The following is a 56,012-nucleotide window of genomic DNA, read 5'->3' as shown; positions in this document are numbered from 1 at the left end:
GCGCCGACGCCGTCGCCCGGGCGATGCGGCTCATCCAGGACGGGGTCGTCGACCGCGAGGGCGTCCCGGGCCTGGCCGCCCGCCTCGGCTACTCCACCCGCCAGGTCGAACGGCAGCTGGGCGCCGAGCTCGGCGCCGGCCCCCTCGCCCTGGCCAGGGCCCAGCGCGCCCAGACCGCACGGCTGCTCATCGAGACCTCCGAGCTCCCGATGGGCGACGTCGCCTTCGCCGCCGGCTTCTCCTCCATCCGCACGTTCAACGACACCGTCCGCGAGGTCTTCGCCCTCTCCCCGAGCGAGCTGCGGGATCGGTCCGTGAAGGCCGGGCGGAAGAAGGACGCCCCGCCCCGGATCCCCGGGACCATCAGCCTGCGGCTGCCGTTCCGGGCTCCCCTGAACCCCGACAACCTCTTCGGGCACCTGGCCGCGACCGCGGTCCCCGGCGTCGAGGAGTGGCGCGACGGCGCCTACCGCCGCACCCTGCGCCTCCCCCACGGCACCGGCGTCGTGGCGCTGACCCCGCAGCCCGACCACATCGGCTGCCGCCTGGCCCTCACCGACCTGCGCGACCTGACGATCGCCATCAGCCGCTGCCGCTGGATGCTCGACCTCGATGCGGACCCCGAGGCCGTCGACGAGCAGCTGCGCTCCGACCCGCTGCTGGCGCCGCTCGTGGACAAGGCCCCGGGGCGCCGGGTCCCGCGCACGGTCGACGCGGCGGAGTTCGCCGTACGGGCCGTGCTGGGCCAGCAGGTGTCCACCGCGGCGGCGCGCACGCACGCCGCCCGGCTGGTCACGGCGTACGGGGAGCGCGTCGAGGACCCGCTGGGCGGGCTGACGCACCTCTTCCCGTCGCCGCAGGCCCTCGCGGGGCTCGACCCGGAGTCGCTGGCCCTGCCGCGCAGCCGGCGGGCCACGCTCACCACCCTGGTGTCGGCGCTGGCCGACGGTTCGCTGCCGCTCGGCATCGACAGCGACTGGGACGCGGCCCGCGCCCTGCTTTCGGCGCTGCCGGGCTTCGGCCCGTGGACCACCGAGGTGATCGCGATGCGGGCGCTGGGCGACCCGGACGCGTTCCTGCCGTCCGATCTGGGCGTGCGGCGCGCGGCGCAGGGGCTCGGCCTGCCGTCGACGCCGTCCGCGCTGACGGCGCGGGCCGCCGGCTGGCGGCCGTGGCGCGCGTACGCCGTCCAGTACCTGTGGGCCACGGACGCCCACCCCATCAACCACCTGCCGGTCTGAGGAGCATCCATGAACGTCAAGCAGCACACCGTCGTCGACAGTCCCTACGGTCCGCTCACCCTGGTCGCCGCGGACGGCGTCCTCAGCGGCCTCTACATGACGGGGCAGCGCCACCGGCCGGCCGAGGAGGCCTTCGGGGAGCGGGTGGCGGCCGGTGAGGAGCCGTTCCCCGAAGTGGTGCGCCAGTTGGCCGCGTACTTCGCCGGGGAGCTGACCGAGTTCGACCTCCCGCTCCGGTTGGAGGGCACCGAGTTCCAGCGCAGTGTCTGGGAGCAGCTGGCGCGGATCCCGTACGGCGAGACGTGGTCGTACGGGGAGCTGGCGGCGAAGCTGGGCAAGCCGAACGCCTCGCGTGCGGTGGGTCTGGCCAACGGGAAGAACCCGGTCGGGATCATCGTGCCGTGCCACCGGGTGATCGGTGCCTCCGGCAGCATGACCGGCTACGGCGGCGGGGTCGAGCGCAAGGTGCGGCTGCTGGCGTTCGAGGCCGGTCAGGGTCTGACGTCGTAGAGGACGTTGAAGGGGTCTTCGGCGGGGGAACGGGTGACTTCGCGGAAGCCGGCCTCGGCGCAGAGGGTGCGGACGGTCTCCTCGGGGAGGCCGCAGGTCCCGAGGGCGGCGCCGTCTCCGGCCAGGGACGTGGTCATGCAGTAGAAGACGCTGAACCCGTACAGGAGTGAGGCGACGGGGCCGGTGTTGTCCTCGGGGCGGTCCCGGGAGTTGACCTCGAGCATGAGGTAGTCGCCGTTGTCCTTGACGGCGGCCCTGATGGAGGCCAGCAGGCTCCGGGGGTCCGCGGCGTCGTGGATGACGTCGAAGGTGGTGACGATGTCGTAGCGGTCGGGCAGGCCCTGTGCGACGTCGAGGACGCGGAAGGAGACCCGGTCGGCGACGCCCGCCTGCTGGGCGCCCGCGCGTGCGCGTTCGACCTGGGCCGGGAAGACGTCGAAGCCGGTGAAGCGCGAGCGCGGGAACGCCTTGGCGAGCACGATCAGGGCGCGGCCCGCGCCGCAGCCGACGTCCGCGACGTGGCTGCCGCGTTCGAGCTTGCCGACAACGTGCGGGAAGGTGGAGAGCCAGTCGTCGATCATGACGCTCTCGAACCAACTGCCGGAGAAGCGGCTCATTCCGTCCCAGACGGACGGCGGGTAGGCGGCCTGCGGTACGCCGCCGCCCGTCCGGAAGGCCTCCACGAGTTGTTCGTAGGGCTGCCAGAGGCCGGGGAGCATCTGGTGGACGCCGCCGAGGAACATCGGTCCCGATTCGGCGGCGAGTGCGGGGACGTGTTCGGGGGGCAGGGCGAAGGTGCCCGGTTCGGGCTCGGTGAGGTAGCCCGCGGCCGTGAGGCCGCGCAGCCATTCGCGGACGTAGCGTTCGCGCAGGTCCAGTCGGTCCGCCAGGTCCTGGCTGCGGGCCGGGCCGTGGGCGGCGAGGGCCTTGAACAGGCCGAGCCGGTCGCCGATGGCGCACAGGGCGGTGGCCATGGCTCCGCTGAGGTCCCCGAGCGCCTTTTCCATGAAGGCTTCGACCTTCGCGCGGTCCGGTTCCCGGGGTGCGGCCATGGGTGTGTGCTCCTGTGAGGTCGGCTGTGGCCGCGGGTGTGCGGCCGGGCCCCCAGGCAAGCATCCGGGCGCCGTCCGGCGGGGGTGCCGCAGCGGCGGCGGGGCCGAAGTCACTCCAAGGGGGTCCGGCGGCATATCGCTCCGCATGCGGACATACGGGAGCGCCTGTATGAAAGGAATACCGCTACACGATCGGAGCCGGGCATGGACGACTATCCGCTTCTGAACCTCTTCTGGACGATGCTGTGGCTGTTCCTGTGGATCATGTGGTTCTTCCTGCTCTTCAAGATCATCACGGATATCTTCCGTGACCACACGATGAGCGGCTGGGGGAAGGCCGGATGGCTGATCTTCGTGCTGATCCTGCCGTTCCTCGGCGTGTTCGTGTACCTCATCGCCCGCGGGAAGAGCATGGGCGAGCGGGACATGAAGCAGATGCAGGAGAACGAGGCGGCCTTCAAGCAGTACGTCCAGAAGGCGGCCGGCCCCGGCGGCGGTTCGGCGGACGAGCTGCACAAGCTCTCCGCCCTCAAGGACAAGGGCGACATCACCCAGGAGGAGTTCGACCGCGCCAAGGCCAAGCTGCTGGCCTGACCCCGGGTCAGACCACGAGGAGCGGGACGAGCAGGGCGAAGGCGGCGCCGGCCTCCACGGCGTAGCCGTAGAGCGAGGGGTGCTGCACGGGGGCGGCGAGCAGCACCACGCTCTGCTGGGTGGCGGCCGCCGCCACCCAGTCGGTGTCGGCGCCGAGGTTGCCCTCGTACCAGCCCTCGCAGGCGCCGGGGCCGGTGACGGCGAGGAAGTCGTCCTCGCGGCGGTAGAGGGCCCGCCAGTCGGCGGCGGGGGTGGACCAGCCCTCGAAGTCGGCGAACTGGGCCCAGCCGCCCTCGCGTATCGCGGTGTCGAAGAGCCACACCGGCGTCCCGTCGGGGGTGACCTCGCCACCGGCCTGCTGGTCCGTCGTGAAGTGGACCATGGGCAGGGCGTCCGGCCCGTCAGCCGTGCTGGGCCAGGCGTACATCGTGATCATCTTCTGATTCTGTCCTGGTCGAAGTAAGCCGGGTGTTTACGTGGTGACCGGGGGCCGGCCGTTCTCCAGTTCCACGGTGCCCTCACCCGACTGGAGGACCCGGTAGGCCTCTTCGGCGCGTCGGCCGAGGGATCCGGGCAGGTAGGCGGTGAGTTCGGCGGGGTCGACGAGCCGCCACGAGATCAGTTCCTCCTCCTGGAGCCTGATCGAGGCGAACTGGGCCGCGTCGAGCACTCCCCCGTCGTAGAGGTACGCGACGAGCGGCGGGCGGCCGGGGCCTAGCGTCCAGTCCACGGCGAGGAGGCGGCCGAGGGGGATGTCGACGCCGATCTCCTCGGCGCTCTCCCGGCGGGCGGCGGTGCGCGGCGACTCGCCCTGGTCCGACTCGATGGTGCCGCCCGGCAGGGCCCAGCCCTCGCGGTAGTTCGGCTCGACGAGCAGGACCCGGCCCTCGGCGTCCCGGTAGAGGGCGGCCGCTCCGGCCAGCACCCGGGGCAGGCTCGCGATGTAGGTGGCGAAGTCATCCGTGGTGGTCACCCGGCCACCCTACCGAGGGGGCGGCCGGTCGGCCGCCCGCCCCTGTTCGGTGACGGCGTCGCCGACCATGGCCCGGACGGCGTCCCGCATGCCGTGCAGGGGATGGTGGCGGGCGGGTCCCGCGCCGGGGTCCTCGCGCAGCTCCTTCACCAGGGCCCAGCAGAGCAGCAGCATGACGACGACGAAGGGCAGCGCGACCAGGATGGTGGCGGTCTGCAGGGACTTCAGTCCGCCCGCGACGAGGAGTACGGCGGCCACGGCGGCCATGAGCACGCCCCAGGTGACGACGAGCCAGGTGGGCGGGTGGAGGGAGCCGCGGCTGGTGAGGGAGCCCATGACCAGGGAGGCGGAGTCCGCGCTGGTCACGAAGTAGGTCATGACGAGGACCATGGCGACCCACGAGGTGAGCGCGGACAGCGGCAGCGCGTCCAGCATGGCGAAGAGGGAGGCCTCGGTGCCCTCCTTGAGTTCGGCCGCGAAGTCGACGGCGCCGGTGGAGTCGAGCCGGATGGCGGTGCCGCCCATCACGCAGAACCAGACGACGGTGGCCCCGCTGGGGACGAGCAGCACGCCGATGAGGAACTCGCGGATGGTGCGGCCCCGTGAGATGCGGGCGATGAAGGTGCCGACGAAGGGGGCCCAGGAGAGCCACCACGCCCAGTAGAAGATCGTCCACGCGCCGAGCCAGGCGCTGTCGGTGAAGGCTCCGGTGCGGCTGGCCATGGGCAGCAGCTCGCTGAGGTAGCCGCCGACGCTGGAGGGGATGACGTCGAGGATGTAGACGGTGGGGCCGAGCAGGAAGACGAAGAGCATCAGGACGGCGGCGAGCACGATGTTGCTGGTGCTCAGCCACTTCACGCCCTTGTGCAGGCCGGAGAAGGCGGAGAGCACGAAGGCGGCCGAGAGCGAGCAGATGATGATCAGCTCGACGGTGGTGGAGTCCTCGATCCCGGTGGTGAGGCTGAGCCCCTTGGACACCTGGAGCGCGCCGAGGCCGAGGCTGGTGGCGGTGCCGAAGACGGTGGCGAAGACGGCGAGCAGGTCGATGGCCCTGCCGGGGCCGCCGTCGGCGCGCTTGCGGCCGATGAGGGGGACGAAGGCGGAGCTGAGGCGGTTGCCGCGGCCCTTGCGGAAAGTCGCGTAGGCGAGGGCGAGGCCGGCGATGCCGTAGATGGCCCAGGGGGTGAGGGTCCAGTGGAAGAAGGAGTACTCCATGGCCGCGAGGGCGGCCGCGCCCGTTCGGGGGGCTGCTCCGGAGGCGGGCGGCGGGGCCAGGTAGTGGGTGAGCGGCTCCCCGACGCCGTAGAACATCAGGCCGATGCCCATGCCGGCGCTGAACATCATCGCGATCCACGACAGGTTGGTGAACTCGGGCTCGGAGTCGTCGGCGCCGAGGCGGATCCGGCCGAAGCGGCTGATCGCGAGGACGACGCACATGACGAGGAAGACGTCGGCAGCGATCACGAAGAGCCACGCGAAGTTGTTCAGGACCCAGGCCAGCGCGGTGGTGGAGGCGGTGTCGAAGGAGTCCTTGCCGAGTGCCGCCCAGGCGACGACGGCCAGCACGGCGATCACGCCGACGGCGACGACGGTGTGGTCGGGGGCGCCGTCCACCGGACTGCCGGGGCCCCCTCCGGGGGTGTCCGGACGTGGCTGTTCCAGTGATTCGGCGCTCATGCGGCCACACTATGCAGGCGTATATCCCTATTTAGACGCATGGCGCGCCGGGTGTGGCCCAGGCCACTCATGGGCATAGGAGGATCCTCCGGATAAGCTCATGGCGGCGCGACTGCACTGTTCGATAGCAAGGGATAGCAAAGGTGACGGACGGAGCAGTAACTGAGGCCGCGCGCGTGCTCATCGCCGCGGACAAATTCAAGGGCTCGCTCACGGCCGTTCAGGTCGCGGAGCGGGTGACGGCCGGCCTTCGCAGGGCCGTACCGGGCGTGGAGATCGAGACGCTCCCCGTCGCGGACGGCGGCGACGGCACGGTCGCGGCCGCCGTCGCGGCCGGTTTCGAACGCCGGGAGGTACGGGTCACCGGGCCCCTCGGGGACCAGGTCACGGCCGCCTTCGCGCTGCGCGGGGGCACCGCGGTGGTCGAGATGGCGGAGGCCTCCGGTCTCCAGCTGCTGCCGGCGGGCACCTTCGCCGCGCTGACGGCGACCACGTACGGCTCGGGCGAGGTCCTCAAGGCCGCCCTGGACGCGGGCGCCCGCTCGATCGTCTTCGGCGTCGGCGGAAGCGCCACCACGGACGGCGGTGCCGGCATGCTCGCGGCCCTCGGCGCGGTGTTCCTGGATGCGAACGGCGAACCGGTCGGTCCGGGCGGCGGCGCGCTGGCCGACCTGGCCTCGGCCGACCTGTCGGGCGTGGACCCCCGCTTCGCGGAGGTCGACTTCGTCCTGGCCAGCGACGTGGACAACCCGCTGACCGGCCCGAAGGGCTGCGCGGCCGTCTACGGCCCGCAGAAGGGCGCCTCGCCCGAGGACGTGGCGACGCTCGACGCGGCGCTGGCGCACTACGCGCAGGTGCTGGAGAAGGCGATCGGCCCGAAGGCCGCCGAGCTCGCCGCCTCCCCGGGCGCGGGCGGTGCGGGCGGCATCGGCTACGGCGCGCTGCTGCTGGGCGCGAGCTTCCGCCCCGGCATCGAGCTGATGCTGGAGGTGCTGGGCTTCGCGCCGGCGCTGGAGCGGGCCACGCTCGTCATCACCGGTGAGGGCTCGCTGGACGAGCAGACCCTGCACGGCAAGGCCCCCGCGGGTGTCGCGGCGGCGGCGCGCGCCGCCGGCAAGCCCGTCGTGGCGGTCTGCGGCCGGCTGCTGCTCGGCCAGGAGGCCCTGGAGGGGGCCGGTATCCGCAAGGCGTACCCGCTGACGGACCTGGAGCCCGACCCGGCCAAGTCCATCCCGAACGCGGGTCCCCTCCTGGAGCAGGTCGCGGCGAACATCGCCGCCGACGTCCTCTGACCCACCCGGCCCCGAGGCCCGGCCCCCCGCCCGGGGGGCCGGGCCTCGGGCGTTCCACGGGCCGGAGCGGGCGGCCGGCCGCGCTGCGCGGCCGGCTCCGCCGCCCGGCCACGCCCAAACCCCGGGACAGTGTTAGAAAGGGCTCATGACCGGACGTTTTGGTCGACAGCCGACCGGGAGGGGTTCGCGCATGTCCGCGCGCCTGTCCCGGGGGGCGCACAGTGTCGCCGGTCAGGTCTTCGCCCTCCAGGCGGTGATCGTGCTGCTGCTGATCACCGCCGCCGCGCTGGCCCTGGTCTTCCAGGCCCGTTACGACATCCAGCGCGACGCCCGCAACCGCTCCCTCGCGGCCGCCGAGGCCTTCGCGCACGCCCCCGGCCTGCCGGAGGCGCTGATGTCCCGGGATCCGACGGCCGCGCTCCAGCCGCTGGCCGAGGCCGCCCGCAGGGCCTCGGGCCTCGACTTCATCGCGGTGATGGACGTCCGCGGGGTCCGCTACACCGACTCGCGGCCCGAGCTGATCGGCCAGCGCGCCTCCGACGTCTCCCGGGCCGTCGCCGGGGAGTCCTTCACGGAGGTCTTCGAGGGCCAGCCGAGCGACGCCGTCCGGGCCGTGGTCCCCGTGCGGAACGCGGAAGGCGCCGTCATCGGCCTGGTCGGCACCGGCATAGAGGTGGAGAACGTCTCCCACGCGGTGGAGGGGCAGCTCCCGCTCCTCGTGGGCGCCGCGGCCGGCGGTCTGCTGCTCGGCACCGCCGGCGCCGCCCTGGTCAGCCGGCGGCTGCTGCACCAGACCCGGGGTTTGGGCGCCGCCGAGATGACCCGGATGAACGAACACCACGAGGCCGTCCTGCACGCCGTACGCGAGGGCGTCCTCATCATCGGCAACGACCAGCGGCTCATCCTGGCCAACGACGAGGCCCGCAGGCTCCTGGACCTGCCGCAGGACGCCGAGGAGCGCGCCGTCGGCGGCCTCGGCCTCGACCCCCGCACCACCGAGCTCCTCGCCTCGGGCCGGGTCGTCACGGACCACGTGCACCTGGCGGGCGACCGGCTGCTCGCGGTCAACGTGCGGCCGACCATGGCGTACGCAGGGCGGCCGGCGGGCCGCGTGGTGACCTTGCGCGACACGACCGAGCTCGCGTCGCTGACCGGCCGGGCCGAGGTCGCCCGCAGCCGCCTCCAACTGCTGTACGACGCGGGCGTGCGGATCGGCACCACGCTGGACGTGGTGCGGACCGCCGAGGAGCTGTCGGAGGTGGCCGTACCGCGCTTCGCCGACTTCGTGACGGTGGAGCTGCTGGAGCCCGTACTGCGCGGTGACGAGCCCTCGGACGTCGCCGGCGTCTACACCGAGATGCGCCGGGCGGCCATCACCGGCGTGCGCACCGACTCGCCGCTCCAGCCGGTCGGCGACGTCATCCGGTTCGAGGTGCCGACGGCCCCGATGGCGGCGGCCCTGGACGAAGGGCACGCGGTGCTGGCGGCCGATCTGAACGCCGCCATGGGCTGGCGGGCCCAGGACTCCGAGGGGACCCGCGTGGCCCTCGACTACGGACTGCACTCGCTGATCTCCGTACCCCTCCAGGCCCGCGGGGTGGTCCTGGGCATGGCCAACTTCTGGCGCGCCGACACCCCGGAGCCCTTCGACGAGGAGGACCTGTCCTTCGCGGAGGAGCTGGGTGCGCGGGCGGCCGTCTCCATCGACAACGCCCGCCGCTTCACCCGCGAGCACGCGGTGGCCGTCACCCTCCAGCGCAGGCTCCTGCCCAGGGTGCTGCCCGACCAGAGCGCCGTGGACGTGACCTACCGCTACCTGCCGGCGAAGGCCGGGGTGGGAGGCGACTGGTTCGACGTGATCCAGCTCCCGGGCGCCCGCGTGGCGCTGGTCGTGGGCGATGTCGTCGGCCACGGGGTGCACGCCGCGGCCACCATGGGCCGGCTGCGGACCGCGGTGCACAACTTCGCCACCCTGGACCTGCCGCCCGACGAGCTGCTCGGACACCTGGACGAGCTGATCAACCGGATCGACCAGGACGAGGCCAGGGGCGGGGGCGGAAACGCGGACGGGGACGGTGACGGGGGCGCAGCGGACGGGGAGCACGCGGGGCCCGCCGGTGCGTCCGAGCGCCCTTCCGCCGTCACCGGCGCCACCTGTCTCTATGCGGTCTACGACCCGGTCTCAGGGCGGTGCCGGATGGCGAGCGCCGGACATCCCGGGCCGGCACTGATCCGCTCCGACGGCCGGGTGGAGTTTCCCGAGCTGCCCGCCGGACTCCCGCTCGGCGTGGGCGGGATGCCCTTCGAGGCCGTCGAGTTGCAGCTGGCGGAGGGGAGCCGGCTGGTGCTCTTCACGGACGGTCTCGTGGAGGACCGCGACCGGGACTTCGACACCGGGCTGCAGTTGCTCGCCGAAGCGCTGTCCCGTCCCGGCCGCAGCCCCGACCAGGCGGCCTCGGACGTGCTCGCGGCGATGCTGTTCCCGGCGCCGAGCGACGACATCGCGCTGCTGATCGCGGACACCCGGCGGCTGGAGGCGGACCGGATCGCCGAATGGGAGGTGCCCGGAGAGCACTCGGCCGTGTCCCGGGTGCGCAACGCCGGCTCGGCGCAGCTCGTCGAGTGGGGCCTGGGGGACATCGCCTTCGCCGTGGAGCTGATCCTCAGCGAGCTGGTCACCAACGCGATCCGGTACGGGAGCGCGCCCGTCAGGGTCCGCCTGCTGCGCGACCGGAGCCTGATCTGCGAGGTCTCCGACGGCAGCAGCACCTCACCGCACCTGCGGTACGCCGCCACCACCGACGAGGGCGGGCGCGGGCTGTTCCTCGTCGCGCAGTACGCCGAACGGTGGGGCACCCGCTACACGGACCGCGGGAAGGTCATCTGGGCCGAGCTGCCGCTGACCGGCGGCGCGGAGCCGCAGCCGCCGGCCCAGCCGGACCTGGACGCGCTGGAGGACATGGCCTGGTGACGCGGCGGTCCCAGGGGGCCGCCGGGGTCCGCCCGGGGCCCGTTCCCGGCGGGCGGGTCACAGCGGCCGGGAGCGGGCCAGCAGCATGGCCACGTCGTCCTCCTGGGCGCTGGGGAGCAGCCGCCGCAGGATCTGGTCGCACAGTCCCTCCAGGGGCTGTGCGACCCCGTGCAGGGCCTGTCCCAGCTGTTCCATGCCCTGGTCGAGGTCGCGGTCGCGGGCCTCGATGAGTCCGTCGGTGTAGAGGACGAGCAGACTGCCCGGGGGCAGGTGCACCTCCTCGGTGCGGAAGTCCCGCCCGCCGGCTCCCAGCGGGGTCCCGGGCGGGCCGTGGAGAAAGGTCACTGACCCGTCGGTGGCGACGACGGCGGGCGGCGGGTGGCCGGCGCGGGCGATCACGCAGGTGCCCGATGCCGCGTGGTGGACGGCGTACACACAGGTGGCCATCTCGTCCTCGCCGAGGTCGGCGACGACGGCGTCGAGGGAGCGGAGCAGTTGTGCGGGGGGTACGCCGTGGCGCGCGAGGGTCCGTACGGCCGTGCGCAGCTGGCCCATGACGGCAGCCGCGTGGATTCCGTGGCCCATGACGTCGCCGATGACGAGCCCGGTGCGGCCGCCGGGCAGCGGGATGGCGTCGAACCAGTCGCCGCCGACGTCGTGGTCGCTGGCGGGGAGGTAGCGGCCGGTGAGTTCGAGGCCGGGGACTGCGGGCAGGACGCTGTTGGTGAGGCTGCGCTGGAGGGTCAGGGCGGCCTGGCGCTGGCGGGTGTACATGCGGGCGTTGTCGATGTTGAGGGCCGCCCGGGCGACGAGCTCGTCGACCAGTACGCAGTCCTGCTCGTCGAAGGGCTCGCGCTCGCGCGTCCGGGTGACGGCGACGGCTCCGAGCACGGTGCCGCGGGCGACGAGCGGGACGAGGCGGGCCGAGCCCAGGGTGGCCAGGTAGGACCGCAGGGCGTCGGCGCGCGGGGAGGTGATCAGTGCCGGGATGTCGGAGACGTAGAGGTTCATGGGCCGGCCCTCGGTGATGACCTGCTCGTAGACGGTGCCCGCGGGGATCTGGAAGGTCTGGCCTGCGGCGAGTCTCGCGGTGGGGGCCGTCGGGTCGGGGAAGTGGGCCGCCAGGCGGCGCAGGACCCCGCGGGCGGAGGCCGCGGGCGCTGCGCTCTCGTCGGGGCCCAGGACGGATTCCAGCAGCTGGACGTCGGCGGAGTCCGAGAGCTGCGGCACCAGCAGTTCCACCACTTCCTGGGCGGTCCGGTGCAGGTCCAGGGTCGTGCCGATGCGGGTGCCGGCCTCCGCGAGCAGGGCGAAGCGGTGCTGGGCCAGCTCGGCCTCGGCCTGGGCCCGCTGGCTCTCGGTGATGTCGATGAGGGAGGCGATCAGGCCGAGGGGGCGCCCGGAGCCGTCCAGGAGCGGGGCGTAGGAGCAGGACCAGGTCCGGTCGTGCTCGGGGTCGGCGGGGGTCCGCCCGGTGCGGCGGACGTCGACGACGGCGGTGCCGCGGTCCAGGACCTGCCGCATCGTCGCCTCCAGGGCGGCGGCGTTGACGCCGGGGACCACTTCGGTGAGCCGTTTGCCGAGGTGCTCGGCGGCGGAGACGCCGTTCATCCGGGCGAGCGCGTCGTTGACCCGGAGGAAGCGCAGGTCGGGGCCGAGGGTGGCGAGGCCGATGGGCGACTGGGTGAACAGGCTCTGCAGGGCGGCCAGGGAGTCGCGCATGTGGAGGACCTCGGAGGTCTCCACGGCGATGAGCAGGGCGCCGGTCCGCCCGGAGGCGTCGACGGCGGGGACGATCCACATCTCCATCACGACGCGGTGCCCGTCGCGGTGGCGCACGGGGAGGGTGCCGACGACGGTCTCGCCCGCCTGGACGCGGCGGGTCAGCTGGTCGGCGAGCTCGTGGTTGGCCTCGGGGACCAGTACGGAGGTACCGGGGCGGCCGAGGATGTCCTCGGGGCGGTGCCCGAGCAGGTCCTGGGCGGCCAGGGACCACTCCGCGATGCGCCCGTCGGCGTCCTCCCGCCACAGGGCGATCGGCAGCAGCTCGCGGAGCACGCCCGCGTAGCCGACAACCGCCGCCGGCGGGTCCGGCACCTCGCTCGTCGACTGGTACGTGTCCACACCGACCTCACCCCGGGGGCCTGATTCCTACCGATTCACCCTATCCGAGGCATCGGCGCCGGGCGCTGTGTCCGCCGGAAGGGCGGGTAGGACCAGTACCTCCGCGGGGGCGGCGGGAAACCGGGCGACGGCACACCGCGACGGCACACCGCGCGACGGGGAGCCGGTCGACGGGGCCGTGCGGTGGCCCCCGGCCCCCGGTCAGGCGTGCGCGATCAGATCCAGGGCGCCGCCGCTGATGACCGCGGTCACCGGGATCCCCGCCCGGTCGATCAGGCCCGCCGCGACGGCCGCCCGGCGGCCGCTGCCGCACACCACCCAGAGCTCCCGGTCCCGGGGCAGCTCGCCGATCCTGCGGGGCAGTTCGGCGAGGGGTACGGCGAGGGAGCCGGGGAGTCCGCCCTCGGGGCGGTCCGGCCGCACGTCAAGCACCCGCCTGCCGTCGGGGTGCCCGGCCAGCGCGGCCGCGTCCGCGGTGCGGAAGGTGCGCAGCGGCCGGCCGGCGGCCGCCCAGGCGTCGATGCCGCCCGCCAGGTACCCGGCAATGTCGTCGTATCCGATCCGCAGGAGCTGGGCCACCGCCTCGTGCGCGGCGTCCGCGGCCGGTTCCGGCAGGACGAGGACGATCCGTGTGCCGAAGGGCACGACCTCGGCGACCAGGCTCGCGAAGCGCTCGTCGAGCTCGTCGCAGATCGAGTCGGGCAGGTGGCCGGCGGCGAAGGCCGCCCGGTCGCGCGCGTCGACGATCTGCGCGCCGCCGCCGGCGAGCCCCTCCACCATGGCCGGGGTGAGCGCGCGGAGCACGGGCGGGCCGCCGAGGACCCGCGGCCCGTGCCGGTTGACCGGTGCCATGTGGCGGTAGTAGGCGGGGTACGCGGGCAGGTCCGACAGCCGTCCCCTGACGAACTCCTCCTCGTCCTGGGCGGTCAGGACGGGGTTGGTGCGCCGCTCCGCGCCGACCGTGCTGGTCCGCTCCCCCGACACCGGGCCGGCCGCGCAGGAGCTGCCCGCGCCGTGCGTCGGCAGCACGCGGGTGCCGTCCGGGAGCAGGGCGAGCCGGCGCAGGGTCCGGTACTGGGCCCGGGCGAGTTCCTCCGTGCGGCCGCTGCCGGACAAGTCGGTGCGGCCGGCGTTGCCGACGAGGAGGCTGCCTCCGGTGAAGACGGCCGACGGGGCGGTGCCTGCGTCGTCGAAGACCAGGTAGGAGGTGTGTTCGGCGGTGTGGCCGGGTGTTTCCACGGCCCGTACGGTCGCGTCGCCGACGCGGATCTCGTCGTCCTCGGCCATGGGCAGGTGGTCGAAGGCGTACGGGGCGCGGGCCGGCCCGGCGACGGTGGCGCCGGTCGCCGCCCGGACCTCCAGCGCGCCGGAGACGTAGTCGTTGTGCACGTGCGTCTCCAGGACGTACCGGATCCGGACGCCCTTGGCGGCGCAAGCGTCCATCAGCCCCCACACGTCCCGCTGCGGGTCGACGAGGGCGGCCTCGTCGCCGCTGACGAGCAGGTAGCTGGTGTCCCCGAGGGACGGGGTGGCGATGACCTCGATCGTCGCCTCGGAACCGTTCATACGACCACCACTTCTACGGAGGCCACGGGGTTGCAGCCGTAGCCGCGGGCGTTCCACGGGGCCTGCGGCGGCTGTGCGGCGCCGCGGGCGTCGGTCGCGCGGGACAGCAGCCGGTACGGTCCCGGCTGCTGCGGGGTCCACCGGTAGGACCAGCCGCGCCAGGCGTAGGGGCCGGCCGGCGGTTCGAGGACGGCTTCGTGCCAGCCCCGGACGTGGTCCGGGTCGCGGCCGTCGTCCTCGTGTTCGGCCCGCACCTCGACCCTGCGCACGGGCACCCCGTCGCCCGACCAGGCGTGGCCGCGGACCAGGGTCTCGTGGCCCCGGCGCAGGTCCTCGTCCGGTGCGGGTTCGGTGATGAGCGACTTGACCCGCAGGCTCGTCACGGGCCCTTCGGGGGTGCCGTGCGGGGTGACGTAGAGGTATTCCTCGGCCTGGAAGACCCCGGTGAAGGGTGCGGTCACGGCCCGCGCCCCGACCAGCCACTTCACATCTGCGACGGCGTAGCGGCCGGGGACCACCAGGCGGACCGGCGCGCCGTGCTCCGGGGTGAGCGGCTCGCCGTTCATGCGGGTGGCGAGGAGGGTGTCGGGGTGGCGGGCCGCGGCGAGCGGGAGGCTGCGTTCGAAGGGGGTCCGGCGGCCGCGGACGGTGCCGGAGTCGGCTCCGGTGAAGACGACCTCGACCGCCTCCGGGTCGATGCCGGCGCGGTCCGCGAGGATGCGGAAGGGCACGCCCTCGAAGTGTGCGCAGCCGACGGCCCGCTGTCCCCAGGGCAGGCCGGGCGGGGCCGGCCGCATCAGGCTGCGGCCGTTCCCGGCGCATTCCACGACGACGTCGAGCTCGCGGTGCTCCAGCGCCAGCAGTTCTTCGCTGTCGATGGAGAAGGCGGTGGCCACGGCGCCGCCGACCTGGAGCCGCCACCCGCCGGGGTTGGTGGGCGGGAGGCCGAAGTGGTCGCGTACGAAGAAGGCCGCGACGGGGGTGACGGGCCCGGTCAGCGCGGCCGACGGGGTCTGGGCGTTGGAGGGGTCGGCGGTGACCGGCTCGGGTGTCCAGACGGTGGCGCCGGGCCCGCGGGCGACCCGGAAATCCGGCGCTGCGGTCATGTCACACCTCCCGTCGGCCTCGTACGGAGCGCGACGCGAATTTCTTCCAGCCTACGTCCCGAAAAGTATTGACTCAGGACGAATAGGGAGGAGACTCACTAATACACCGGATCACCGGAAAGAGCCGCACCTCCCTCAGGAGACGTCCTGGGGCCCGAGTGACTTCGATCCAGGCTCTGGCCAGGCCCCCGGCAGGACTTGTCGACCACGGGAGCCATCGGCGACGGCGGATGGCTCATGGAAACGACGGACTGCCGGGGACTGTCATGTCCACGGACACCCGTAGGTAAGATCCCGACCATTGCATTCGCAGATACGTACGGGGTCGGTGATCGCGGGGATGGACTACGCAACGCTGAAGGCGCTCAAGCCTTCGGAGTTCACGGAGGCGGCGGACGGTTACCGAGCGGTCAGCAGCATGGCCGACCACGCCTATGCGAGCGCCGAGCAGCAGATCACGACGCGGCTCCGGTCCGGGCTGAGGGGCAGGGCGGTGGACGCCGCGGTGGAGCAACTCCAGCTGCTGGCGAAGAACTTCCACTACACGCAGGTCGAATGCGGGCTCGCCGCGACCTCGCTGAACGCTCTGGCGGCCTCGCTGACGACGGCCAAGTCGAAGCTGGACGCCGCACTCGCGGACGCGGAGGCCGCGAAGTTCTCGGTGGGGGCGGACGGTTCGGTCAGCTACCCGCCCGCCGGCGAGGAGAAGGACGGCAGGCTGCCCGAGGGCGGCACGGTCACCGGCAGTGCCAAGGGCAAACCGTCCGGGAACGTCATCGACCCCGCCAAGGACGCGGGTGACCTGTCCGCCGCGCTGGAGCGGCAGGCCGCCAACATCCACCCGAACCCGAACTTCGGGAAGGCGGTGGAGATGGCCAACCGGATCGCGCAGGCCGTCGCCGAGGCCACCGAAGCCGACACCCAGTGGGCCCCCAGACTCCGCAAGCTCAAGGCGGACGACGACTTCGTCGTCTCCGAATCCGACTGGGCCGACGTCGCGGCGGACACCGGCCAGGTGCAGGCCGGGGCGAAGGACTACCTCGCGCACATCAAGCCCCCGCCGCCGAAGGGCAGCGACCCCGAGCTGAACGCCGAATGGTGGAAGGGCCTTTCCGACAAGGAGAGGGAGGCCTACATCACCCTCCGGCCGGCGAGCGTCGGGGCCATGAACGGCCTTCCCGCGGACGTCCGCGACAGCGCCAACCGCACGGTCCTCGCGGAGACGCACGGCCTCTACAAGACGGAGCTCAACGGGATCCCCAAGGAACCCGAGCCCAAGTACCACTACGTCCAGCGCGGGCGGGCGTGGATGCGCGAGGAGACCGACGCCTGGAGCGCCTGGAACGACAGGCACGGGGACCGCAAGGCCCACCTGGAGGACCGGCTGCAGGGGATGGACACCATCCAGAAGCGTTTCGACGAGAGCGCCGAGCGCGGGCTGCCCCAGGCGTACCTGCTCGGTTTCGACGCCGAGGCGAACACCGACGGCCGGGTGATCCTGGCCAACGGCAACCCCGACACCGCGGACCACACGGCCGTCTTCGTGCCGGGCACGAAGACGACCCTGGGCAGCATCGAGGACGAGGCCGCCAAGAGCGACGCCCTGTGGCGCGAGTCCTCGGCGCTGGCGCCGGGGAAGTCGGTGTCGACCATCACCTGGTTCGACTACGACGCCCCGAACACCATCGTGTCCGAGGCGACCCAGGACAAGTGGGCGCAGCAGGGGGCTCCGACCCTGCGGCAGTTCCTCGACGGCACCGATGCGGCCCACCGGTCGGCAACCGGCGACAGCTCGCACACGACGCTCATGGGCCACAGCTACGGATCCACGCTGATCGGCGACACGGCGAAGTACCGCAGCGAGTACGCCGACACCTGGGACGATCCCCTGCCCGTCGACGACGTGGTCGTGGCGGGCAGCCCCGGCATGCAGGCGGACCACGCCGCCGACCTCGGCTTCAAGCCGAAGCACGTGTGGGCCATGGAAGGCGGGGGCGACGACAACTTCGTCACGGGCGGCGGTCGCTTCGCCGGCCTCGGCGACAACTGGACCATTCCGACCGACGAGTCCTTCGGCGCCAACAAGATGCGCAGCGACTCCCCCGGCCACGGAAACTTCTGGGACGAGGCGGACGGCAAGGCGTCCCTCAGCCTGCGCAACCAGGCGGCCGTCATAGCCGGCCGCTACGACCAGGTCGATCTCGAAAGGGCTGCTCCGCACTGATGATCCGCAGGAACAGGCACAACGTCATGGCACTGGCGCTCCTGGGCGCCCTGACCCTCGCATCGGGATGCACACTCATGGACAGCGAACCCTCCGACAAGCGCACCTACGACCCGCAGCCCCGCGCCCACCAGGACGTGGAGAAGGAGGTCGGCGACCTGTCGAGCAGGGCCCTCGACATGACCCGGGTCAAGGGCAAGGTGACCGACGGGGGGCCGGCGACCTATCCGTGCGGCACGGGCGAGGAGAAGAAGCAGGGCATGCGCAGCGTGCGGCACGTCTGGTCCGTGTACGGCGTGGACCACGACGCCCTCGGCCAGGGCATGAAGAACCTCGCCGCGCAACTGCCGCAGAACGGCTGGAAGGTCGTGAAGAACGGCCCGAACGAGAACACCGCCGCGAAGACGCCCGAGGTCCTCGCCGTCCACGAGGCGACCCACACCCAGCTGGAGGCCAAGTGGATGGACGGCTCCGACGGAGGCGAGAACCTGATCAACTTCGCCGTGTACTCCCGGTGTTTCAAGGACACGGACGTCAAGTGACGCCCGGGTGACTTCCGCGCGGGCGCGGAAGTCACCGCCGGCGGCCTCAGGCCGGTTCGCGCTGGCGGGGCACCTCGGCCGCGTCCAGGACCGCCGCGATCCCCTGGGCCAGGCACGGGATGCGGTGGGCCGGGATGCCCGCGATGTTGATGCGCCCCGAGGTCGTCCCGTAGATGGCGTACTGCCTGCGCAGCCGGAGCATCTGGTTCGGGGTCAGCGGCAGCATCGAGAACATGCCCTTCTGCCGGGCCAGCGAGCGCGCCTGCTCCGTGCAGCCGAGATTGCCGAGATGGGCGGTCAGATCCGCCCGGTTGGCCATGATCCGGCCGCGCATGACGTCCAGTTCCGCCCGCCAGGAGGCCCGCAGCCCCTGGTCCTGGAGGATCGTCGTCACGACGGCGGCGCCGTGCTCGGGGGGCATGGAGTACAGGGTCCGGGCGGCGTTCTGCAGGGCCGTCTCGGCGTGCCGCACGGCCTGCCGCGAGGCGCCGAGCACGAGGGCGCAGCCGACGCGGTCGCTGTAGAGGCCAAAGTTCTTCGAGCAGCTGACGGCGATCAGCATCTCGGGCACCCGGGCCGCGAGCATCCGCGTGGCCAGCAGGTCGGCCTCCAGGCCGTCGCCGAGCCCGTGGTAGGCGAGGTCGACGAAGGGCACCCAGCCGCCGCGCTCGGCCGACTCGGCGAGCGCCTCCCAGTCGTCCAGGAGGGGGTCGACGCCCGTGGGGTTGTGGCAGCACCCCTGGAGCAGGACGACATCGTCGCGCGCCGCGTCCGCCAGCTCCCGCAGTACGCCGGCCGTGTCGAAGCCGCCCTCGGCGTCCCGCCACCCGTAGGTGCGGACCTTGAGTCCGGCGGCCTCCAGGATGGGCCGGTGGTTGACGTACGCCGGGTCGCTGATCCACACCGTGGCGCCCGGGCGGGTGCGGAAGATCAGGTCGGCGAGCAGCCGCAGGGCGCCGGAGCCCGCGACGGTCTGGACGGCCGCGGCCCGCTCGCGGGGCCCGTCGGGGCCCAGGACCAGGTCCAGCAGGGACTCGTTGAAGGCGGTGTTGCCCGAGAGGCCGCGGTACTCCTTGGACTCGGAGGCCTGCGCGAGCCGGAGCTCGGCCTCGCGGACGGCGGCCATGACCGGGGTGGTGCCGGTCTGGTCCCGGTAGACGCCGAGGACCAGGTTCAGGCGTTCGGGCCGCTCGTCGCCGCCGAACTCGTACGTCAGGTCCCACAGCGGGTCGGTGGGCGGCGTGGGGAGGAGCTCAAGCATCTGCGGGGACCTCGGGTCGGGGGCGGCGGTTGGCGAGGACGACGCCGGCGGTGATCAGGGGGACGCCGACGAGGACGGCGGCGGTCGGTGATTCGCCGAGCAGGGGGATCGCGAGCAGGACGACGGCGACGGGGCTGAGGCTGCCGACGACGGAGCTGCGTTCGGCGCCGAGGCGGCGGATGGCGAAGGCGTACAGCAGGCCTGCGCACAGCCCCACGCCGAGGCCCTGTACGACCAGGAACAGAGCGATGTCGGAGCCCGCGGCGTGTGCGATCCCGGTGGGCAGGACGCCGGTCAGGACGAGCAGTCCGATGATCGCGAAGGAGGGCAGGCACAGCAGTCCGATCGATCCGACGGGATCGAGGTCCACCTCGCGCAGCCCCACGGTGTAGAGGGCCCACAGGCCGCTGGCGACCAGCAGGATGCCGGATCCGGCGAGGACGTCCGTGTCCACGGGGACGACATAGCGCCAGACGAGGGCGACGACGCCGGCCGCGATCAGCGCGAGGCCGACGGCCTGCATGCCCCTGGGCACGCCGTGACCCCGCCGGATCATGATCAGCGAGACGAAGAGCGGGACCATGCCGGGGACGATGGAGCCGACGAAGGCCGCGGAGGTCAGGGATCCGCCGTGCATCGCGGCCAGGAAGAAGGGCACCCCGGCGCCGCAGACGATCTTCAGGGCGGGACCCGGCCGTACCGCGGCGATGGCGCGGCGGCGCCGCCACAGGGCGGGGAAGAGGACGACGAGGGGAAGGCCGAACCGCAGCAGGGCCGCGTCCGCGGGGAGCAGCGAGGAGCTGCTCAGGGCGCGGGCGCTGAGCGCGAACGCCGCCCAGATCGACACCGTCACCAGCAGTGCCAGCATGCCCTGGGCATGGGGGGAGAGCCCGCGCCGGCCGGGGTGTCCGGCGCGCGGGTCCGCCGCATCGGGAGGCAGGGTCGCCCGGGTGGTGTGCGTCGCGACCAAGGAATCCACTCCAGCCTCCGGATCGCGGACCGGTCCGGTCCGCTCACAGGCAACGCTAGGGCTTCGGCCGGGGCAGCCGATTGCCAGTTCTGCCTCTCGGACATACGTTTGGGGCAGAATCTGCCAAGGAGGGGCCGTGGACGCAGTCGATCTGCAGATCATCCGGGAGCTGCAGGCGGACGGACGCCTTTCCAACCAGGACCTGGCCGACCGCGTCCGGCTGTCCCCGTCGCCCTGCCTGCGCCGGGTCCGGCGGCTGGAGGAGGCGGGCCTGATCCGCGGCTACACGGCCATGGTCGACCAGGTCGCCTTCGGACTGCCGGTCACCGTCTTCGTCCGGATCCGCCTGGAGCGGCACACGGCGGAGGCAGTGCGGCTCTTCGAGGAGCACGTGGCGGTCATCGAGCACATCCAGGACTGCTACCTGATGGCGGGGAGCAGCGACTACCTCCTCCGGGTCGTCATCGAGGACCTGGAGGCGTACGAGGCCCTGGTGCGCCACCGCATCCACGCCATCCCCGGGATCGCCTCGATCGAGTCGAGCTTCGCGTACGGCAGCGTGAAGCAGTCCCGGACCTATCCGCGGCCGGCGCCGGGCGCCGCCCGGCGCCCGCGCTGACAGCACCGTCTAGTGGGAGGCCTCGACGGCGGCCTCGAAGGCGGCGTGGGCGGCCTCGTCGAAGAGGACGAAGCGCACCTCCTGGACCTGCGTGCGGGCGGCCAGGACCGTGCGGACCGCGATCCTCGCCCCGTCGTCCATGGGCCAGCCGTAGATGCCGGTGGAGATGGCCGGGAAGGCGACCGTACGGGCGCCCAGCTCGTCGGCGACGCGCAGCGACTCGCGGTAGCAGGAGGCGAGCAGCTCCGACCGGTCCTCTTCGCGCGACCAGACAGGACCCACCGTGTGGATGACGTGCTCGGCGGCCAGCCGGCCGGCGGTGGTGGCCACGGCCCGGCCCGTCGGCAGGCCCTTGCCGTAGTGCCCGCGCCGCAGGTCCTCGCAGGCCGCGAGGATCTCCGGGCCGCCCTTGCGGTGGATGGCGCCGTCGACCCCGCCGCCGCCGAGCAGCGAGGAGTTCGCGGCGTTGACGATGGCATCGGCCTTCTCGGCGGTGATGTCACCGCGCACGAGGGTGATGCGGACCATCGGGAGTCCCTTCGCAGGTGGGGTCGGGGCGGGCGGCGGCCTCAGGAGGCCTTGCGCAGGTGGCGCCAGACCGCCTTGGCGGCGTTGTGACCGGACATGCCGTGGACGCCCGGGCCCGGCGGGGTCGCCGAGGAGCAGATGAAGACCGCCGGGTGGGCCGTCGTGTACGGGGAGAGGCTGAGCCGCGGGCGCAGCAGGAGCTGGAGGCCCGAGGCGGCTCCGCAGGCGATGTCGCCGCCGATGTAGTTGGGGTTGCGGGCGGCGAGCTGGGGCGGGCCGGCGGTGGCACGAGCCAGAACCAAATCGCGGAAGCCCGGCGCGAAGCGCTCCAGTTGGCGCTCGACGGCGTCGGTGAGGTCGCCCTCCCAGCCCGCGGGGACGTGCCCGTACGCCCAGAAGACGTGCTTGCCCTCGGGGGCCCTGCCGGGGTCGGCCAGGCTGGGCTGCGCCGTGATGAGGAACGGGGTGCGGGGGGCCCGGCCGCCCGAGGCGAGCTGCAGGGCGGCGTCGATGTCGCGCGTGCGCGGGCCGATCTGGACAGTTCCGGCACGGCGCGGCTCCTCGGCGGTCCACGGGACCGGGCCGTCCAGCGCGTAGTCGATCTTGAATACGGAGGCGCCGTACCGGTAGCCGTCGTACGCGCGCCCCAGGCGGGCGATGCGGGCCATGGCGGTCGGCGAGGTGTCGAAGACGTAGGCGCGGGCCGGCGGGAGGTCGTCGAGCCGCTTGACCTCGAAGTCCGTGTGGATCGACCCGCCGAGGTCGCGCAGGTGGGCGGCGAGGGCGTCGGAGATCGCCTGGGAGCCGCCGCGGGCCATCGGCCAGCCGCCCGCGTGGGCGGCGAGGGCGAAGACCAGGCCGACGGCGCCGGTGCCGATCCCGCCGAGCGGTGCGATGACGTGGGCCACCAGCCCCGCGAACAGCGCCCGCGCCCGTTCGTCCTGGAAGCGGCGCAGCAGCCAGGTCGAGGGCGGCAGGCCGGCGAGCCCGAAGCGGGCGAGGGTCACCGGGTCGCGGGGCAGCGCGGTGTTCGGCAGGGACATGAAGTCCCGGGCCAGGGTGTCCCACCGGCCGAGGAACGGTCCGACCAGGCGCCGGTAGGCGCCCGCGTCACGCGGCCCGAAGGACGCCGCGGTCTCCGCGACCGAGCGCGAGAGGACGGCGGCCGTTCCGTCGTCGAAGGGGTGCGCCATGGGCAGCGGGGCGTGCAGCCATTCCAGCCCGTACCGCTTCAGGGGCATCGTGGCGAAGACCGGCGATCCGGCGCCGAGCGGGTGCACCGCCGAGCAGGGGTCGTGCCGGAAGCCGGGGAGGGTGAGCTCCTCGGTCCGGGCTCCCCCGCCGACCGTGTCGGCGGCTTCGAAGACGGCCACCGAGAAGCCGCGCCGGGCCAGTTCGACGGCGGCCGTCAGCCCGTTGGGCCCCGCCCCCACCACGACCACATCGAAAATCGACGGCACTTGCGACTCCTTCGTTTCCGGCGGCGGCGCCTGCACCCCCAGGATATGGCGACGTGTACGCGGGACCGGCCCCCTACGCTCCGCGGAGGAGGTCCCGGATGCGTACGGTGGTGGCCTCGTCCCGCCCGACGGCGAAGGGCAGGGCGTTGTCGCGGTCCACCCGGAAGGGGACCCCGTCGACGGTGCTCTGGGTACCGCCGGCCTCGGCGACCAGCAGCAGCCCGGCGGCGTGGTCCCAGGCCGAGGGCCAGGTGAAGGCGAGGGCGTCCATCTCGCCGCGGGCCACCTTCAGGTACTCCAGGCCGGCCGAGCCGCAGGGCCGGGCCGCGACTCCGGGCACGTCCAGCCGGGCCAGGGTGCGCTTGTTCTCGACGGTGGTGTAGAGCGGGTGGGCCATGGCGACCCGCAGGTCGGCGCCGGGTTCGGGCGAACCGCTGTGGATCCGCTGCCCGTTGACGTACGCGCCCTGCCCGCGCACGGCGGTCGCGAGCTCCTCCAGCGCCGGGGCGAAGGTCCAGGAGGCGAGGATCTCCCCGTGCTGCGCCAGTGCGACCAGGGTGCAGAAGGCCGGGTCGCCGTTCACGAACTGGCGGGTTCCGTCGACGGGGTCGACGATCCACACCGGGGCGTCGGCGCGCAGCGCCTCGTACACGGTGGGGTCGGCGTGGACGGCTTCCTCACCGACCACGGCCGAGCCGGGCAGCAGTCGCGTCAGCGAGGCCGTGAGGTGTTCCTCGGCCTTGCGGTCGGCGACGGTCACGAGGTCGTGCGGGCCGCTCTTCTCGACGACCTCGTGCTCGGCGAGCTGCCGGAACCTCGGCATGATCTCGATCGCCGCCGCCTTGCGGACGGCCTCTTCCACATCGGGCAGGCCCTGGGCCAGGAACTCATCGATCATGCCTCCAGCAAAGCACGCCGGGCCGACAAACCCCACCGCCGGTACCGGACACGGAGGCGGACACCGGGTGACCTCCGGGTGAACCGCCTCGGGGTTCGCTCCCGGGCCGCCCCTGGGGCCGCCCCCGGGGCGGGGTCAGCCGGCGACCGGGTACATCGATCCGCGCCGGCCCTCGGGTGACGTCAGCCACTCCAGCTTCTCGGCCGTTCCGGTGCCCGGCTGCGGGGTGTGCAGCACGATCGCCAGGTCGGGGCGGGCCGGTATCCGCAGCTGGGTCGCCTCCACGTGGAGCGCGCCGACGACCGGGTGCTCGATCTCCTTCTGCGTCTGCCCGCCCGGGCGCACGTCGCCCCGTTCCCACAGTTCGGCGAACTCGGGGCTGAGCTCGCGCGCCTCCTCGATGACCGCCCGGAAGCCGTCGTCGTGGGGGTTCTCCGAGCAGGCGGCCCGGAACTGGGCGACCACCTGGCCGGCGATCTCCTCCCAGCGCGTGGCGCGGGACCGGTAGATCGGGTCGGTGAAGAAGGCGATGAGGCAGTTCTGCACGATCTCCGGGCGCATCCCGAAGACCAGCGCGGCCGCGTCGTTGTAGAGGACGGTGTTCCAGTACGCGTCCATGATGTGCGCGGGGAACGGCATCCAGGCGTCGATCAGCCGCTTGAGGCCGTCGCACATGTCCCGGTCGGCCGGGGCGACCTCCAGGGCGGGCGGGTTGAGCCCGGCGAGCGCGTACAGGTGCCGGCGCTCGGCGCTGGTCAGCTTCAGCACCCGGCCCACCGAGTCCAGGACCTGCCCGGACACCGTGATGTCGCGGCCCTGTTCCAGCCACTGGTACCAGGAGACACCGACCCCGGCGAGCACGGCGACCTCCTCGCGGCGCAGGCCCGGGGTGCGGCGGCGGGCCCCGCCGTCCGGCAGGCCGGCTTCCGTCGGGGTGATCCGGGCCCGTCTGCTCATCAGGAACTCGCGCAGTTCGGACCGTCGGCGCTCATCGGTCGCTGTCGCCACAAACTCCCCCTGTTCGGCTGCCTGGTGGTGCCACCAACAGGATAAGTTCCCACTCTGCACAGTCATTCCCGGGCCACGAGGGTGGTGGCCATGGCGATCGACACACACACCACGACCACCGGGCCGCACACGGCGGCCCCGGAGAACGGCCGGCTCTCCGGGCGGGCCCGGCTGGTCCTCTTCGTACTCTGCGCCGCCCAGTTCATGGTGGCGCTCGACTTCTCCGTACTGAACGTGGCCCTGCCGGTCCTCGGCGAGGACCTGGGGCTGAGCCGGTCCGCACTGCAGTGGGCCGTCACCGCGTTCGCGCTGCCGTCCGGCGGCTTCCTGCTCCTCTTCGGCCGGATCGCCGACCTGTACGGCCGCAAGCGGCTGTTCCTCACCGGCCTGGTCGTCTTCGGCGCGGCCTCCGTGCTCGCGACCCTCGCGTGGGATCCGGCGTCCTTCCTGGCCGGGCGGGCCCTGCAGGGCCTGGGGGCGGCGGTCATCGTGCCCACCGGCATGTCCCTGCTGACCACGACCTTCCCGGAGGGTCCGCTGCGCGACAAGGCGCTCGGCATCTCCGGGACCCTGATGTCGCTCGGTTTCACCGTCGGGATGGTGCTCGGCGGTGTCATGACCGACACCCTGGGCTGGCGCTCCACGATGGGCCTGCTGGCGGTGGCCGCGGTGGTCGTCCTGGTACTCGCCCCGGGGCTGCTGCCGGAGTCGCGTACTCCGCACCGGCCGCGCCTGGACGTGCCCGGGGCCGTCACGGTCACGGGCGGTCTGCTCGCGGTGACCTACTCCCTGTCGACGGCGGCCCGGCGCGGCTTCGGCGACGTGGACGTCTGGGGCACGCTGGCGGCCGGACTGGTTCTGCTCGCCGTGTTCGTGGCGGTGGAGTCCAAGTCGCCGGCCCCGCTGGTCTCGCTGCCGATGCTGGGTCGGCGCACGGTCGCCTGGGGCAACTTCGGTGGTCTGATCACGTTCTCGATGATGTCGACGATCATCTTCGTCCTGACGCTCTACCTCCAGGAGACGCTGGAGCTGTCGCCCTTCCGGACGGGTCTGGTCTTCGGCATCCAGGGCATCGCCTCCGTCGTCGCAGGGGCGTACGCGCCGAGGGTCATCGGCCGCTTCGGCGCCCGCCGCACGCTGGTCGGCTCGCTGGCCGGCCAGGGCGTGCTGGGAGCGGCGCTGCTCGGCGTGGGCGCGGAGTCCGGCGCCCTGCTGGCGACCGCGGCCGTCTCGCTGGCGAGCATGTGCCACCTCGGCGCGATCATCTCGTACGGGGTGGTCGTCACGAGCGGCGTGCCCGACGAGGAGCAGGGGCTGGCGACCGGTCTGGTCACCACGACGCAGCAGACCGGCCTGACCATCGGCATCCCGCTGCTCGGGGTGCTGGCGACGACGCAGGCCACGCTGTTCGGCGGGGTGCGGACGGTGCTGGCGGTGGACGCGGTGATCGTGCTGGCGGCGGCGGTCCTGGTGGGCCTCGGCCTGCGCGGCCGCGGGAAGGCCTGACCCCTGCCGGCCGGCCCGGGCCGTGGGCGGCCGGGCCGGCGGGGCGGGTCAGTCGTTCAGGGCGGGGATGATCCGGGTTCCGTAGGCGTCGATCGTGGACTCCTTCGCGTCGTGCATGTCGTAGACCGCGAACTGGTCGACGCCCAGGTCGCGCAGGGCCCGCAGCTTCTCGATGTGCGCCTCCGCGGGGCCGAGGAGGCAGAAGCGGTCGACGATCTCGTCGGGGACGAAGTCGGTGGACGGGTTCCCGGCGCGGCCGTGGTGGCTGTAGTCGTAGCCCTGGCGGGCCTTGACGTACTCGGTGAGTTCGTCGGGGACCATCGAGGAGTGCTCGCCGTAGCGGGAGACCAGGTCGGCGACGTGGTTGCCGACCATCCCGCCGAACCAGCGGCACTGGTCGCGGGCGTGGGCCAGGTCCTCGCCCACGTAGGCGGGCGCCGCCACGCAGATGGTGATCGCGGACGGATCCCGGCCGGCCTCCGCGGCGGCCTGCCGTACCGCCTTGATCATCCATTCGGTGAGGTAGAGGTCGGCGAGCTGGAGGATGAACCCGTCGGCCTTCTGCCCGGCCAGGGCCAGTGCCTTCGGGCCGTACGCGGCCATCCACACGGGCAGTTTCCCGTCCCGGATCCAGGGGATGCGGATCGGGTTGCCGTCGACGGACGCCTCGCGGCCCTCGGCGAGGTCGCGGATCACGTCGATGGCCTCGCCCAGGCGGGCCAGGGTGTTGGGCGCCCGGCCGGCCACTCTCATGGCCGAGTCGCCGCGGCCGATCCCGCAGACGGTGCGGTTGCCGTACATGTCGTTGAGGGTGGCGAAGGTGGAGGCGGTGACCTCCCAGGTGCGGGTGCCCGGGTTGGTCACCATCGGACCGACGTGCAGTTTCTGCGTGTTGGCGAGGATCTGGCTGTAGATGACGAACGGCTCCTGCCACAGCACGGCGGAGTCGAAGGTCCAGCCGTAGCGGAAGCCGTTGCGCTCGGCGCGCTTCATGAGGCTGATGACCTGGGAGGCGGGCGGGTCGGTCTGCAGGACGAGGCCGAAGTCCATCGGGCGGCTCCTTGACGCTCTTTACAGGTACTGGCAGGTGGAGCGGTGGACGAAGGCCCCGTGGCCGGCCCGGCCGGTGTACTCGCGGCGGTCGATGACGAGTTCGCCGCGTGAGAGCACGGTGTCGACGCGTCCGGTGATCCGCTTGCCCTCGTACGCCGAGTAGTCCACGTTCATGTGGTGTGTCTCGGCGGAGATGACCTGCTCGGCGTGCGGATCGTAGAGGACGATGTCGGCGTCGGCCCCGGGCGCGACGGTTCCCTTCTTCGGGTAGAGGCCGAACATCCGGGCGGGGGTGGCGCAGGCGATCTCGATCCACCGGCGGCGGCTGATGTGGCCGTCCACCACGGCCTGGTGCAGGAGGTCCATCCGGTTCTCCACGCCCGGCAGACCGTTGGGGATCTTCGAGAAGTCGCCCCGGCCCAGCTCCTTCTGGCCCCGGAAGCAGAAGGGGCAGTGGTCGGTGGAGACCACCTGGAGGTCGTTGGTCCGCAGCCCCCGCCACAGCGCCGCCTGGTGTTCGCGGGGCCGCAGCGGGGTGGAGCACACGTACTTGGCGCCCTGGAAGTCCGGCTCCGCCAGGTTGTCGGTGGACAGGAACAGGTACTGCGGACAGGTCTCCCCGAAGACCGGGAGCCCCTTGTCGCGGGCCGCCGCGAGCTCGGCCACCGCCTCCTCCGCCGATACGTGCACGACGTACAGCGGGGATCCGGCGACCCGGGCGAGCTGGATGGCGCGGTGGGTGGCCTCCGCCTCCAGGAGCACCCTGCGGACCTCGCCGTGGTGGCGGGGGTCGGTCTCGCCGCGGGCCAGGGCCTGTTCGACGAGGACGTCGATGGCGATGCCGTTCTCGGCGTGCATCATGATCAGTCCGCCGTTGGAGGCGCCGCGCTGCATGGCGCGCAGGATCTGCCCGTCGTCGCTGTAGAAGACGCCCGGGTAGGCCATGAACAGCTTGAAGGAGGTGATGCCCTCGCCCACGAGGAGGTCCATCTCCTTCAGGGTGCCCTCATTGACGTCCGAGAGGATCATGTGGAAGGCGTAGTCGACGGCGCAGTTGCCGTCGGCCTTGGCGTACCAGGTGTCGAGCCCTTCGCGCAGGGAGCGGCCCACGCTCTGCACGGCGAAGTCGACGATGGTCGTGGTGCCGCCCCAGGCGGCGGCTCTGGTGCCGGTCTCGAAGGTGTCGGAGGCGGAGGTCCCCCCGAAGGGGAGCTCCATGTGGGTGTGCGCGTCGACGCCGCCCGGGATGACGTACTTCCCGGTCGCGTCGATCGTGCGGTCCGCCGTCCAGGCGGTGGCGGCCGCCGAGCCGGCGGTGGCCAGGGCCGCCACGCGGCCGTCCTCGATCAGGACGTCCGCGTGGATCTCGTCGGCGGCGGTGACGACCAGGCCGCCGCTGATCAGGGTGCGGTTGCTCATGGGCTCCCCCTACTGGATGCCGCGCAAGGCCTGTTCGAGGATCTCTGCGCCCTCTTCCGCCTCGGCGACGGTGAGGGAGAGCGGCGGCGCGATGCGCAGCACGCTGGTGTTGTGGCCGCCGCCCTTGCCGAGCAGCAGGCCGCCTTCGCGGGCGGCCTCCAGGACGGCGGAGGCGGCGTCCGGATCGGCCTGGTCGGTGCCGGGCCGGGTGAGCTCGATGCCGGCCATCAGGCCGCGGCCGCGGACCTCCCGTACGGCGGGGACGGCGGCGGCGATCGCGCGCAGTCGTTCCAGGAGCAGGCCGCCGACGCGGCGGGCATTGCCCTGGAGGTCGTGTTCCAGCAGGTAGCCGAGGTTGGCGACACCGGCCGCCATGGTGACGGGGGAGCCGCCGAAGGTGGAGATGGAGTTGGAGTCCAGGCAGTTCATCACCTCGGCGCGGGCGACGACCCCGCCGATGGACATGCCGTTGCCGATGCCCTTGGCGAAGGTGAGGATGTCCGGCGGACCGTTCTGGGCGTGGGCCTGCCAGCCCCAGAAGTGGTCGCCGGTGCGGCCCCAGCCGGTCTGCACCTCGTCGCTGATCCACAGGATGCCGTGGCGGTCGAGGACCTCGCGGAAGGCGCCGTACAGGCCGTCGGGAGGGGAGGTGAAGCCGCCGACGCCCTGGACCGGTTCGGCGATGAGGGCGGCCACTCCCCCGCGGGCCTGGCCGAGTACGTCCTCCAGGTCGGCGATGGCCGCGGCGGTGAAGGCGGTGTCGTCGAGGTGGGCGAAGGGGCCGCGGGTGCGGACGGCGCCGTGAACGTAGTAGGTCTGCAGCGGCGAGAGGCTGGTGGGCGACCAGCCGCGGTTGCCGGTGATGGAGACGGTGGAGAAGGACCGGCCGTGGTAGCTGTTGCGCATCGCCAGGATCTGGTTGGAGCGGCGGTACGTCGTCGCGAGCAGCAGGGCGGTGTCGTTGGCCTCGGTGCCGGAGGTGGTGAAGAAGACGCGGGCGTCGGGGATGCCGGACAGGGCGGCGACCCGCTCGGCCAGCTCGATCATCGGCCGGTTGAGGTACAGGGTGGAGGAGTGGATGATCCGCCCGGCCTGCTCGGCGACTGCCTTGGTGACCTCGGGCAGGGCGTGGGCGGTCATCGTGGTGAGGATGCCGCCGAAGAAGTCGAGGTAGCGGTTGCCGTCGGCGTCCCAGACGTGGCGTCCCTCGCCGTGGGTGAGCTCGATGGGGTTGTTGTAGTAGAGCGCGAGCCAGTCGGGCAGGACGGTGCGGTGGCGGTGGTGGAGCGGGGTGGGGTTGGTCACGGCTGTACGAGCCCTCCGTAGGCGTCGGGGCGGCGGTCGCGGTAGAAGGCCCACTGGTCGCGGACCTCCTTGATCAGGTCGAAGTCGAGGTCGCGGACGAGGAGTTCCTCCTCCTTGTCGCTGGCGACGTCGCCGACGAACCGGCCCCGCGGGTCGACGAAGTAGCTCGTGCCGTAGAAGTCGTTGTCGCCGTACTCCTCCTGGCCGATGCGGTTGATCGCGGCGATGAAGTACTCGTTGGCGACGGCCGCGGCGGGCTGTTCCAGCTGCCAGAGGTAGGCGGAGAGGCCGCGGTGGGTGGCGGACGGGTTGTAGACCAGCTGGGCTCCGGCCAGGCCCAGTTGGCGCCAGCCCTCGGGGAAGTGGCGGTCGTAGCAGATGTAGACGCCGATCCTGCCGACCGCGGTGTCGAAGACGGGCCAGCCGAGGTTGCCCGGGCGGAAGTAGTACTTCTCCCAGAAGCCCTTGACCTGCGGGATGTGGTGCTTGCGGTACTTGCCGAGGTAGGTGCCGTCGGCGTCGATGACGGCGGCGGTGTTGTAGTAGAAGCCCTCGCTCTCCAGCTCGAAGACCGGGACGACGACGACCATGCCCGTCTCGCGGGCGAGGTCCTGCATGCGGCGGACGGTCGGGCCGTCGGGGACTGCCTCGGCCCAGCGGTAGTGCTCGGGCTCCTGGACCTGGCAGAAGTAGGGGGCGTTGAACACCTCCTGGAAGCCGATGATCTTCGCGCCCTCGGCGGCGGCCCGGCGGGCGTACTCCTCGTGCTTCGCGATCATCGATTCGGTGTCTCCGGTCCAGGTGGCCTGGACCAGCGCGGCGCGGACGACTTGGGCCATGAGCTGCTCCTTGCGACGGGAACGCCGGTTCTACGCACGTAGACGGAGTGCGTAGGGAGTAGAACGTAGGCCTCGTCACAGCGTGGGGCAAGACCGCCGTGCGCGGTTGGAGTAGTCGATCACGTTACGTCGCGTCGCGGTCGTTTGCGGTCAGCGGGCGGGACTTTGACGACATGAACCGGGGGCGTCCGCAAGGGCGGTACGGCAGTCGGGCCGCACGTGCGGGGCGGCCTCCTAGGGTGCGATGCCGGCCACGCGCAGGGCGTGGAGGAGGTCGCGGTGGCGGGCACCGGGAAGCAGACCGGCGGCCTGGAGCAGGCGCGGGGCGAGCCACCCCGGGTCGTGCCGGGCCAGGTCGGCGGCCTCCTCGGCGGTACGGAGCCGTACGAAGGCTCCGAGCAGGGCGTCGGCCTCGCGGCTGCGGCCGGCCGCGCCGAGGGCGAGGGCCGCGTCGGCGACCTCGGCGGAGGGGCGGGCCACGCACTGGCGCAGCAGGGCGTCGCGGTCGGCGTCCCGGCCGGCGTCGCCGAGGGCGGCGGCGGCCGCCGCAAGCTGTTCCGGCGGCAGCGAGGCGGCCTCCCACAGCAGGGTGGTCCAGTCGGCGGCCAAGCCGGCGCGGGCCAGTTCGGCGGCCAGCTCGGGCAGCTGCCCGGCGGGCCAGGCCGCGGCCTGGCAGAGCAGGGCGTGCGCCTCGCCGGTGCGGCCCTGCGCGCGCAGCGCGAGCAGCTCGGCGGCCACGGCGCGCGGCCTGCCGGTCGGTGGCCCGGGCGGCGGCGCCGGCACGGCCTGCGGTACGGGCTGTGGCGCGGCCTGCGGGACAGGCGTCGGCTCGGGCTGCGGTAGGGGCTGCGGTACGGGCTCGGGCCTCGGCCGGCCGAAGCGGGCGCCGCGCGGGGCGGAATGGGGCTGCGGGTTCGCGGGCCCGCCCGAAGCCTCGGCGTCCGGGTGGCCCGGGGGCGGGGTGAAGGCCAGGGCCTCGGGAGCCGCCGCCCCGGCGTACCGGGCGCCTCCGGCCCGCCGCCCGCGCAGCCACCGCCCTTCGGCCCGGCCGACGGGCGGCAGCGCCGTCGCCTCCGCCCCCTCGTCGGGCCCGCCCGCCGTGGCCGGGGCCTGCGGCCGGGCCTCTGCCGGTGGCGCGCTCTGCGGGTGCGCCCCGCTCCGCGCCCGAGCCTCGGGGTCCGGGCCCTCCTGGACCGGGGACTGCGCCCCTGCTCCGGCAGGGGCAGGGGTCTGCGTGGGTGCAGCCGCCCCGGGCGATGCCGTTCCCCACGCGCGCGCGTGGGCCGCGGGGTGTGTGTCCGGGGCCTCCGGGCCGACGCTCGCCCGTGCCGGGTCCTGCGGCCAAGGGCCCGCCGGAGCGGAGGTGTCCACGGCACGGGTGCCCGCCCGGGGCGCCGGCGCGGGTCGAGGGTCCGTTCGGGTCCCGGGCCGGGGCGGCAAGGGGGAACGCGGGTGGGGGACGGTCGGCGAGGGGGTGGTCTCCAGGGCGGCCAGGCGGGCCGACAGGTCCTCGTGGCGGGCTGCGGCGCGGGCCACGTCGTCCTGGGTCCAGGACAGTTCGCGGGTCAGGGCATCGGTCTCGGCCCGGTCGGCGGTCCCGCCGAGGCGGGCGGTCAGGCTCCGCAGGGCGGCTTCCGACTCGGCCCGCTGGGCGGCGGCCGCCACGAGCAGGGTCCGCAGTTCCTCCTCGCCACCCGGCAGCCGGTCCCACACGGTGACGGCCGCCGCCCGCAGCCGGGCCGCGTATACGGTCTCCCGCGCCGCGAGCTCCGGGCCCCCGGCCCCCGCCAGGTCCCTCAGCAGCGATTCCACCACGTCCCACGGGGGTATCGCCGCCCCGTTCAGACAGGCCCGCACGCCCTCCGGATCCCGACGCAGGAACTCCCCGTACCAGCCTGCCCCGGCATCCAGCCTCTGTGTCAATCCCCGCAAGTATCCGGAGAGTTGACTGATCGCCAGTGAAGTCGCGGTCTCCATGACCGCATTGGACCCCACCCGTGTTACGGGCGGGCTACGGGAGTCTCAAAGCTTGACGGCGATCGCGGTGTGCGGCCGCTTCCCGCGCCGCACCAGAGCAGCGGGCACGTCCACCGCCCAGAACTGCCAGGTGTACTTGCGCGACATCAGCTTGCGCACCCGGCGCAGGCCCTCCTCGTCGAGCAGACGGGCCTGCCCCTCGATCACGGGGGTGCCTTCGTCGAGGCGACCGCGCACGTCGCACGCCGCGACGGTGACCCGCCCGTTGTTGCGGATGCGCTTGACCTTCCAGGAGTCGCTGCGCGTCCACACGTACAGCTCACCCCCGTCGGCGACCGCCCACACCGGCGTCGCCACGGGCGTGCCGTCCTTGCGGAAGGTGGTGAGGCTGACGTACCGCGCGCTGCCGAGCTCCTGGAGACCCATACCCGGACCCTAACGCGGCCGGCCGGCGGCCCGGCCGACGGCCCGCTACTTCGGCATCAGGACGGTGTCGACGATGTAGACGTGGGCGTTGGCGGTCTTCACCTCGCCGCAGACCACGTTGGAGGTGCCGTTGACCTTGTACTCCTCCCCCACGCCGTCCGTGGTCAGCTCGCTCTTCTGCAGCGTCTCGAAGGTGCCGCTCTCCAGCTGCCTCGGCGTCAGCTTCTGGTCGACCACGTGGTAGGTGAGGATCTTGGTCAGCGTGGCCTTGTCGGCGAGGACCTTGTCGAGTTCGGCCTTCGGGATCTTCGCGAAGGCGTCGTTGGTCGGCGCGAAGACGGTGATGTCCTTCGCGTTGTTGAGGGTGTCGACCAGGCCGGCCTTCTTGACCGCGGCGACCAGCGTGGACAGGGCCGGGTTGTTGGAGGCCGCGGTGGCGACCGGGTCCTTTGCCATGCCCTCGAAGGAGCCCGCTCCTTGCTTGGGCACGCCGGCGCATGCCGGGCCGAAGGGGCCGTCGGCCGTCACGGCGCCGTCGGCGGCCGCCGGGCTGCCGGCCGCCTGGTCCTGGGCCGAACCGGCGGCGGGCGCGGCCCCGGCGTCGCCGCCGGATTCCGAGCAGGCCGCGAGCGAGAAGGGCAGGAGGGCTGCCGCGGCCACGGCGATCGCGGTACGGCGGAGGCGGGTGCGGGCGCCGGTGCGTGTGCTGTTCATGATCGGTTGCTCCTCGGACTGCGCTGATGGCGTTCAGGGGACGGTGACGGAGCCGCTGGGCCCGGTGTCGACGGCGGGCCGGGGCCGCGAGGCCGGGGCCCTGTCCCGTTCGAGGCGCAGAGGGGCGCGGCAGACGTCGCGGTCCGGCCCGACGGGCGGGCCGGTCCCCGGAGCGGAGGACCGGCAGGCCCGGCGAGACGCCGGCGCCGCAGGGCGGCGGCGGGCCGGACGAGGGTGGCGCGGAATGTGCTCACACCATGGATTCGGCGCGCTCCGCCCGGCGGATGGGTCCCTCACCCCATCGGGTGAGAACGGGGCGTCACAGCTCAGCGGGCGTAGGGGCCGCCCGGCTCCACGGCTCCCGTCCGGCCCCGCCCGTCCGCTTCACGCAGGGGGTCCGGCCGGTCGTCCGGCAGCGTGCACGCCGCCAGCAGCAGCCCTCCCGCGAGGAGGGCGCCGACGGCTGCGAATCCGAGTCGTTTGGCTGCGTTCGTGGCTGACACGCCTTCACGCTTGCCCCGAGCGCGGCAAGTCCCACCGCGGATTGGGCCGTTCGGCCCCGGCTCCCGCCCGAACGGCACGCCGCGCCCGCGGGGCAGATCCGGCGTGCCGTTCGGGCGGGAGCCGGGGCGGGAAGCAGGCGGTACAGGGGCGGGGCGCCCGGCGGCTTCGGCCGCCCGGGCCTCAGGCGGGTACGGCCGCGCAGCGCCTGAGCACGTCGTCGAGCGAGAGCCCGAGCGCCTCGGCGAGGGCCGCGACGGTGAAGAAGGCGGGGGTGGGCGCCCGGCCCGTCTCGATCTTGCGCAGGGTCTCGGCGGAGAGCCCGGCCCCGGCGGCGACCTCGACCATGCTGCGGGCGCCGCGGGCCTCGCGCAGCAGGGCGCCCAGACGCTCGCCGCGCTCGCGCTCTTCGGGGGTGAGGGGGGTACGGACCATGCGTCCATCCTACCCGCACGGCCAATAGTTATCCCGTTACAGTTATACCGGTATAGTAATTGGCATGGTGGAACTGAAGACAGCACCCGAGATCGAGAAGATGCGCGCCGCGGGCCGGGTCGTCGCCCGCGCCCTGGCCTCCGTGCGGAAGGCCGCGCACGTGGGAGTGGCCCTGTCGGACCTGGACCGGGTGGCCCGCGAGGTGCTCCGCGGGGCCGGGGCGACATCCCCCTTCCTCGGCTACCGGCCGAGTTTCGCGCCGGTGCCCTTCCCCGCGGTGGTGTGCGCCTCCGTCAACGACGCGATCGTGCACGGCATCCCCGACGACTACCGGCTGGGCGACGGCGACCTCGTCAGCATCGACTGCGGGGCGAAGCTCGGCGGCTGGGCCGGGGACGCGGCGGTCAGCTTCACCGTCGGCCGCGCCCGCCCCGAGGACCTGCGGCTGATCGAGACGTCCGAGGCGGCCCTCGCGGCCGGCATCGCCGCCGCCGTACCGGGCAACAGGATCGGGGACATCGCCCATGCGGTCGGCACGGTCTGCCGCGCCGCCGGATACGGCGTCCCCGACGGCTTCGGCGGCCACGGCATCGGGCGCGACATGCACGAGGACCCGGGCGTGCCCAACGAGGGCCCGCCGGGGCGCGGCATGAAGCTGCGCCCCGGCATGGTCCTCGCCATCGAGCCGATGCTGATCGCGGGCGGTACGGACGACTACCGGTGCGACGGCGACGGCTGGACCCTGCGCACCGTCGACGGCACCCGCGCCGCGCACTCGGAGCACACGGTCGCGATCACGGCACGCGGCCCGCGGATCCTCACCGCGCTCTGACTCCCCGGACGGCTCCTGTCGACGAATCCTGTCGACGGCTCCTACGGCTTGCCGTGCGGGCGAACGACCATGGCCGAGCCGCCGCCCCGCCGGGAGGTCTCGGCCGCCGCCAGCCACCGGCCGTCGGGCAGCCGCTGGACCCCGGTGGCCGCGCCGATCTCCGGGTTCTGCCGGAATCCGTGGCCCAGGGCCTCCAGTTCGGCACGCAGCGGGCTGTTCCACAGGCCCGGTTCCAGCTCGGTGGTGGTCTGGTTGCGCTGGCTGGCCCGGGGCGCGGCGATCGCGTCGACCAGCGGCAGGCCCCGGTCCAGGTGGCCGGTCAGGGTCTGCAGGACGGTGGTGATGATGGTGGCTCCGCCGGGCGAACCGACCGCCAGCACCGGCCGGCCGTGGTCCAGCACGATCGTCGGGGACATGGACGAGCGCGGCCGCTTGCCGGGACCGGGCAGATTCGGGTCCGGGACCCCGGGCGCCGCCGGGGCGAAGGAGAAGTCGGTGAGCTCGTTGTTGAGCAGGAAGCCGCGGCCGGGGACGGTGATCGCGCTGCCGCCGGTGGACTCGATGGTCAGGGTGTAGGAGACGACGTTGCCCCAGCGGTCGGCGACCGTCAGATGCGTGGTGTTCTCGCCCTCGTACGTGGTCGGGGCGGCCTGGCCGGTGGTTGCGCAGGGCACCGGGCGGCGCGGGTCGCCGGGGGCCAGCGGACTCGTCAGGGCCCGGTCCGGCTTGATCAGGCAGGCCCGGGAGTCGGCGAAGCGCTGCGAGAGCAGTTCACGGGTCGGCACATCCTCGGCGGCCGGGTCGCCGACCCAGCGGCCGCGGTCGGCGAAGGAGATCCGGGAGGCCTCGATGAAGCGGTGCAGGTACTGGGCCTCGGAGAGCTTCGAGAGGTCGGTCCGCTCCAGGATGTTCAGGGCCTCGCCGACCGTGGTGCCGCCGGAGGACGAGGGCGCCATGCTGTAGACGTCCAGGCCCCGGTAGTTCACCCGGGTGGGCTCCTGCCGCTTGGTGCCGTACGCCCGCAGGTCCCCGGCGGTCAGGTCGCCGGGCCTGACCTTGCGGGTGGCCGCGGGGTCCACGGGGGGCGTGCGGACGGTGCGGACGATGTCGTCGGCGAGGGGGCCCCGGTAGAGGGCGCCGGTTCCCTTGCGGGCAAGTTCGGCGTAGGTGTCGGCGAGGTCCGGGTTCTTGAAGGTGGAGCCGACGACCGGCAGGGAGCCGCCCGGCAGGAAGAGCTTCGAGGTGTCCGGGAAGTCCCTGAACCGGGCTTCGTTGAGCTCGGTCTGGGCCCGGAAGGTGGCGTCCACCGTGAAGCCGTCGCGGGCCAGTTTCTCCGCGGGGCGCAGGAGTTGGCGCAGGGGGCGGCTGCCCCAGGCGTCGAGGGCGCTCTTCCAGGTGGCGGGGGTGCCGGGGACGCCGACGCCGAGGCCGCTGGTCTGGCCCTCGGCGAAGGGGATGGGCTCGCCGTTCTCCTGGAACAGGGCGGCGGTGGCCGTGGCCGGGGCGGTCTCCCGGCCGTCGATGGTATGCACCCGGTGCGAGCGGGCGTCGTAGTAGACGAAGTAGCCGCCGCCTCCGATGCCCGCCGAGTAGGGCTCGGTGACGCCGAGCGCGGCGGCGGTGGCGACGGCCGCGTCGACGGCGTTGCCGCCGGCGCGCAGCACGGCGATCCCGGCGGCCGAGGCGTCGGGGTCGACGCTGGCGACGGCACCGCCGTGGCCGGCGGCGACCGGCACCTTCGCCGGCGGGGCCGGGGCCGCGGCGGCGGTGGGCGGGGCGGCTCCGGTCGAGACGAGTGCGGCGACGACGGTCAGCATGGGTAACGTGCGGGCGACGGCGGGACGGTGCATCCGGACCTCCAGTGGCAGCGTGGGCCGAGCCTAGCGCCGGGCCCGCCGCCCCGTCAGCGCGTCGGCCGGGGCGCGCCGTCCGACGGGACGGCCCGGGGACGGACCGCGGCGACCCGCGCCGGACCGCACCGGACCGGGGCGCGCACCGCGCCGGTGATCTCTCGCGGCGGATGGCCGGGCGCCGCGACACGGTGAACTTTTCCGGTCACAGCACTAGCATCCCGCGCATGAACGACGACGTGCGCAACATCGTGCTCGGGGTGATAGCCACCGCCGTCAGCGGCGGGTTCGGCTGGTTCTCCCGGACCTACCTCTGGCGGCGCGCGCTCCGCCGCAAACAGGCCTTCTTCGGGCTGCCGACCGGCTCCGACTGTCTGTTCGTGGTCAACCGGCAGATGGGGGGCAAGGATTCCTCCCTGCACCGCAACGACGCCTTCGCCCTGTTGGAGATCTCCGCGCTGATCAAGGATTGCGGGGCGAACGTACAGATCGTCACGCACGACACGGCCCGCCAGGGCTTCGGCGACCGGGCCGAGTTCTGCGTGGGCGGGCCGAGCTCCAACGCCCGCACCACGGCGCACCTGGCGTCCATGCTGCCGGGCATCACCGTCAACACCGACTCGGAGCAGCACGAGGACCGGGGCGCGATCCGTGTGGGCGAGGAGACCTACCGCTGGCGCAAGGGGCTGGAGGAGTACGTGGTGCTGGCCCGGCTGGCGGGCGGGGAGGGCGGCCGGCCGGTGTTCCTGCTGTCCGGGCAGACCGCGGTGAGCAACCAGGCCGCGGCCCGGTACCTGAACCGGCAGCACACGCACCTGGCGCGCAAGTACGGGGTGGACTCCTTCTGTCTGGTGCTGAAGGTCGTCAACTCCGATGCCTACGGGCCGGACGTGACCGAGCTGGTCGCGGACGTCACCCGGACGGCCCGGACACCCGCAGCGGCAGCCGCGTGATCCCGTTGATGAAGTTCGACACCAGGCGCCTGGGTGGACCGGCGAGTTCCGGCACGGGCATGGCGGCGCACCACTCCTCGTAGAGGGTGCGCAGCTGGAGGCGGGCGAAGTGCGCGCCCAGGCAGACGTGCGGGCCGTCTCCGAAGGACACGTGCGGGTTGGGTGTGCGGCCGAGGTCCAGGCGGCCGGGGTCGGTGAAGACGCGTTCGTCGTGGTTGGCGGAGGCGTGGAAGACGACGACCTTGTCGCCGGCCCGAACCGGCTGCCCGGCCGGTTCGTGGTCGACGGCGGCGGTGCGGCGGAAGCTGAGGACGGGCGGGTGGACGCGCAGGAGTTCCTCGACGGCGCTCTGCGGGCGGACCCTCCCCTCGGCGAGCCGCCGGTATTCGCCGGGGGCGTGGGCGAGGGCGAGGAGGCCGCCGGGGGCGGCGCTGCGTACGGTGTCGTTGCCCGCGACGGTGAGCAGGAAGAAGAACATCTCCAGTTCGGCGGGGTCGAGCCCGGCCGTGGCGAGGGCGGTCATCACGTCGTCGCCGGGGTGGCGGCGTTTGTGGGCGGCGAGTTCGCGGGCGTACGCGAACATCTCGCCGAGCAGGGCCGGGGAGCGCGGGTTGAGGGGTTTTCCGTCGGCGCCGAGGAGCGGTGCGGGGGCGTCGTCGGGGTCCTGGTAGCCGATGACGCGGACGGTCCATTCCAGCAGCAGGGCCCGGTCGGCGGGCGGAACGCCGAGCAGGTCGGTGAGGTTGAGCAGCGCGTACTCGTCGGTGACCGTGCGGACGAGGTCGGCGGCGCCGTCCTCGGCGGCGTCCCGGGCGGCGGCCAGCAGGGTGCGGGCCCGTTCGCGTACGCGCCCGGCGAAGGAGTCGACGCGGGCGGGGGTGAAGGCGCGGGCGACGAGCCGGCGCAGCCTGCCGTGCTCCGGCGGGTCCTGGTTGAGCATGGTGCGGCGCAGGAAGGGCAGGTCGGCCGGGTCGGGGTCGCGGATCTGGGTGGCGCCCAGCCAGGAGGAGTACGTCCGGTGGTCGCGCAGGACCCGGACGACGTCGGCGTGCCGGGTGACGGCCCAGAATCCGGGGCCGGCGGGCCAGCCCGCGATCTCGGGCTCCGGCTGCCGGGCCACGGGGTGGTGGTCGCGCAGCAGCCGGTAGCGCTCGTGCGGGACGCCGACGGCGTAGAGGCGGGGGTCGAAGACGTCGGGGACGTCCGCGGCGTGGTCCATGGGGTCACCGTGACGGGTGTGCGGCCCCGCCCGCAAGGGCACCGCACCTGCGGGCGGGAGCCGCCGGGCGTCAGCGCCTGCTGCCCGGCGAGTCGCAGTCGGCGGCGGGCAGGACGGTGTCGGGGCCCTTGACGGTGACCTGGCTGAGGGTGTTCGGCGCGGCGGAGACGCCGACGGTGCACACCAGCTGGTTGCGGGCCAGTTCCGACAGGCCGCCCACGGCGAAGGGAACGGTGACGGTCACCCCCTTGTCCGACGAGTTCTTGCTCACCAGGACCGCGTCCCACTGGTCGTGGGAGACCTTCGGCAGCGCCGTCGTGAACCCGGCCGCGGAAGCCGGACCGGTGGGGCCGTCCAACAGGATCCTCAGGAGCGGCGTGGGCGCGAGGGTGTATTCGGTGCCGATCGAGAAGGGGACCGGGACGAGCCGGTCGCCCTCCTTGGAGACGAAGTAGAGGGCGGCGGCCTTCTTGCCGTCGGGGACGTTGACGGCTGCGGCGTGGCCGCTCTCGATCACACCGGTCCGCTTGATCCCGCAGCCGGCGAGCAGCAGGGCGCAGCCCGCCAGTGCGGCGGTGGCCGCCGCCCGGGCTCTCGTCTTCCGCCCTGTCATACGTGGGCCTCCAGCGGCATGTCGAGGGTGAAGAGGGCGCCGCCGGCGGGTCGGTTGCCCGCCCGGAGGGTGCCGCCGTGCAGGCGGACGTTCTCCAGGGTGATGGCGAGTCCGAGTCCGCTGCCGGCGGAGCGGGTTCGGGCCGCGTCGGCCTTGAAGAAGCGGTCGAAGATGTGCGGCAGCACCTCGGGGGCGATGCCGGGGCCGCTGTCGGCGACGTCGATGAGGAGCCGTTCGCCGTGCTCTCCGGGCGCGGTGCTGACGGTGACGTGCACGGGGGCGCCGCCGTGCCGCAGGGCGTTGCCGACGAGGTTGGCGAGGACCACGTCGAAGCGGCGCGGGTCGAGCCGGGCGCGTACCCCGTGGGGCAGTTCGGTGACCACGCGGGCGTCGTCCCAGTGGCGTCGTTCGAGGGTCTTGCGCACGGCTTCGGCGATGTCGACGTCGTCGAGGTTGAGCTCGGCGGCCCGGGCGTCGAACCGGGAGATCTCCATGAGGTCCTCGACGAGGACGGCGAGTTTTCCGGTCTCGGCGCTGACCAGGCGCAGGGCCTTGGCGGTGTCGGCGTCGAGGCGGGCGGCGTCCTCGTCGAGGACCTCGGTGACCGCGAGCATGCCGGCGAGGGGGGTGCGCAGTTCGTGGGAGACGTCGGAGGCGAAGCGGCGGGCGCGGACCTCGGCCTCCTGGAGTTCGCGCACGGACTGTTCGAGGGCGCGGGCGGTCTCGTTGAAGGTGCGGGCGAGTCCGGCGAGTTCGTCGGCACCTCTGACCTCGATGCGGGTGTCGAGGCGGCCGCGTCCCAGCTTCTGTGCGGCGCGGCGCATGTCGCGGACCGGCCTCAGCACGCTGCGGGCGGCCAGCAGGGCGGGGACGATGGCGATGGCCAGGCCTGGCACGGCGCCCTGCTGGGCGGCCTCGACCATGGCTTCGACGGTCTGCTTCTCGGTGGAGAGCGGGACGCTGGCGTAGAAGACGACGCCGGTGGACTCGGTGTACCCGTTGTGCTCGAAGACGGCGGGGACGCCGATGGTGAGCCAGGGGTTGCCGCGCTGGTCCTCGACGCGCTGGAAGGCGGCGTACTGGTTGTTGCGGACGCGGTCGCGCAGGCTGTCGGTGATCACGGTGGACGTGGGCGTGCCCGGATTGGTGGAGACGCGTATGCCGCCGTACTCGCCGAAGATGATCCACGGGTGGGGTTTGCCGCGTTTGCCGAGCTCGATGACGATGCGCTGGAGCTCCTGCTGCTCCAGGGGCAGGCGGATCTCCTGCTGCTCGACCTGGTCCCGCAGGGTGCTGACGGCGGTGTCCTGGGTCTGTTTGAGGATGGCGTTGCGCGCCTGCTGGTAGGTCAGGGCCGCGGTGGTTCCCGCACTGATCGCGGCGACCAGGAGGAAGGCCGCTATCAGCCGGGTGCGCAGTCCCAGGGGTGCTATGCGTCGCACGGCGGCCTACAGGGGACCGAAGCGGTAGCCGAAGCCGCGCACGGTCTGTATGTAGCGGGGGCTGCGGGCGGGGTCCTCGATCTTGTGGCGCAGGCGGCGGACGCAGGCGTCCACGAGCCTGGCGTCGGCGTGGTAACTGTGGTCCCAGACGTACTCGAGGAGCTGCTGGCGGGAGAAGACCTGCTCGGGCGAGGCCGACAGATGCAGCAGGAGCTTGATCTCGCTGGGTGCGAGGGCGACGCGTTCGCCGTTCTTGGCGACGGTCAGTCCGGCGCGGTCGATGGAGAGTTCGCCGTGGCTCTCGATGCCGGGGCGGGAGCCCACCGGGTCGCTGAGCCGGCGCAGCACGGCTTTGATGCGGGCTTCGATGACCTCGGTGCGGGCGGGTTTGACGATGTAGTCGTCGGCGCCCGCCTCCAGGCCGATGACGATGTCGAAGTCGTCACCGCGTGCGGTGAGCATGATGATCGGTACTTCGCTGGTCTGGCGGATGCGGTGGCAGACCTGTACGCCGTTGATGCCGGGCAGCATCAGGTCGAGCAGCACGAGTTCGGGGCGGAAGCTCGTCATCAGGGCGAGTCCGTCCTCCCCGGTCTCGGCGGCCCGTACCTCGTGGCCGCGGCGGCGCAGGCCGAGGCCCACCCCTTCGCGGATGGAAGGGTCGTCCTCGATCAGCAGTACGCGTGGCATCCGGTCAGTATCCCAAGGCGGTCTTCGGCTTCTCCTCCCGCTATCGGCCGGCCTTGCGCCGCAGGGAGTCCAGCAGGTCGGTGATCTCCGCCAGGCGCAGCGGCCGGGCAAGGAGGACGACGACCAGGGCGAGGGCCGCGGTTCCCGCGCCGACCGCGGCGAAGTCGCCGAACCGCTCGGCGGCGCGGGCGGTCGCGTACGCCGTGGCGGCCGCGGGCGCGCAGGCCCCGAGGAGGCGCAGGTGGGTGCGTACGGCGGTGGCGCGCCGCTCGCTGCGGGTGCCCGTGCGCGGGCCGAGCCTGCGGGAGAGGGCGTAGCCGGTGGCGGCGGCGCCCGCGAGGAAGGCGACGGAGGAGGCGGCGGCCATGCCGGTGACCGCCCAGCGCGGGGACAGCAGGAGGTAGGCGGCGGCCGACAGCCCGGCGTTGAGGGTGACGATGACGAGGTTCAGGAAGAAGGGGGTGCGGGTGTCGGAGAGGGCGTAGAAGCCGCGGGAGAGCACGTACTGCGCGGAGAAGGCGACCAGGCCGGGGGCGAAGGCCGTGAGCATGCCGGCCATGACCGCGATGTCGGCGGCGCCGGTGCGTCCGTAGCCGAAGACGCTGCCCATCACCCAGGGGGCGAGGGCGGCCATGAGGGCGGCGGCGGGCACGACCAGGGCGGCGCTGGAGCGCAGGGCGTAGGAGACGTCGCGGCGGACGGCGCCGAGGTCGCCGTCGGTGGCGGCGGAGCTCATCCGGGGCATCAGGGCGGTGACGAGGGAGACGGTGATGATGCCCTGCGGGACGATCCACAGCTGGTAGGCGTTGCTGTAGGCGGTGTAGCCGGCGCCGCCCGCGAGGCCGGCCTCGACCGCGCTCTGTCCCGTGGCGGTGGAGAGGCGGGTGACGACCCAGTAGGCGATCTGGTTGGTGAGGACGAGCAGGACGGTCCAGCCCGCGTTGCGCAGGGGGCGGCCGAGGCCGCTGCCGCGCCAGTCGAAGCGGGGGCGCCAGCGGAAGCGGGCCGCGCGCAGCGAGGGGATCAGGGCGAGGGCCTGGACGACGATGCCGGCGGTGGTGCCGAGGCCCAGGAGCCGGGTCTCGGCCTCGGTGAGGCCGCCGGCCGCGTCGTGGGAGACGTACAGGAACAGCCCGAAGACGGCGATGATGACGACGTTGTTGAGGACGGGGGTCCACATCATCGCGCCGAACCGGCCGCGGGAGTTCAGCACCTGGCCGAGGAGGGTGAAGAGCCCGTAGAAGAGGATCTGGGGCAGGCAGTAGCGGGCCAGGGCCACGGTGGTGCTCGCCTGGGCGCCGGTGTAGCCGGTGTACGCCGAGACGATCAGCGGGGCGGCGAGGACCGCGGCGGCGGTGAGGGCGACGAGGGCTGCGGTGCAGGCGGTGAGCAGTCGGTCGGTGTAGGCGGCGCCGCCGTCGGCGTGTTCCTTGGCGGCGCGGACCAGCTCGGGTACGAAGACGGCGTTGAGCGCTCCGCCGACGAGCAGGATGTAGATGATGTTGGGGACGGTGTTGGCGACGGCGTAGCCGTCGCCGAGCAGTCCCGTGCCGAGGGCGGCGACGACGACGGCGGAGCGGACGAAGCCGGTGGCGCGGGAGACGATCGAGCCGGCCGCCATGAGCGCGCCGCTGCGCAGCACCGAGGTCTTCTTCGGTGCTGCGCTGTCGGCGGCGGGGCCGGCCGGTCTGGTGTCGGTGGCCGTCACCGGCGGGCCAGGTACGCCTGGAACGCCTTGTAGAGCGCCGTGTTGGCGACTCCGTCCATCGGGATCTCCCATTCGCCGAGCGTTTCGACGACCTGTCCGCCGGTGCCGAGCTTCCAGCGCAGCAGCCCGAAGGAACGTTCGTCGGGGTCGAGGGTGGAGGGTACCCCGCGCATGTCGTACTCGTAGGCTCCGAGGGCGTGGGCATCGCGCATCATGCGCCACTGCAGGGCGTTGCTGGGCCGTACTTCGCGCCGGTGGTCGGCGGAGGCGCCGGTCTGGTACCAGACCCTGCTGCCGGTGCTGATCATGGTGTGGGCGGCCAGGATCTCGCCGCGGTGGACGCCCAGGTAGAGCCGCATCCGGCCGGGCTGCTCCTCGTTCAGGACGCGGTACTGCTGCTCGTAGTACGCGAGGGAGCGGCCGAGCCGGAACCCGTCGCGTTCCTCGGTGATGCGCAGCAGCCGGTAGAACTCGGGCAGGTCGGCGGAGGTGCCGAGGACGGTCTCCACGCCGGCCTTGTCTGCCTTGCGCACGTTGCGGCGCCACTCCTGGTTGAGGCCGGACCACAACTCGTCGAGGGTGCGTCCGGCGAGCGGGACGCGGAAGACGTGGCGGGGCTGGGCGTCGCCGTCGTCCTCGCCGCCGCAGCGCTTCCATCCGCGGGTGCGCAGCCGGTCGGCGAGGGCGGCGCCCACGGGGTCGACCTCGGTGGCGAGAACGTCGGATATCTGGCGGCCCGTTCCGGTGCCGGCCTTCGCGGTGGCGGCGTCCCAGCGGCGGTAGGCGGGGCTGGGGCCGATGCGGACGGCGAAGGCGCCGGCGGCGCGCAGGTGGCGCATGAGCGGGTCCAGCCAGCGGTCGATCCGCGGGTCGGACCAGTCGGCGACGGGCCCTTCGGGAAGGTAGGCGAAGTATTTGCGGGTCCCGGGGAATTGCCGATAGAGCACGAGCCCGGCGCCTTCGATCTCGCCGCCGGGACAGTGCCATCCGACCATTTCCGAGCGCCAAAGGTCCTTCACCCGGGCCCATGAAGGGTGCTGGAGAAAGCTCGCCGCAGGGGTCCTGGAGAGGAAGGACTGGTATTCGGGGACGGACAGGGTGCGCACCCGGAGCTCGTGGTCCTGGTCCTGCCGGGCGGGGGTAACGAGCAGTGCGCACACGGCTGACGGCCTTCCTGTTCGTCCTGAGGGGTCGTTCACAGGACTCTCACAGCCACCGGTGACCGAAGTGCGCAACGAATGTGACCGGATGATGACCGTTTCGCTGCGGTCCACGTCACAACAAAAAGGCTGATCTTTTCTGCTGTTTGTGCAACCTAAAGTCGTCCCGTTCTCATCCTCTTTTGCGAACGCCCATCACCACCACGACTCGAAGGGGCCCTTCGTTGAGCCGCACACGCCGCACCGCCATTGCGGGCACCGCACTCCTGGCCGCCGCGCTGACCGCCTGCTCGGGCGGGAGCGATGCCGGCAGCGACGACAAGGGCAAGGACGAGTCGAAGCCGAAGGCGCCCATGGCGGTCACGGTGAACCTCACGGGCGATCAGGTCAAGGCGGGCCAGCCGGTGACGGTGACCGTCGCCGAGGGCAAGCTGGCGCAGGTGAAGGTGACCGACGCCAAGGGCGCCGAGCTGCCGGGGAAGATAGCCGACGACGGGAAGACCTGGACGTCGGAGCGCAACGCCCCTCCCGGTGCGGAGTACAAGGTCGAGGCGCAGAACACCGACAGCCAGAGCGCCACCGCGCAGTTCAAGACCGGCCCCGCCGACAAGGTGAACAAGGTCTCGATCAACATCTCCAAGGGCAGCACGGTGGGCGTGGCGATGCCGGTGTCGCTCGTCTTCGACAACCCGGTGACGAACAAGGCCGAGGTGGAGAAGCAGCTCAAGGTCACCGCCTCGGACAACACCGAGGGGTCCTGGGGCTGGGTGAAGGACCACGACGGCAAGGACCGCGTCGACTGGCGGCCCAAGGACTACTGGAAGTCCGGGACGGACGTGAAGGTCGACATGAAGCTGAACGGAGTGGACTCGGGCAAGGGCGGCGGGCTGTTCGCCCGCGACTACAACACCGAGTTCAAGATCGGCAAGGACCGCCGGGTCCAGGTCAGCCTCGACACGAAGAAGATGTCGGTCACCCAGGACGGCCAGGCGCTCAGGACGATCCCGATCTCGGCCGGCACCCCCGGCGGCAAGAAGGCCTCCTGGTCCGGGAAGATGGTGATCATGTCGAAGGAGGGCACCATCCGGATGGACTCCCAGACGGTGGGCCTGGACAACGCCTACGACAAGATGGTCGATTACTCGATGCGCCTGACCTGGTCCGGCATGTACGCGCACGCCGCCCCGTGGAACTCCGGCAACTTCGGCCGCACCAACAGCAGTTCCGGCTGCGTGGGGATGAGCGACGCCGACGCCAAGGAGTTCTTCGGGCAGTCCCAGGTCGGCGACCTCTTCGAGGTGGTCGGCGAGGGCTCGAAGGGCCAGGCGCCGGTCGGCAACGGCTACGGCGAGTGGAACCTCTCGTGGGACGAGTGGAAGGCCAAGAGCGCCCTGTCCGCCGCCCCGCAGAACGGCTGACCTGCGGACCTCCCTTCCTGACTCTCGTTCAATTGTTACCACCACGTAACTTACCGACGGGTTACCTTCGGTAAGCCGCTCCCGTTACCGTCGGGTCACTTTCAGGACTCCGGTGCACGCGAGGAGCGACCGATGGAACGCACCACCACCGCCGCAGCCGTGGCGGCACTCCTGGCGGCGACCGCCCTGGGCCTGGCCCCCCACCAGGCCCAGGCGGCTCCCGCACCCGCCACGGCCACCACCACCGCCGCCCCGCAGACCGCCGCCGCGGACCTGCGCTTTCACGACATCCCCGGCTCCGGGGGCATCACCCTCAAGGGCAACGTCTTCACCCCGGCCGGAGCCCAGAGCGGCCTGAAGTACCCGCTGATCGTGCTGCCCACCAGCTGGGGCATGCCGCAGATCGAATACATCGCCCAGGCCAAGAAGCTCGCCGACTCCGGCTACGTCGTGGTCAGTTACACCTCCCGCGGCTTCTGGCTCTCCGGCGGGCAGATCGAGGTGGCCGGGCCGCCCGACGTCGCCGACGTCTCGGCCGTCATCGACTGGGCCCTCGCCCACACCCCCGCCGACGCGGACCGCATCGGCCTCGGCGGAGTCTCGTACGGGGCGGGCATCAGCCTGCTGGCCTCGGCGCACGACCCGCGCGTCAAGGCCGTGGTCGCGATGAGCGGCTGGGCCGACCTCATCGAATCCATCTACTCGGGCCGCACCCAGCACCGCCAGGCCGCCGGACTGCTCGGCGCCGCCGGCTACCTCACCGGCCGCCCCGGACCCGAACTCCAGTCGATCCTCGGCGACTTCCTCGGCTCCCGGCTGGACCGCGAACAGCAGATGATCGAGTGGGGCAGAAAGCGCTCGGCCGCCGAGCAGGTGGACCGGATCAACGCCAACGGCGCCGCGATCATGCTCGGCAACGCCTGGGGCGACACGATCTTCCCGCCCAACCAGTACGCGAAGTTCTACGAGCGGCTGAGCGGCCCCAAGCGCCTGGAGTTCCGCCCGGGAGACCACGCCACCGCCGAGGGCACCGGCCTGCTCGGACTGCCCAACGACACCTGGACCAACGCCCACCGCTGGTTCGACCGCTACCTCAAGGGCGAGCGCAACGGCGTCGACACCGAGGCCCCCGTGCAGGTCAAGTCCCGCAGCGACGGCGGCTACGAGGGCTACGCCGACTGGGCCTCGGTCGGCTCCGGCGGCACCGAGAAGCTCGCCCTCTCCGACAGCGAGCACCTCTTCGCGAACGTCGACTCCGGTGCCAACGGCGGCGTCGTGCTCCTCTCCAGCGTCTTCGACCAGTTCTTCAAGGCGCCCCCGGTCGCCTCGATCCCGCTGCTCCCCCGCTCCTTCGCCGCCGTCTGGCAGTCCGGGCGCTACGACGAGGCCCGCCGGATCCGCGGCACCGTCCGGCTGCACACCACCGTCACCCCCACCAAGGGCGACGGCACCTTCGTCGCCTACCTCTACGACGTCGGCCCGCTCGGCGTCGGCAAGCTGGTCAGCAACGCCCCGTACACCTTCCACGACAAGACCCCGGGCCGGGCCTTCGGCGTGGACCTGGAGCTCTTCTCGACCGCCTACGACGTGCCCGCGGGCCACCGGCTCGCCCTCGTCGTCGACACCGTCGACCCGCTCTACATCGAGCACAACCCCACCGGCGCGCAGCTGACCTTCTCCTCGCCGCAGGGCGACCCCAGCTACGTCTCGGTGCCGCTGCGCGAGCAGTGATCCACGGCGGCGGCCGGGCCGGGACGGCCCCGCTCCGGACCCTCAGTGCTTGAGGATCTTGGAGAGGAAGTCCTTGGCCCGGTCGCTCTCGGGGGCGGTGAAGAACTCCTCCGGGGTGCGGTCCTCGACGATCCGGCCGTCGGCCATGAACAGCACGCGGTTGGCCGCGGAGCGGGCGAAGCCCATCTCGTGCGTGACCACGACCATGGTCATGCCCTCCCGGGCGAGCTGCTGCATGACCTCCAGCACCTCGTTGATCATCTCCGGGTCCAGCGCGGAGGTGGGCTCGTCGAAGAGCAGGGCCTTGGGGTCCATGGCGAGGGCGCGGGCGATGGCCACGCGCTGCTGCTGGCCGCCGGAGAGCTGGGCGGGGAACTTGTCGGCCTGGTCGGCGAGGCCGACGCGGTCCAGGAGCTCGCGGGAGCGCCGGTCCGCCTCGCGCTTCGACCGCCCGCGGACCTTGACCTGCGCGAGCGAGACGTTGGCCAGGACGGTCTTGTGCGCGAAGAGGTTGAAGGACTGGAAGACCATCCCCACCTCGGCGCGCAGCCGGGCCAGGTCCTTGCCCTCGGCGGGCAGCGGCTCCCCGTCGATCAGGATCGTGCCCGACTCGACGGGCTCCAGCCGGTTGATCGCCCGGCACAGGGTGGACTTCCCGGAGCCGGAGGGCCCGATGACCACCACCACCTCCCCGCGGCCGACGGTGAGGCTGATGTCCCGCAGCACGTGCAGCGGTCCGAAGTGCTTGTTGACGTCCCGCAGCTCGATCAACGGATCGACGGCCATGCGCTGCCCTGCCCACTCGGAGTCGGATGCCGGTCAGCGCAAACTATCCAGCCCGGAAGGGCACTTCGCCGCGACACGCCGCCCGCCCCGGAGCGGCGGCACGCGCGGGGGCACGCGGGCTCGGTGGCGCGGTGGGGGCGTCAGCCCTCGGAGGCCTCCGCGTACGCCTGGCTGAGCTCGGGGGAACCGGTCATCGCCCAGGACACCCCCGACTCGATCACGTTCAGCTCCCGGCCCGAGGCCAGGCGGATCACCGGCTGGCCGTTGGGCCACACCTGCCAGGCGGTCCCCGGGATGGTCCGGACGATCACGGTGCCGAGGTAGAAGCCCGCGTCGTTGCCGAGCCACGGCACCACCTCGGGGTCCCGCCGCCAGCGCGGCATCAGCTGGTCGAGGGCCTCCAACGAGGCCGGGCTCCCGTCGAGTTCGAGCCCCGCCGCCCGCGCCTGGACCCGCAGCATCTCGCACTCCGAGAACAACTCGGCGACGCCCTCGGGGTCGTCCACGAGGGCGGCGGCAAGCCCCGCACCCCGTTCCGTTTCACGCCGGTTCAGCCAGTTGTCCAGGAAAGGGATGTTCATACCGCCCAGCGTCGCACCAGGATCCTCCGCTGGCCACAGGGCGCGCCTGCAAAAGCCCCTCGCCTACCGGTCGAGATCGAGGTCGACGACGACCGGCGCGTGGTCGGAGGCGCCCTTGCCCTTGCGCTCCTCGCGGTCGACGTAGGCGTCGGTGACGGCCTTGGTGAAGGGCTCGTTGCCGTAGACCAGGTCGATGCGCATGCCCTTGTTCTTGGGGAAGGCGAGCATCCGGTAGTCCCAGAAGGTGTACGGGCGGTCGTACTTCAGCGCGCGCGGGAAGACGTCCGAGAGGCCGACGCCGCGCAGCGCCTCCAGGGCGGCCCGCTCGGCCGGGGTGACGTGGGTGAGGCCGGCGAAGACGGCCGGGTCGTAGACGTCCTCGTCGGTCGGTGCCACGTTGAAGTCGCCGAGCACGGCGAAGGGACGCGGGCCGGCCGCGTCCTCGGCGACGGCCGCGGCCAGGGAGCGGAACCAGTCCAGCTTGTAGCCGTAGTGGTCGTGCTCGACCTCGCGGCCGTTGGGCACGTACACCGACCAGACCCGGACCCCGCCGCAGGTGGCGGAGATCGCCCGGGGCTCCTGCACGCCCTCGTAGTCGGGGCCGCCGGGCAGCCCCGTGACCACGTCGTCGAGGCCGACCTTGGAGAGCAGGGCCACGCCGTTCCAGCGGCCGGTGGCGTTGACGGCCGCCTCGTAGCCCAGCTCGCGCAGCTGTTCGTGGGGGAACTGCTCCGCCGAGCACTTGGTCTCCTGGATGCACACGACATCGGTGCCGGAGCTCTCCAGCCAGGCCAGCAGGCGCGGCAGCCGGGCGGTGATGGAGTTGACGTTGTAGGTGGCGATACGCATACCTGCCAACCTACCGCCCGGCACCGACAGCGCCCGTTACAGCTCGGCGCTGTCCCCCGCGGTGAGCCGCCCGTGGTCGGTGCCGCCCAGCTTGTCCAGGGCGAAGTCGTAGATCGGACGGGCGATGTCGGCGAGATAGGCGTCGTGGATGTCCAGGGCCCGGCGCGGCTTCACCTCGCGGAGGTAGTCGATCACCTCGGAGACCTTGTTCCAGGGTGCGTGCACCGGCACCATCAGGGTCTCCACCGGGACCCCGGGCACGGTCAGCGCGTCGCCGGGGTGGAAGAGGGATCCGTCGACGAGGTAGCCGACGTTGGTGACCTGCGGGATGTCCGGGTGGATCACGGCGTGCAGTTCGCCGTGCACCTGCATCTCGAAGCCTGCGGCGGTGAAGGTGTCGCCGTGGCCGACCGTGTGCACCCGGCCCGGGTAGGCGGGGGCGAGCCGCTCGGCGACGCTGCGCAGGGTCCACAGCCCTGCCGCCGGGTTCGCGTCGAGGGCGGCCCGCAGCCGGCCCTCGTCGAAGTGGTCGGGGTGTTCGTGCGTGACCAGCAGGGCGTCCGCCCCCAGGCCCGCGTCCGGTTCGCTGAAGGCGCCCGGGTCGATGACGAGCGTGTGCCCGTCCTTCTCCAACTGGACGCAGGAGTGCAGCCGCTTGGTGAGCTTCATGATCCCAGGCTAGCCGCGGGAAGGGCCCGGTCGGGGGTGGTCGGGGGTGGTCGGGGCGTGGTCAGGGCGTGGTCGTGGAGACCACGTAGACCTTGGGGTGCTCGGGGTCCGTGAGGTCCACGGTGATGTCGCGGCTGGGGCGCGGGTCGGCCTGCTCCAGGGTGGTCCCGTACCAGAGGGCTCGGGGGCTCCAGCTCCAGCCCGCGACCTCGGAGTCGTGCGGGGAGATGGTGACGTCGCCGGCGACCAGCGCGTCGCGGCTGGTGCCGACGGAGACGAGGAAGGCGTCGAGGTCGGCGGGGGTCACCGCGAACGCGGTGAAGAGCCGGCTCGTGCGCCAGTTGTTGGTCTCCAGGAAGCCGACCTTCCAGGCCTTCGCCGGGATCGGCACCTCGTAGATGCTGCGCTGCACCTTGGAGGGCCAGCCCGGGCGCACCTCGGACGCGCCGACCTTGGCCGCCTTGTCGCGGCCGCTCTCGCGGCTCTGCTGGGTGGAGATCGCGAGGTAGCCCGCGGGTACGCCGATCAGCAGCAGGATGGTGATCGCGGTGATCCAGCGGCGCTTGACGACGTGCCGGCGGTCCTCGGGGGTGGGCGGGGGCGTACCGCCCTCGTCGGGGGCGGAGGACTGGTGGGGCAGGGTGGGCGGGTTCACGACTGGTCCTCGGATGCGGTGCTCTCGCGCTTGCGGCCCAGCTGGCCCAGCTGCGCGTAGCGCTCGTAGCGCTCGACCCGCCGGCGGGTGGCGCGGCGGAAGCGCCGGGCGACGAGCCGGGCGAGGTCGGCGGCGCCGACCATACCCGCCTCGGGGCCGAGCTGGGCCTTGGCGATACGGGCCTCCGGGCGGTAGCCGCGGCCGGTGAGGTGGCGGCGGAAGGCGTCCCGGGCGGGGCCGATCAGCAGGTCGTCGGCGGCGCTGACGCCGCCGCCGATGACGAAGCAGGACGGGTCGAGGGCGGCGGCGAGGTTGGCGATGCCGACGCCGAGCCACTGGCCGATGTCCTGGAGCAGCTCGACGCACATGGCGTCGCCCTCGCGGGCCAGCTCGGTGATGAGCGGCCCGGTGATCTCGGAGACGTTCCCGCCGACCTTGGCGATGATGTTGTACGCGACCGGGGAGTCGGCGGCGGCCAGCTCGCGGGCCTCGCGCACCAGGGCGTTGCCGGAGCTGTACTGCTCCCAGCAGCCGCGGTTCCCGCAGGGGCAGCGGTGGCCGCCGGGGACGACCTGCATGTGGCCGAACTCGCCGGCGACCCCGTACCGGCCGCGCTTGACCTGGCCGCCTTCGAGGATGGCGCCGCCGATGCCGGTACCGAGCGTGATCATGACGAGATGGTCCTCGCCGCGTCCGGCGCCGAAGCGCCATTCGGCCCAGGCGGCGGTGTTGGCGTCGTTGTCGACCATGACCGGGACCGCGAGCCGGGACTGGAGGGCATCGCGCAGGGGCTCGTCGCGCCAGGCCAGGTGGGGGGCGAAGAGAACCCGGGAGCGGTCCGCGTCGACCCAGCCGGCCGCGCCGATGCCGACGGCGTGCACGTCGTGCCGGTCGGAGAGGTCCAGCACCAGCTCGACGATGGTGTCCTCGACGACCTTGGGGCTCTTGGACTTGTCCGGGGTCTCGGTGCGGATCTTCTCCAGGATGATCCCGTCGGCGTCGACGACGCCGGCCATCACCTTGGTGCCGCCGATGTCGATGCCGACGGTCGGGACACGCGGGGCGGTCAGGTGCGACCGCCGCTCACGGGTGCCGATGGTGCGCAGGACGGTGCCTCGCGCCGACCCCCGGTGGGTGAGCGTGAAGTCCCGGTACGTGCTCATCGAGTCGTGTCGTCCCTCGTGGGTGCGGTGGTGGGGGAAGCCTGGTCGGCCGGGCCGGTGCGGCCGGCGCCGCGGGCCCTGGTGTCCGTGGCGTCCGGGACGCCCGTGACGCCCGATCCCGATTCTGCCACTCGCTCCAGTTCGTGGCTCAGCTCGTCGAGCTCGGAGCCGCCCGCCATCTGGCGGGTGAGCTCGTCCAGGGTGATCGAGTCGCGGGTGTGACTGCCCGCCATCGTGCCGCGCTTGAGCAGCACGAAGCGGTCCCCGACCAGGTGGGCGTGGTGCGGGTTGTGGGTGATCAGGACCACACCGAGGCCGGCGTCCCGGGCCGCCGCGACGTACTTGAGGACCACGCCGGACTGCTTGACCCCGAGGGCCGCGGTCGGCTCGTCGAGTACGAGGACCTTCGCCCCGAAGTGGACGGCGCGGGCGATGGCCACGCACTGCCGCTCGCCGCCGGAGAGGGTGCCGATGGGCTGGTCCACGTCGCGCAGGTCGATGCCCATGCGCAGCAGCTCGTCGCGTGTGGTCCGGCGCATGAGGTCCACGTCGAGGCGGCGCAGGGGGCCGCGGCCCTTCGTCGGTTCGGAGCCGAGGAAGAAGTTGCGCCAGACGGGCATCAGCGGGACCACGGCGAGGTCCTGGTAGACGGTGGCGATGCCATGGTCGAGGGCCGCGCGCGGGTTGGCGAGGACGGTCTCCTCGCCCTCGATCTCGAAGGTGCCGGCGTCGTGCCGGTGCAGCCCCGCGATGATCTTGATGAGGGTGGACTTGCCGGCGCCGTTGTCGCCGAGGACGCAGGTGATCTCGCCCGCGGAGACCTCCAGGGAGACGTCCTGGAGGGCGCGGATGTTGCCGTAGTACTTGCTGACGCCGGTCAGTCTCACCAGGGCGGTCGTCGCCTCTGCGCTGCCGGTGGTGGCTCCTGTGGTGGTCACTTGCTCGCCTCCGCCCGCTTGCGGACCCATGCGTTGAGCAGCGTGGCCAGCAGGAGCATCGCGCCGAGGAAGAACTTGAACCAGTCCGGGTTCCACTGGGCGTACACGATGCCGTTGCTGGTCATGCCGAAGATGAAGGCGCCGACCGCCGAGCCGATGGCGGAGCCGTAGCCGCCGGTCATCAGACAGCCGCCGATGACCGCCGCGATGATGTAGAGGAACTCGTTGCCCACGCCCTCGCCCGACTGGACCACGTCGAACGAGAAGAGGATGTGCTGGCCGGAGATCCAGGCGCACAGGGCGACGCCCATGTAGAGGCCGATACGGGTCTTCACGACGGGCACGCCGACCGCGCGGGCCGCGTCGGCCCCGCCGCCGACCGCGAAGACCCAGTTGCCGGCGCGGGTGCGCAGCAGGATCCACGTGGCGACGGCGACCAGGGCCAGCCACCACAGAACGGTGATCTGCAGGGTGACCGGGCCGATCTCCCACTTCGAGGCGAAGAGGGCGCGGGCGGAGCGGAAGCCCTCCATGTCGGCGATCGACTTGGTGGAGACCGTGCCGCTGATCAGCTTGGTGAAGCCGAGGTTCAGGCCGGTCAGCATCAGGAAGGTGCCGAGCGTGATGATGAAGCTGGGCAGCTTGGTGCGGGTCAGCATGAAGCCGTTGAAGAAGCCGATGGCCAGGGCGACCAGCAGGGACACCAGGACGCCGACCCAGACGTTCGCGGTCATCTGGTAGCTGAACATCGAGCTCACCAGCGCCGAGGTCGTGACCATGACACCGGCGGAGAGGTCGAACTCGCCGCCGATCATCAGCATGGCCACGGGGACCGCCATGATCCCGATGGTGGAGGCCGAGTACAGGATCGTGCTGAGGCTGGAGGCCTGCAGGAAGGTGGGGGCCGCGATGGAGAAGAAGACGAAGACGGCCACGGCGCCGACCACCGCGCCCAGCTCGGGACGCCCGAGCAGCCTGCGGACGAGGGAGGCCGGCGCGAGCCGTTCGTCGACGGCGGTGGCGGCGCTCATCGGCTGCCCCGCTTGATGTACTCCTCCAGCTCGGCGGCCTCGGCGGCGGTCACGATCTGCGGCCCGGTGAGCACGGGGCGGCCGCCGCCGAGCACGTCGGCGTTGTAGCGGTAGAGCCAGAGCAGGTCGATGGCCTCGTATCCCTGCAGGTAGGGCTGCTGGTCCACGGCGAAGCCGAGGGCGCCGGACTTGAGGTCGCGGGCCACCGAGTCGTTGAGGTCGAAGGTGTCGACCTCGGCCTTGCTCCCGGCGGCCTCCTTGGCCTTGACCGCGGTGGGGGCGAAGGGCGCGCCGAGGGTGAGGATCGCGTCGATGGACGGGTCCGCCTGCAGCTTGGCCTGGATGGCCGCCTGGACCGAGGGCATGTTCGTGCCTTCGACGTACAGGTTCTCCATCTCGCCGGAGAAGGTCTTCTTCGCGCCGGCGCAGCGCTGCTCGTGGCCGACGTTGCCCTGCTCGTGCAGGACGCAGACGGCCTTCTTGCGGCCGCGCTTGCCCAGCTCGGTGCCGACCGCCTCGCCCGCGATGGTCTCGTCCTGGCCGATGTGGGTGAGCGCCCCGTACGCGGCGGACTGGGCGGATCCGGAGTTGACCGTGATCACCGGGATGCCGGCCTTGACGGCCTTCTGCACGACGTCCTTGAGGGCCTCGGGCTTGGCCAGGCTCACCACGATCCCGTCGACCTTCTGGTCGATGGCGTTCTGCACGAACTGCGCCTGCTGCTGGGCCTGGTCGTCGTGGGAGTAGACGAAGTTGATGTTGTCCTTGGCCGCGGCCTCCTTGGCACCCTTCTGGACGATGTCCCAGAAGGTGTCGCCGTCGCCCGCGTGGGTCACCATCGCGAAGGTCCAGCGCGGGGTGGAGACGGCGGGCCGGCCCGCCTCGGCGGCCTTCGCCCGCTCCTCGGCGCGCTTGCCGCCCGTACTGCTGCAT

Annotated in this window: 51 protein-coding genes (2 of these 51 cut by a window edge); 13 read left to right on the top strand and 38 right to left on the bottom strand. The window is 72.6% G+C overall.

Annotated features, from left to right (window positions below; genetic code table 11):
- Together E6U81_RS12020 and E6U81_RS12015 are read left to right on the top strand one after the other, a co-directional pair.
- Positions 1-1,241 carry the 3' portion of an AlkA N-terminal domain-containing protein gene (locus E6U81_RS12020; protein WP_136230067.1) on the top strand. It extends 244 nt beyond the left edge of the window, so 1,241 of the gene's 1,485 nt are visible here — the last part of the coding sequence; the start codon falls outside the window, past its left edge; it ends in the stop codon at positions 1,239-1,241.
- Between the two features lie 9 nt (positions 1,242-1,250).
- Positions 1,251-1,751: a methylated-DNA--[protein]-cysteine S-methyltransferase gene (locus E6U81_RS12015; RefSeq protein ID WP_136230066.1), complete on the top strand. Its 501-nt coding sequence runs from the start codon at positions 1,251-1,253 to the stop codon at positions 1,749-1,751.
- Here E6U81_RS12015 and E6U81_RS12010 read toward each other — a convergent pair.
- On the bottom strand, positions 1,733-2,803 hold the full coding sequence (locus E6U81_RS12010; RefSeq protein ID WP_168714609.1) for a class I SAM-dependent methyltransferase: 1,071 nt from the start codon (positions 2,801-2,803) through the stop codon (positions 1,733-1,735). The two genes, E6U81_RS12015 and E6U81_RS12010, sit on opposite strands and share 19 nt — an antisense overlap.
- Positions 2,804-3,007: 204 nt before the next feature.
- Between E6U81_RS12010 and E6U81_RS12005 the strand changes: the two genes are divergently transcribed.
- A complete protein-coding gene (locus E6U81_RS12005; RefSeq protein ID WP_136230064.1) occupies positions 3,008-3,397 on the top strand; it encodes an SHOCT domain-containing protein in 390 nt (129 codons plus the stop codon).
- A gap of 7 nt (positions 3,398-3,404) precedes the next feature.
- On the opposite strand, the gene E6U81_RS12000 is transcribed toward E6U81_RS12005, so the two are convergent.
- From E6U81_RS12000 to E6U81_RS11990, 3 genes are read right to left on the bottom strand one after another with little or no spacing between them, the layout of a single operon-like run.
- The gene (locus E6U81_RS12000) at positions 3,405-3,833 is read right to left on the bottom strand and encodes a hypothetical protein (RefSeq protein WP_136230063.1); all 429 of its coding nucleotides are present in this window, start codon (positions 3,831-3,833) and stop codon (positions 3,405-3,407) included.
- Positions 3,834-3,869: 36 nt separating this feature from the next.
- Positions 3,870-4,370: an NUDIX hydrolase gene (locus tag E6U81_RS11995; protein WP_136230062.1), complete on the bottom strand. Its 501-nt coding sequence runs from the start codon at positions 4,368-4,370 to the stop codon at positions 3,870-3,872.
- Positions 4,371-4,379: 9 nt separating this feature from the next.
- Positions 4,380-6,047 (bottom strand): BCCT family transporter, encoded by a 1,668-nt coding sequence (locus E6U81_RS11990; RefSeq protein WP_136230061.1) that lies wholly within the window; start codon positions 6,045-6,047, stop codon positions 4,380-4,382.
- Between the two features lie 143 nt (positions 6,048-6,190).
- On the opposite strand from E6U81_RS11990, the gene E6U81_RS11985 reads away from it, so the two are divergent.
- The gene (locus E6U81_RS11985; protein ID WP_136230060.1) at positions 6,191-7,339 is read left to right on the top strand and encodes a glycerate kinase; all 1,149 of its coding nucleotides are present in this window, start codon (positions 6,191-6,193) and stop codon (positions 7,337-7,339) included.
- 190 nt (positions 7,340-7,529) lie between these two features.
- Positions 7,530-10,310: a SpoIIE family protein phosphatase gene (locus E6U81_RS11980; protein WP_136230059.1), complete on the top strand. Its 2,781-nt coding sequence runs from the start codon at positions 7,530-7,532 to the stop codon at positions 10,308-10,310.
- A gap of 57 nt (positions 10,311-10,367) precedes the next feature.
- Here the strand turns inward: E6U81_RS11980 and E6U81_RS11975 are convergent, their stop codons facing one another.
- The 3 genes from E6U81_RS11975 to E6U81_RS11965 form a co-directional block, all read right to left on the bottom strand.
- On the bottom strand, positions 10,368-12,434 hold the full coding sequence (locus E6U81_RS11975; RefSeq protein ID WP_136230058.1) for a SpoIIE family protein phosphatase: 2,067 nt from the start codon (positions 12,432-12,434) through the stop codon (positions 10,368-10,370).
- A 201-nt stretch (positions 12,435-12,635) separates the two neighbouring features.
- On the bottom strand, positions 12,636-14,000 hold the full coding sequence (locus E6U81_RS11970) for an MBL fold metallo-hydrolase (RefSeq protein WP_136230057.1): 1,365 nt from the start codon (positions 13,998-14,000) through the stop codon (positions 12,636-12,638).
- Positions 13,997-15,106, bottom strand: a complete 1,110-nt coding sequence (locus E6U81_RS11965; RefSeq protein ID WP_136230056.1) for a sulfite oxidase — start codon at positions 15,104-15,106, stop codon at positions 13,997-13,999. Before E6U81_RS11965 ends, E6U81_RS11970 begins: the two co-directional genes overlap by 4 nt.
- Positions 15,107-15,446: 340 nt before the next feature.
- Between E6U81_RS11965 and E6U81_RS11960 the strand changes: the two genes are divergently transcribed.
- Positions 15,447-17,330, top strand: a complete 1,884-nt coding sequence (locus tag E6U81_RS11960) for an alpha/beta hydrolase (RefSeq protein WP_136230055.1) — start codon at positions 15,447-15,449, stop codon at positions 17,328-17,330.
- 77 nt (positions 17,331-17,407) lie between these two features.
- Entirely contained in the window at positions 17,408-17,872 is a 465-nt protein-coding gene (locus tag E6U81_RS11955) for a hypothetical protein (protein ID WP_136230054.1), read from the top strand.
- 46 nt (positions 17,873-17,918) lie between these two features.
- On the opposite strand, the gene E6U81_RS11950 is transcribed toward E6U81_RS11955, so the two are convergent.
- Both E6U81_RS11950 and E6U81_RS11945 read right to left on the bottom strand, forming a co-directional pair.
- Positions 17,919-19,133: an aromatic amino acid transaminase gene (locus tag E6U81_RS11950; protein WP_136230053.1), complete on the bottom strand. Its 1,215-nt coding sequence runs from the start codon at positions 19,131-19,133 to the stop codon at positions 17,919-17,921.
- On the bottom strand, positions 19,126-20,112 hold the full coding sequence (locus E6U81_RS11945; RefSeq protein WP_240803773.1) for a DMT family transporter: 987 nt from the start codon (positions 20,110-20,112) through the stop codon (positions 19,126-19,128). Before E6U81_RS11945 ends, E6U81_RS11950 begins: the two co-directional genes overlap by 8 nt.
- Positions 20,113-20,239: 127 nt before the next feature.
- Here E6U81_RS11945 and E6U81_RS11940 point away from each other — a divergent pair, with 127 nt between their 5' ends.
- On the top strand, positions 20,240-20,722 hold the full coding sequence (locus E6U81_RS11940) for an Lrp/AsnC family transcriptional regulator (protein ID WP_136230052.1): 483 nt from the start codon (positions 20,240-20,242) through the stop codon (positions 20,720-20,722).
- 9 nt (positions 20,723-20,731) lie between these two features.
- Here the strand turns inward: E6U81_RS11940 and E6U81_RS11935 are convergent, their stop codons facing one another.
- From E6U81_RS11935 to E6U81_RS11920, 4 genes are all read right to left on the bottom strand, one after another.
- A complete protein-coding gene (locus E6U81_RS11935) occupies positions 20,732-21,250 on the bottom strand; it encodes an O-acetyl-ADP-ribose deacetylase (protein ID WP_136230051.1) in 519 nt (172 codons plus the stop codon).
- Between the two features lie 41 nt (positions 21,251-21,291).
- Positions 21,292-22,710, bottom strand: a complete 1,419-nt coding sequence (locus E6U81_RS11930; RefSeq protein ID WP_136230050.1) for an NAD(P)/FAD-dependent oxidoreductase — start codon at positions 22,708-22,710, stop codon at positions 21,292-21,294.
- A gap of 73 nt (positions 22,711-22,783) precedes the next feature.
- Positions 22,784-23,608: an inositol monophosphatase family protein gene (locus E6U81_RS11925; RefSeq protein WP_136230049.1), complete on the bottom strand. Its 825-nt coding sequence runs from the start codon at positions 23,606-23,608 to the stop codon at positions 22,784-22,786.
- A 135-nt stretch (positions 23,609-23,743) separates the two neighbouring features.
- Complete coding sequence (locus tag E6U81_RS11920) at positions 23,744-24,565, bottom strand: helix-turn-helix transcriptional regulator (protein WP_240803779.1); 822 nt, start codon at positions 24,563-24,565, stop codon at positions 23,744-23,746.
- Positions 24,566-24,706: 141 nt separating this feature from the next.
- Between E6U81_RS11920 and E6U81_RS11915 the strand changes: the two genes are divergently transcribed.
- Positions 24,707-26,122: an MFS transporter gene (locus E6U81_RS11915; RefSeq protein ID WP_136230047.1), complete on the top strand. Its 1,416-nt coding sequence runs from the start codon at positions 24,707-24,709 to the stop codon at positions 26,120-26,122.
- 48 nt (positions 26,123-26,170) lie between these two features.
- Here E6U81_RS11915 and E6U81_RS11910 read toward each other — a convergent pair whose 3' ends face one another.
- The 9 genes from E6U81_RS11910 to E6U81_RS11875 all read right to left on the bottom strand — a co-directional run bounded on the left by E6U81_RS11910 (position 26,171) and on the right by E6U81_RS11875 (position 34,791).
- Positions 26,171-27,172 carry a TIGR03842 family LLM class F420-dependent oxidoreductase gene (locus E6U81_RS11910; RefSeq protein WP_136230046.1) on the bottom strand — a complete coding sequence of 334 codons (1,002 nt, stop codon included), beginning with the start codon at positions 27,170-27,172 and terminating at the stop codon, positions 26,171-26,173.
- A gap of 21 nt (positions 27,173-27,193) precedes the next feature.
- On the bottom strand, positions 27,194-28,594 hold the full coding sequence (gene hydA, locus E6U81_RS11905) for a dihydropyrimidinase (RefSeq protein ID WP_136230045.1): 1,401 nt from the start codon (positions 28,592-28,594) through the stop codon (positions 27,194-27,196).
- 9 nt (positions 28,595-28,603) lie between these two features.
- The gene (locus tag E6U81_RS11900; protein ID WP_136230044.1) at positions 28,604-29,899 is read right to left on the bottom strand and encodes an aspartate aminotransferase family protein; all 1,296 of its coding nucleotides are present in this window, start codon (positions 29,897-29,899) and stop codon (positions 28,604-28,606) included.
- Positions 29,896-30,738, bottom strand: coding sequence for a nitrilase-related carbon-nitrogen hydrolase (locus E6U81_RS11895; RefSeq protein WP_031154458.1), 843 nt, complete (start codon positions 30,736-30,738; stop codon positions 29,896-29,898). The genes E6U81_RS11900 and E6U81_RS11895 overlap by 4 nt, the downstream gene beginning before the upstream one ends.
- 234 nt (positions 30,739-30,972) lie before the next feature.
- Positions 30,973-32,661: a hypothetical protein gene (locus tag E6U81_RS11890; protein ID WP_240803772.1), complete on the bottom strand. Its 1,689-nt coding sequence runs from the start codon at positions 32,659-32,661 to the stop codon at positions 30,973-30,975.
- A gap of 99 nt (positions 32,662-32,760) precedes the next feature.
- Complete coding sequence (locus E6U81_RS11885; RefSeq protein WP_136230042.1) at positions 32,761-33,141, bottom strand: PPOX class F420-dependent oxidoreductase; 381 nt, start codon at positions 33,139-33,141, stop codon at positions 32,761-32,763.
- 45 nt (positions 33,142-33,186) lie between these two features.
- On the bottom strand, positions 33,187-33,855 hold the full coding sequence (locus E6U81_RS11880) for a fasciclin domain-containing protein (protein ID WP_136230041.1): 669 nt from the start codon (positions 33,853-33,855) through the stop codon (positions 33,187-33,189).
- Positions 33,856-34,181: 326 nt separating this feature from the next.
- Positions 34,182-34,358: a hypothetical protein gene (locus E6U81_RS39775; protein WP_168714608.1), complete on the bottom strand. Its 177-nt coding sequence runs from the start codon at positions 34,356-34,358 to the stop codon at positions 34,182-34,184.
- Between the two features lie 181 nt (positions 34,359-34,539).
- Complete coding sequence (locus E6U81_RS11875) at positions 34,540-34,791, bottom strand: helix-turn-helix transcriptional regulator (RefSeq protein ID WP_031154448.1); 252 nt, start codon at positions 34,789-34,791, stop codon at positions 34,540-34,542.
- A gap of 64 nt (positions 34,792-34,855) precedes the next feature.
- Between E6U81_RS11875 and map the strand changes: the two genes are divergently transcribed.
- Positions 34,856-35,623, top strand: a complete 768-nt coding sequence (gene map, locus E6U81_RS11870; RefSeq protein WP_136230040.1) for a type I methionyl aminopeptidase — start codon at positions 34,856-34,858, stop codon at positions 35,621-35,623.
- A gap of 41 nt (positions 35,624-35,664) precedes the next feature.
- On the opposite strand, the gene ggt is transcribed toward map, so the two are convergent.
- Positions 35,665-37,473: a gamma-glutamyltransferase gene (gene ggt, locus E6U81_RS11865; RefSeq protein WP_136230039.1), complete on the bottom strand. Its 1,809-nt coding sequence runs from the start codon at positions 37,471-37,473 to the stop codon at positions 35,665-35,667.
- Between the two features lie 227 nt (positions 37,474-37,700).
- Between ggt and E6U81_RS11860 the strand changes: the two genes are divergently transcribed.
- The gene (locus E6U81_RS11860) at positions 37,701-38,426 is read left to right on the top strand and encodes a hypothetical protein (RefSeq protein WP_136230038.1); all 726 of its coding nucleotides are present in this window, start codon (positions 37,701-37,703) and stop codon (positions 38,424-38,426) included.
- Here the strand turns inward: E6U81_RS11860 and E6U81_RS11855 are convergent.
- The 6 genes from E6U81_RS11855 to E6U81_RS11830 all read right to left on the bottom strand — a co-directional run bounded on the left by E6U81_RS11855 (position 38,386) and on the right by E6U81_RS11830 (position 45,258).
- Complete coding sequence (locus tag E6U81_RS11855) at positions 38,386-39,645, bottom strand: cytochrome P450 (protein ID WP_136230037.1); 1,260 nt, start codon at positions 39,643-39,645, stop codon at positions 38,386-38,388. The genes E6U81_RS11860 and E6U81_RS11855 overlap by 41 nt on opposite strands.
- 70 nt (positions 39,646-39,715) lie before the next feature.
- Positions 39,716-40,258 carry a GerMN domain-containing protein gene (locus tag E6U81_RS11850; RefSeq protein ID WP_136230036.1) on the bottom strand — a complete coding sequence of 181 codons (543 nt, stop codon included), beginning with the start codon at positions 40,256-40,258 and terminating at the stop codon, positions 39,716-39,718.
- Positions 40,255-41,700, bottom strand: coding sequence for a HAMP domain-containing sensor histidine kinase (locus tag E6U81_RS11845; protein ID WP_136230035.1), 1,446 nt, complete (start codon positions 41,698-41,700; stop codon positions 40,255-40,257). The genes E6U81_RS11850 and E6U81_RS11845 overlap by 4 nt, the downstream gene beginning before the upstream one ends.
- Positions 41,701-41,706: 6 nt before the next feature.
- Positions 41,707-42,390, bottom strand: a complete 684-nt coding sequence (locus E6U81_RS11840) for a response regulator transcription factor (protein WP_136230034.1) — start codon at positions 42,388-42,390, stop codon at positions 41,707-41,709.
- A 40-nt stretch (positions 42,391-42,430) separates the two neighbouring features.
- Positions 42,431-44,098 carry a murein biosynthesis integral membrane protein MurJ gene (murJ, locus tag E6U81_RS11835; RefSeq protein ID WP_240803771.1) on the bottom strand — a complete coding sequence of 556 codons (1,668 nt, stop codon included), beginning with the start codon at positions 44,096-44,098 and terminating at the stop codon, positions 42,431-42,433.
- Positions 44,095-45,258: a peptidoglycan bridge formation glycyltransferase FemA/FemB family protein gene (locus E6U81_RS11830; RefSeq protein ID WP_136230032.1), complete on the bottom strand. Its 1,164-nt coding sequence runs from the start codon at positions 45,256-45,258 to the stop codon at positions 44,095-44,097. Before E6U81_RS11830 ends, murJ begins: the two co-directional genes overlap by 4 nt.
- A 224-nt stretch (positions 45,259-45,482) precedes the next feature.
- On the opposite strand from E6U81_RS11830, the gene E6U81_RS11825 reads away from it, so the two are divergent.
- Together E6U81_RS11825 and E6U81_RS11820 are read left to right on the top strand one after the other, a co-directional pair.
- Positions 45,483-46,676, top strand: coding sequence for an Ig-like domain-containing protein (locus E6U81_RS11825; protein ID WP_240803770.1), 1,194 nt, complete (start codon positions 45,483-45,485; stop codon positions 46,674-46,676).
- Between the two features lie 132 nt (positions 46,677-46,808).
- Positions 46,809-48,407: a CocE/NonD family hydrolase gene (locus E6U81_RS11820; protein ID WP_136230031.1), complete on the top strand. Its 1,599-nt coding sequence runs from the start codon at positions 46,809-46,811 to the stop codon at positions 48,405-48,407.
- Between the two features lie 42 nt (positions 48,408-48,449).
- On the opposite strand, the gene E6U81_RS11815 is transcribed toward E6U81_RS11820, so the two are convergent.
- From E6U81_RS11815 to E6U81_RS11775, 9 genes are all read right to left on the bottom strand, one after another.
- Positions 48,450-49,193: an amino acid ABC transporter ATP-binding protein gene (locus E6U81_RS11815; protein WP_136230030.1), complete on the bottom strand. Its 744-nt coding sequence runs from the start codon at positions 49,191-49,193 to the stop codon at positions 48,450-48,452.
- Positions 49,194-49,333: 140 nt separating this feature from the next.
- Positions 49,334-49,774 carry a DUF6278 family protein gene (locus E6U81_RS11810; RefSeq protein ID WP_136230029.1) on the bottom strand — a complete coding sequence of 147 codons (441 nt, stop codon included), beginning with the start codon at positions 49,772-49,774 and terminating at the stop codon, positions 49,334-49,336.
- A 63-nt stretch (positions 49,775-49,837) separates the two neighbouring features.
- Positions 49,838-50,623, bottom strand: a complete 786-nt coding sequence (locus E6U81_RS11805; RefSeq protein ID WP_136230028.1) for an exodeoxyribonuclease III — start codon at positions 50,621-50,623, stop codon at positions 49,838-49,840.
- A 36-nt stretch (positions 50,624-50,659) separates the two neighbouring features.
- Complete coding sequence (locus E6U81_RS11800; protein ID WP_136230027.1) at positions 50,660-51,292, bottom strand: MBL fold metallo-hydrolase; 633 nt, start codon at positions 51,290-51,292, stop codon at positions 50,660-50,662.
- Between the two features lie 61 nt (positions 51,293-51,353).
- A complete protein-coding gene (locus E6U81_RS11795; RefSeq protein ID WP_136230026.1) occupies positions 51,354-51,947 on the bottom strand; it encodes a hypothetical protein in 594 nt (197 codons plus the stop codon).
- On the bottom strand, positions 51,944-53,110 hold the full coding sequence (locus E6U81_RS11790) for an ROK family glucokinase (RefSeq protein WP_136230025.1): 1,167 nt from the start codon (positions 53,108-53,110) through the stop codon (positions 51,944-51,946). The genes E6U81_RS11795 and E6U81_RS11790 overlap by 4 nt, the downstream gene beginning before the upstream one ends.
- On the bottom strand, positions 53,107-54,078 hold the full coding sequence (locus tag E6U81_RS11785) for an ATP-binding cassette domain-containing protein (RefSeq protein WP_240803769.1): 972 nt from the start codon (positions 54,076-54,078) through the stop codon (positions 53,107-53,109). Before E6U81_RS11785 ends, E6U81_RS11790 begins: the two co-directional genes overlap by 4 nt.
- Entirely contained in the window at positions 54,045-55,079 is a 1,035-nt protein-coding gene (locus E6U81_RS11780; protein WP_136230024.1) for an ABC transporter permease, read from the bottom strand. Before E6U81_RS11780 ends, E6U81_RS11785 begins: the two co-directional genes overlap by 34 nt.
- Positions 55,076-56,012 carry the 3' portion of a sugar ABC transporter substrate-binding protein gene (locus tag E6U81_RS11775; protein ID WP_136230023.1) on the bottom strand. The gene runs 74 nt beyond the window's last position, so only the last 937 of its 1,011 coding nucleotides appear in the window; its start codon lies off the right edge, out of view — the gene reads right to left on this strand; it ends in the stop codon at positions 55,076-55,078. Before E6U81_RS11775 ends, E6U81_RS11780 begins: the two co-directional genes overlap by 4 nt.

This window comes from Streptomyces sp. A0592 (genome assembly GCF_004795115.1).
Lineage (GTDB): Bacteria > Actinomycetota > Actinomycetes > Streptomycetales > Streptomycetaceae > Streptomyces > Streptomyces erythrochromogenes.
The sequence above is the reverse complement of the archived record's forward strand: the minus strand, read 5'-3'. Positions and strand labels throughout refer to the sequence as shown.

What these genes read in the sequence shown, in the direction of transcription:
- E6U81_RS12015 (WP_136230066.1), top strand. Translation starts at nt 1,251, where the DNA reads ATGAACGTCAAGCAGCACACCGTCGTCGACAGTCCCTACGGTCCGCTC.
- E6U81_RS12010 (WP_168714609.1), bottom strand. Translation starts at nt 2,803, where the DNA reads ATGGCCGCACCCCGGGAACCGGACCGCGCGAAGGTCGAAGCCTTCATG.
- E6U81_RS12005 (WP_136230064.1), top strand. Translation starts at nt 3,008, where the DNA reads ATGGACGACTATCCGCTTCTGAACCTCTTCTGGACGATGCTGTGGCTG.
- E6U81_RS12000 (WP_136230063.1), bottom strand. Translation starts at nt 3,833, where the DNA reads ATGATCACGATGTACGCCTGGCCCAGCACGGCTGACGGGCCGGACGCC.
- E6U81_RS11990 (WP_136230061.1), bottom strand. Translation starts at nt 6,047, where the DNA reads ATGAGCGCCGAATCACTGGAACAGCCACGTCCGGACACCCCCGGAGGG.
- E6U81_RS11980 (WP_136230059.1), top strand. Translation starts at nt 7,530, where the DNA reads ATGTCCGCGCGCCTGTCCCGGGGGGCGCACAGTGTCGCCGGTCAGGTC.
- E6U81_RS11970 (WP_136230057.1), bottom strand. Translation starts at nt 14,000, where the DNA reads ATGAACGGTTCCGAGGCGACGATCGAGGTCATCGCCACCCCGTCCCTC.
- E6U81_RS11965 (WP_136230056.1), bottom strand. Translation starts at nt 15,106, where the DNA reads ATGACCGCAGCGCCGGATTTCCGGGTCGCCCGCGGGCCCGGCGCCACC.
- E6U81_RS11960 (WP_136230055.1), top strand. Translation starts at nt 15,447, where the DNA reads ATGGACTACGCAACGCTGAAGGCGCTCAAGCCTTCGGAGTTCACGGAG.
- E6U81_RS11955 (WP_136230054.1), top strand. Translation starts at nt 17,408, where the DNA reads ATGGACAGCGAACCCTCCGACAAGCGCACCTACGACCCGCAGCCCCGC.
- E6U81_RS11950 (WP_136230053.1), bottom strand. Translation starts at nt 19,133, where the DNA reads ATGCTTGAGCTCCTCCCCACGCCGCCCACCGACCCGCTGTGGGACCTG.
- E6U81_RS11935 (WP_136230051.1), bottom strand. Translation starts at nt 21,250, where the DNA reads ATGGTCCGCATCACCCTCGTGCGCGGTGACATCACCGCCGAGAAGGCC.
- E6U81_RS11925 (WP_136230049.1), bottom strand. Translation starts at nt 23,608, where the DNA reads ATGATCGATGAGTTCCTGGCCCAGGGCCTGCCCGATGTGGAAGAGGCC.
- E6U81_RS11920 (WP_240803779.1), bottom strand. Translation starts at nt 24,565, where the DNA reads ATGAGCAGACGGGCCCGGATCACCCCGACGGAAGCCGGCCTGCCGGAC.
- E6U81_RS11915 (WP_136230047.1), top strand. Translation starts at nt 24,707, where the DNA reads ATGGCGATCGACACACACACCACGACCACCGGGCCGCACACGGCGGCC.
- E6U81_RS11910 (WP_136230046.1), bottom strand. Translation starts at nt 27,172, where the DNA reads ATGGACTTCGGCCTCGTCCTGCAGACCGACCCGCCCGCCTCCCAGGTC.
- hydA (WP_136230045.1), bottom strand. Translation starts at nt 28,594, where the DNA reads ATGAGCAACCGCACCCTGATCAGCGGCGGCCTGGTCGTCACCGCCGCC.
- E6U81_RS11895 (WP_031154458.1), bottom strand. Translation starts at nt 30,738, where the DNA reads ATGGCCCAAGTCGTCCGCGCCGCGCTGGTCCAGGCCACCTGGACCGGA.
- E6U81_RS11885 (WP_136230042.1), bottom strand. Translation starts at nt 33,141, where the DNA reads ATGGGTCTCCAGGAGCTCGGCAGCGCGCGGTACGTCAGCCTCACCACC.
- E6U81_RS11880 (WP_136230041.1), bottom strand. Translation starts at nt 33,855, where the DNA reads ATGAACAGCACACGCACCGGCGCCCGCACCCGCCTCCGCCGTACCGCG.
- E6U81_RS11875 (WP_031154448.1), bottom strand. Translation starts at nt 34,791, where the DNA reads ATGGTCCGTACCCCCCTCACCCCCGAAGAGCGCGAGCGCGGCGAGCGT.
- map (WP_136230040.1), top strand. Translation starts at nt 34,856, where the DNA reads ATGGTGGAACTGAAGACAGCACCCGAGATCGAGAAGATGCGCGCCGCG.
- ggt (WP_136230039.1), bottom strand. Translation starts at nt 37,473, where the DNA reads ATGCACCGTCCCGCCGTCGCCCGCACGTTACCCATGCTGACCGTCGTC.
- E6U81_RS11860 (WP_136230038.1), top strand. Translation starts at nt 37,701, where the DNA reads ATGAACGACGACGTGCGCAACATCGTGCTCGGGGTGATAGCCACCGCC.
- E6U81_RS11855 (WP_136230037.1), bottom strand. Translation starts at nt 39,645, where the DNA reads ATGGACCACGCCGCGGACGTCCCCGACGTCTTCGACCCCCGCCTCTAC.
- E6U81_RS11850 (WP_136230036.1), bottom strand. Translation starts at nt 40,258, where the DNA reads ATGACAGGGCGGAAGACGAGAGCCCGGGCGGCGGCCACCGCCGCACTG.
- E6U81_RS11840 (WP_136230034.1), bottom strand. Translation starts at nt 42,390, where the DNA reads ATGCCACGCGTACTGCTGATCGAGGACGACCCTTCCATCCGCGAAGGG.
- E6U81_RS11820 (WP_136230031.1), top strand. Translation starts at nt 46,809, where the DNA reads ATGGAACGCACCACCACCGCCGCAGCCGTGGCGGCACTCCTGGCGGCG.
- E6U81_RS11815 (WP_136230030.1), bottom strand. Translation starts at nt 49,193, where the DNA reads ATGGCCGTCGATCCGTTGATCGAGCTGCGGGACGTCAACAAGCACTTC.
- E6U81_RS11810 (WP_136230029.1), bottom strand. Translation starts at nt 49,774, where the DNA reads ATGAACATCCCTTTCCTGGACAACTGGCTGAACCGGCGTGAAACGGAA.
- E6U81_RS11805 (WP_136230028.1), bottom strand. Translation starts at nt 50,623, where the DNA reads ATGCGTATCGCCACCTACAACGTCAACTCCATCACCGCCCGGCTGCCG.
- E6U81_RS11800 (WP_136230027.1), bottom strand. Translation starts at nt 51,292, where the DNA reads ATGAAGCTCACCAAGCGGCTGCACTCCTGCGTCCAGTTGGAGAAGGAC.
- E6U81_RS11790 (WP_136230025.1), bottom strand. Translation starts at nt 53,110, where the DNA reads ATGAGCACGTACCGGGACTTCACGCTCACCCACCGGGGGTCGGCGCGA.
- E6U81_RS11785 (WP_240803769.1), bottom strand. Translation starts at nt 54,078, where the DNA reads ATGGGTCCGCAAGCGGGCGGAGGCGAGCAAGTGACCACCACAGGAGCC.
- E6U81_RS11780 (WP_136230024.1), bottom strand. Translation starts at nt 55,079, where the DNA reads ATGAGCGCCGCCACCGCCGTCGACGAACGGCTCGCGCCGGCCTCCCTC.